We start from the raw sequence: 55,651 nt of genomic DNA, 5'->3' as shown, positions 1-55,651 counted from the left end.
TACGAAGTCGGTACGCCCAAGGACGCTCCGACGCTCTGGCTGCCGGTCAACGAGACGGTGCAGTTCCGGCTCACCTCTCGTGACGTCATCCACGACTTCTGGCCCGTCAACTTCATGATGAAGATGGACGTCGTCCCGGGCGTGGTGAACAAGTTCGAGGTCACCCCGACCGTCAAGGGTGACTACATGGGCAAGTGCGCCGAGCTCTGCGGCGTCGACCACTCGCGCATGCTGTTCAACGTCAAGGTCGTCGACCGCGCCGACTACGACAAGCACTTGGCCGATCTCCGCGCCAAGGGCCAGAACGGTGCGGTGCCTTCCGGCCTCATCAGCATGGGAAGTGAAGAGAAGTGACCATCCTCAACGAGCCCGCCGCGGCCGGCGGGGGCGCCGAGGCCGTCACGGTCGGGGCGCAGCGGACCCGCAAGCCGGGTTCGACCATCATCAAGTGGCTGACCACCACTGACCACAAGACGATCGGCACCCTGTACCTGGGCACGTCGTTCGCCTTCTTCCTGATCGGCGGCATCCTCGCCCTGGTCATGCGCGCCGAGCTGGCTCGTCCCGGGACCCAGATCCTGTCGAACGAGCAGTTCAACCAGGCGTTCACGATGCACGGCACGATCATGCTGCTGATGTTCGCGACGCCGCTGTTCGCGGGCTTCGCGAACTGGATCATGCCGCTCCAGATCGGCGCCCCGGACGTGGCCTTCCCGCGTCTGAACATGTTCGCGTACTGGCTGTACCTCTTCGGTTCGTCGATCGCGGTCTGTGGCTTCCTGACCCCGAACGGCGCCGCCGACTTCGGCTGGTTCGCCTACTCCCCGCTGTCGGACGCGGTGCACTCGCCCGGCGTCGGCGGCGACATGTGGATCATGGGTCTGGCCTTCTCCGGCTTCGGCACGATCCTCGGTGCGGTCAACTTCATCACCACGATCATCTGCATGCGCGCTCCGGGCATGACGATGTTCCGGATGTCGATCTTCGTCTGGAACGTCCTGCTGACCTCGGTGCTGGTCCTGCTGGCCTTCCCGGTGCTGGCCGCCGCGCTGTTCGCCCTGGAGGCGGACCGCAAGTTCGGGGCCCACGTCTTCGATCCCGCCAACGGCGGGGCGATGTTGTGGCAACACCTGTTCTGGTTCTTCGGCCACCCCGAGGTGTACATCATCGCGCTGCCGTTCTTCGGCATCGTGTCGGAGATCATCCCGGTCTTCAGCCGCAAGCCGATGTTCGGCTACTCCGGCCTGATCGCGGCCACCATCGCGATCGCCGGTCTGTCCGTGACGGTGTGGGCGCACCACATGTACGTCACCGGACAGGTGCTGCTGCCGTTCTTCTCCTTCATGACCTTCCTGATCGCGGTCCCGACCGGTGTGAAGTTCTTCAACTGGGTCGGCACCATGTGGAAGGGCTCGCTGAGCTTCGAGACGCCGATGCTCTGGACGGTCGGCTTCCTGGTCACCTTCCTCTTCGGTGGTCTGACCGGTGTCCTGCTGGCCTCGCCGCCGATCGACTTCCACGTCTCGGACTCGTACTTCGTCGTCGCCCACTTCCACTACGTGGTCTTCGGCACCGTCGTCTTCGCGATGTTCGCCGGCTTCCACTTCTGGTGGCCGAAGATGACCGGCAAGATGCTGGACGAGCGCCTCGGCAAGATCACCTTCTGGACGCTGTTCTTCGGCTTCCACACCACCTTCCTGGTGCAGCACTGGCTCGGCGCGGAGGGCATGCCCCGCCGCTACGCCGACTACCTGGCCTCGGACGGCTTCACCACCCTGAACACCGTCTCGACCATCGGCTCCTTCGTGCTCGGCCTGTCGATCCTGCCGTTCCTCTACAACGTCTGGAAGACCGCCAAGTACGGCGAGAAGGTCACCGCGGACGACCCGTGGGGCTTCGGCCGCTCCCTGGAGTGGGCGACCTCCTGCCCGCCGCCGCGGCACAACTTCCTCACCCTGCCCCGGATCCGCTCCGAATCCCCGGCCTTCGACCTCCACCACCCGGAGATCGCCGCGCTGGACTACCTGGAGAACCACGGCGAGCCGGCCAAGCACCTCGCCGGTGTGACCCCGGCGAAGTACGACGCTCCGAAGCTGGGCAAGGGCAAGCAGGAGGGTGACGCCTGATGAAGGAACAGGGAAAGATCTTCCTTGGCCTGTCGGTCTTCGTGCTGGCGATGGCCATCACGTACGGCCTGTGGACCAGCAACGCGAGCAACGGCCCGGGCCTGGAGGCCGCCGGTACCACCGCGCTGTTCCTGGCCTTCGGCCTCTGCGCCTTCATCGGGTACTACCTCGCCTTCACCGCCCGCCGGGTGGACAGCGGCGCGGGTGACAACCCCGAGGCCGAGGTCGCGGACGACGCCGGCGAGCTGGGCTTCTTCGCCCCGCACAGCTGGCAGCCGCTCTCGCTCGCGCTCGGTGGCGCGCTCGCCTTCCTGGGCGTGATCTTCGGCTGGTGGCTGATGTTCTGGGCCGCTCCGATCATCCTGATCGGCATCTTCGGATGGGTCTTCGAGTTCTACCGGGGCGAGAACCAGAACCAGTAGGTTCCGCCTCCGGCGACAGGGCCGGTCCTCCCGCAAGGGAGGGCCGGCCCTGCTGCGTCCCGGGTGACCGCCTCACTCACCCGGGTCAACGGAGGGTCGCTCGAATGTCGCTCGATCCAGGCCGTTCCTACGATCTGATCAATCGTGCGAATTGTGCGAACCCCTCGGAGGCGGTCATGGCCGACAGGCGCGGAATCGCAGGCATCGGCAGCATCTCGCTGGCGCTGGCAGTACTGGCCCCGCTGGCCGCCTGCTCGTCCGGCGACGACGAGTCCGCCGGCCCGCACCGGATCGACGCGGGCCCGTTGGTCCACCTCTCGGCCGAGGGCAAGGTCGACCCCTCCAAGCCGGTCACCGTCACCGCGGTGGCGGGCAGCCGGCTCACCGACGTCACCGTGGTCGACCCGGACGGCCGGGTGGTGGCCGGGCGGCTCGCCGACGACCAGCACAGCTGGCAGACCACCGGCCGGCTCAAGGCGAACACCGCGTACGCCGTCCGGATCTCCGCCGACGACGGCCGGAACGGGCGCGGCGACACCACCCAGAACTTCAGCACCCTGGCCGCCCAGCGCCTGCTCACCGCCAAGCTCGGCCCGGACTCCTCCGGCAGCGGCGTCTACGGGGTGGGCCAGCCGCTCACCGTGCAGCTCTCCGAGGCGGTGAAGGACCCCCAGGCCCGCCAGGAGGTCGAGCGCACGCTGACGGTGACCTCCCAGCCCGCCGTCACCGGCGCCTGGTACTGGGTGGACGACAAGAACCTGCACTTCCGTCCGGAGGACTACTGGCCGTCCGGTACGACCGTCTCGCTGGCCTTCGACGGCACCGGCAGCCGGATCTCGGACGGCCTCTACGGCGGCGACCGCAGCGCGCTGAAGCTGCGTATCGGCGCCCGGGTCGAGTCGGTGATCGACGCGGGCGCCCACGAACTCACCCTCAAGCGTGACGGCGAGGTGGTCCGGAGCATCCCGGTCACCACCGGCAAGCCCGGCTTCGACACCCGCAACGGCATCAAGGTGGTGCTCGGCCAGGAGCGGTCGGTCCGGATGAACGGCGAGACCATCGGTATATCGGCGGGCAGCTCCGAGTCGTACGACCTCGACGTGCTGTGGGCCACCCGGGTGACCTGGAGCGGCGAGTACGTCCACGCGGCGCCCTGGTCGGTCGGCTCGCAGGGCTACGAGAACGTCAGCCACGGCTGCACCGGGATGAGCACCGACAACGCGAAGTGGTTCTACGACAACACCCGGGTGGGGGACCTGGTGACGGTGGTGAACAGCCGCGGCGCCACCATGGAGCCCTTCGGCAACGGCTTCGGGGACTGGAACGTCTCCTGGACGGACTGGGTCAAGCACAGCGCCCTCGGAGGGCCCCTGAGCACCACCGTCCCGGCCGGCCAGGCCCCCGCCGCCGGGATGATGCGCCCGGAAGTCTGACCCGTTACTCCTCCGCTCGCCTCCGGGCGCTCGGACCCGCTGCCGACGGTCGTCGCTCCGGCGCTCGTGCCTCGCTTGTCGCTCCTCGCTTTCGGCAGCGGCGCGCCCTTCGGCTCGGGAGGGGGCGCTCAGGCCTCCGGATAGGCCAGGCCGAGGGCGGTGATCACGGCGGCCAGGGCGTCCGGGTGGGACAGGCCCAGGCGGCTCGCGCGCTCGGCGTACTCGGCGGCGGCCTCGGCGGCCAGCCGGTGGGCGGTGTCCCCGGCGGCGGCGATCAGGGTGCCGCGCCGGCCGTGGGTCTCCACCACGCCGTCCGCCTCCAGCTCCTTGTAGGCCCGGGCGACCGTCCCGGCGGCCAGCCCCAGCTCCTCGGCGAGGGCCCGGACGGTGGGCAGCCGCAGCCCGGTCGGCAGCTCGCCGGAGCGGGCCCCCTCGGCGATCTGGGCGCGGATCTGCTCGTACGGGGGAGTGGCGGCGGCGGGGTCGACGGACAGCTGCACGGGTGGCTCCTGGAGGCGGGCGGGTGCGGGGCTGGCGGATGGGCAAAGGCCGAGGGCCGCCGACCAGATGAACTCTGGTCAGCGGCCCTCGGGGTGACGCGGGGTGCGTACGGGATCAGTGGTGGCCGTGGCCGCTGGTGATCTCGTGGTGCTCCTCGGCGGTGGGCTTGGGGATCTGGCTGCCCTCGCCGTAGAAGCCGCGGGAGAGCTTGGCCCGGGTGCGGGTGAGGGCGCCGGCCTTGCGGGCCACGCCGTTCTCGTCCGTCTGGGCCGGCAGCTCGACCGGCTGGATCTGCTCGTGCGCCGTGAGGGTGTGCAGGTCCTTCGCCGGCAGCTGAGCGTGCACCTCGATGAACTCACCGTGCGGCAGGCGCTTGATGACACCGGTCTCGCGGCCGTGCAGCACCTTCTCCTTGTCACGGCGCTGGAGGCCGAGGCACCAGCGCTTGGTGACGATGAAGGTGATGACCGGCACCAGGAAGAAGCCGGCACGCACGAAGTAGGTGATCGAGTTGAGCGACAGGTGGAAGTGCGTGGCGAACAGGTCGTTGCCACCACCGACCAGCAGCACCAGATACAGGCTGATCCAGGCCGCACCCAGGGCGGTGCGGACCGGGGCGTTGCGCGGGCGGTCCAGGATGTGGTGCTCGCGCTTGTCGCCGGTGATCCAGCCCTCGATGAACGGGTAGACCGCGATCGCGACCAGGACCAGCGGGAAGATCATCAGCGGGATGAAGACACCCAGGTTCAGGGTGTGGCCCCACAGGTTGATCTCCCAGCCCGGCATGACGCGGATCAGGCCCTCGGAGAAGCCCATGTACCAGTCGGGCTGGGCGTCGGTCGACACCTGGTCCGGACGGTACGGGCCGTAGGCCCAGATCGGGTTGATCGTGGCGATCGCCGAGATGGCGGCGATGATGCCGAAGACCAGGAAGAAGAAGCCACCGGCCTTGGCCATGTAGACCGGCATCAGCGGCATGCCGACGACGTTCTTCTCGGTCTTGCCCGGGCCCGCCCACTGGGTGTGCTTGTGGTAGAAGACCAGGATCAGGTGCGCGACCAGCAGGCCGAGCATGATGCCCGGGATCAGCAGGACGTGGATGGTGAAGAAGCGCGGCACGATGTCGTGACCGGGGAACTCGCCCCCGAACAGGAACATCTGGATGTAGGTGCCGACCAGCGGGACCGCGAGGATCGCGCCTTCCATGAAGCGGATACCGGTGCCCGACAGCAGGTCGTCCGGCAGCGAGTAGCCGAAGAAGCCGTCGAACATGCCGAGGACCAGCAGCAGGAAGCCGAAGACCCAGTTGATCTCACGCGGCTTGCGGAACGCGCCCGTGAAGAACACGCGCATCATGTGCACGAGCATCGCGGCCACGAAGACCAGGGCGGCCCAGTGGTGGATCTGGCGGATCAGCAGACCGCCGCGGATCTCGAAGCTGATGTCCACCGTCGAGGCGTACGCCTCGGACATCCCGATGCCCTTGAGCGGCACGTACGAGCCGTTGTAGACGACCTCGGCCATCGACGGCTTGAAGAACAGCGTCAGGTAGACACCGGTCAGGATGATGATGACGAAGGTGTAGAGGCAGATCTCGCCCAGCATGAAGGACCAGTGGTCCGGGAAGATCTTGCGCAGGTTGGCCTTGGCGAGGGAGTAGATCCCCAGCCGGCCGTCCGTCCAGTCAGCCGCGGACTCCCACTTGTTGGCGGGATTCGCTCGCGTGCTGGAGGGCTTGGCGGCACCGGTCTTGGTGCTGCTCGCGCTACTCATCGAGCACGCTCCCAGTAGCTCGGGCCGACGGGCTTCTCGAAGTCGCCGGTGGCGACCAGGTTGCCCTTGTCGTCAGTGGTGATCTTCAGCTGCGGCAGCGGGTGGCCGGCCGGGCCGAAGATGACGCGCGCGCCGTCCGCCAGGTCGAAGGTCGACTGGTGGCAGGGGCAGAGCGCGTGGTGGGTCTGCTGCTCGTAGAGGCTGATCGGGCAGCCGACGTGGGTGCAGATCTTGGAGTAGGCGAGGATGCCCTCGAAGCCCAGCTCCTTGGACTTGTCGTCCTTGATGTCATCCGGCGCGATGCGCACCAGCATCAGGGCGTCCTTGGCGATGCGCTGCTGGAAGTCCTCGTCGTGGGTGGTGAGACCCTCCGGCATCGCGAAGGTCAGCGAGCCGATGACGAGGTCCTCGGGCTTCATCGGCTGCATGGTGCTCATGTTGACGAGCTGCAGCGGCTTGGCCGGGGTGGCCTCCCTCCAGCCCGTCTCCTTCAGCTTCTTCTCCGGCAGCGGGCCCAGGTCGCGGAGCAGGACCACGCCGGAGAGCGGGACCAGCGCCATCGACCCGATGAGGGTGTTGCGGATCATCTTGCGACGACCGAAGCCGGACTCGGCGGCACCGGTCTTGAACTGGTCGATGACGTCGTTGCGGACCTCGTCGGAGGCCTCGATCGGGTGACGCTCGGCCGGCAGCTCGACGTCCGACATCAGGGTGCGGGCCCAGTGGACCGCGCCCGCGCCGATCATGAACAGCGCGACGCCCAGGGTCAGGCCGAGCGCGAAGTTCAGCGCGCTGACGTGACCCAGCGGGAAGATGTAGACGATCTTGTCCGGGTCGATCGCCACGTACGAGGCGATGAAGCCGATCGTCGCGAGCATCGAGACCACGAACATCAGCGAGACCTGGCGCTCGGCGCGCTTGGCGGCCCGCTCGTCGATGTCGGTGCGCCGGGGCTCGTGGGCCGGCAGGCCCGGGTCGGCGAACGGGTTGCCGTGGTCGGCCACCTCGCCGGCGGAGCCGTGCGGCTCCGGGAGCTTCTCTTCTGACATGTCGTGGCTCATGACTTCTTGGCCTTGGTGGTGTGGGCGGCGACCCAGATCGCGACCGCGATGAGCGTGCCGAGGCCGAAGATCCAGCCGAACAGACCCTCGGTCACCGGACCGAGGCTGCCCAGGGTGAGACCGCCGGGGTTGGGCTCATCGTTGGTGGTGTGGCGGACGAAGGCCACGATCTGCTTCTTCTGCTCCTCGGGCATGGTGCTGTCCGGGAACGACGGCATGTTCTGCGGGCCGGTCTGCATGGCCTCGTAGATGTGCTTGGCGTCCACGCCCTCCAGCGACGGGGCGTACTTGCCCTTGGTCAGGGCACCGCCCTGGCCGGCGAAGTTGTGGCACTGGGCGCAGTTGGTGCGGAACAGCTCGCCACCCTTGGAGATGTCGTCCGGGTTGGTCGAGGTGTACTGCTTCGCGTCCGGCGCGATCGGGCCGGGGCCGAGCGACTGGACGAACGCGGCGAGCTGGTCGATCTCGCCCTGGGTGTAGATGGCCTTCTTGCGCGGCACCTGGGCGCCGGGCTGCTGGGCCGGCATGCGACCGGTGCCGACCTGGAAGTCGACGGCCGCGGAGCCCACGCCGACCAGGCTCGGACCGTCGCTGCTGCCCTGGCCGTTCAGGCCGTGGCAGGAGGAGCAGCCCACGGCGAAGAGCTTCTTGCCCTCATCGATCGCGAGCGACTGCGCGGCGACGTCGGCCTGCGCCTTGTCGGCGGGCGCGAACGCGGCGTACAGCCCCCCGGTTGCCGCCAGGGCGAGAAGTAGGACGACCAGCGCCGCCAATGGGTGGCGCCGTCGTGCGGAGAGCTTTTTCACGGAATAACCCCGGTGTCAGGATCTGGTCGACTGGTGGGTGCACCCGGCGGCCGGTCTGGCCGGCACGAGGCTGCCTGTCCAAGGCTGCGCGCGCGGTCGGTCGGTGGGAGCGTCGGCACCGGCAGAAGCGGCCCGTCGCCGGTGAGGGCGGGGGCCGCTGCCGGTGGCCAGCGACCTGATCAGATGGTTACTTGATCAGGTAGATGGTCGCGAACAGGCCGATCCACACGACATCGACGAAGTGCCAGTAGTAGGACACGACGATCGCGGCGGTGGCCTGCTCGTGCGTGAAGCGCTTGGCTGCGTACGTCCGTCCCAGGACCAGCAGGAAGGCGATCAGACCGCCCGTCACGTGCAGACCGTGGAAGCCGGTGGTCAGGTAGAACACCGTGCCGTACGGGTCCGAGGACAGCGAGAGGCCGTCGTTCTTGACCAGCTCGGTGTACTCGTAGACCTGCCCGCCGATGAAGATCGCGCCCATGAAGAACGTGAGGCTGAACCAGCCGCGGAGCTTCTTCACGTCACCGCGCTCGGCGGCGAACACGCCGAGCTGGCAGGTGAGCGAGGAGAGCACCAGGATGGTCGTGTTGACCGAGGAGAACGTCACGTTGAGGGCGTGCGCCTTCTCGGCCCAGAACTCGGCTCCCTTGACGGAGCGGAGCGTGAAGTACATCGCGAAGAGGGCCGCGAAGAACATCAGCTCGGAACTGAGCCAGACGATCGTTCCGACGCTGACCATGTTCGGTCGATTGACCGATCCGTGCGCGTGCCCGGTTTCTGTTGCTGTTGCTGTCGCCACGACGGACATTATGTCGGTCCCTTATTCCGTCTTCACGTCGGGGGGTGTCCCTCGGAGTGTCCGGTGCGTGCGGTATGCCCCCCTGAGGGGCGACGGGGTGTCCGAACGAGGGCTGAGCAGCGGCGTGTCCCTTTTCTGACGGTTCCTCGGAGGGGCCCGCTACCCCGTTGCCCGGCGCGTCGTTGCACGGTCGGCCCAGTGTCGTGGAGTAGGGGGACGGGACGCCGCATGGGCCGTCCGGGTGGACCGGGGGAGCCCGGGTGACGGGCCGTCCTCCGAGCGGGTGAGTCACTGGCGCGGCGGCTTGAGCGGCAACGTGCGCGAGGGGGACCGGCGACGGGGGAAACGGGAGTAGCATCCGGATCAGGTGAACGTGGTCCGGATCACACTTGAGGGAGCAGGGTCCATGGCGTACACGACCGACGAGACGCTCACCGTCCTCGTCTACAGCGACGACCGCAACACCCGCGAGCAGGTGCTGACGGCGCTCGGCCGTCGCCCCGCCGAGGATCTTCCGGAGCTGTCGTACCTCGAATGCGCGACCACCCCCGCGGTGATCAAGGCGTTGGAGAAGGGCGGCGTCGACCTCTGCGTGCTGGACGGCGAGGCGGTGCCGGCCGGCGGCCTCGGCCTCGGGCGCCAGCTCAAGGACGAGATCTACGGGTGCCCGCCGGTGCTGGTGCTGATCGGCCGGCCGCAGGACTCCTGGCTCGCCGCCTGGAGCCGGGCCGATGCCGCGATCTCCCGCCCGGTGGACCCGGTGGCGCTGGCCGAGGCGGTCGCCACCCTGCTGCGGGCCCGGCTGGCCAAGCGGGCCCCGGCCACGCGTTGAGCGGTGCCGTCTCAGTACTAGAGAAGACAGCGCCGTAGGCACCCCGCCGCTCGATAGGCTGGCTCCATCCGTACGGACGTCCCCCCCGGCGCGGGGGAACCGACAACAGCTGGAGTCAGCCATGGTGAACGTGAACCCTGCGAACGGTGGTACCGACCCCGCGCAGGTGGTCCGCACCTGGCCGGACCTCCTGGCGGCTCTGTTGAAGGGGGAGGACCTCGACCGCTCGTCCACCGCGTGGGCGATGGACCGGATCATGAGCGGCGAGGCGTCCCCCGTCCAGGTCGCCGGGTTCATGGTGGCGCTGCGGGCCAAGGGCGAGACGGTCGACGAGATCGCCGGCCTGGTGGACGCGATGTACGAGCACGCCGAGCCGCTGGACATCCCCGGCCCGGCGGTCGACATCGTCGGCACCGGCGGCGACCGGGCGAAGACCGTCAACATCTCCACCATGTCGGCGATCGTCGCCGCCGCGGCCGGGGCCAAGGTGGTCAAGCACGGCAACCGGGCGGCCTCCTCGTCGAGCGGGTCCTCGGACGTGCTGGAGAAGCTCGGGGTGGCGCTGGACCTGTCCCCCCGGCGGGTGGCCGAGGTGGCCGAGGAGATCGGGCTGACCTTCTGCTTCGCGGCGAAGTTCCACCCCTCGATGCGGCACGCCGCCACCGCGCGGCGCGACCTCGGGGTGCCCACCGCCTTCAACATCCTCGGCCCGCTGACCAATCCGGCGAAGGTCACCTCGCACGCGATCGGCTGCTTCGACACCCGGCTCTCCGGACTGATCGCCGGAGTGCTCGCCCGGCGCGGGGCGACGGCGCTGGTGTTCCGCGGCGACGACGGGCTGGACGAACTGACCATCACCACCACCTCGCGGGTCTGGGTGGTGCGCGACGGTGTGGTCACCGAGACCTCCTTCGACCCGCGGGACGTCGGCATCGAGCTGGTCGGCATCGAGGCGCTGCGCGGGGCCGACGCCGCGTACAACGCCGAGGTCGCCCGCCGGCTGCTGGCCGGGGAGCGCGGGCCGGTGCGGGACGCCGTCCTGCTGAACACCGCGTCGGCGCTGGTCGCGCTCGACCTGGGCGACGCCCCGCTGGCGGAGCAGCTCGCGGCGGGCATGGCGCGGGCGGCCGAGGCGATCGACTCGGGCCGGGCGCAGGACCTGCTGCGGCGCTGGTCGGAGGCCACCAGCCGGGGCTGAGGCGGTAGTTGAGGGCCCGTGCCGGTTCGCCGGTGCGGGCCACTTTTCTGCCCGCCCCGAGCCGAAGGGGCGCGCCGGTGCCGAAAGTCGAGGAGCGACAAGCGAGGTACGAGCGCCGGAGCGACGAGCGTCGGCGCCGGGTCGGAGCGCCCCGGAGGCGAGCGGGCGATGACCCTGTCCGGATGGTGGATGCCTGTTTGACCGTCCGACGTACCCGACCTAGAGTCTTCGCCAGGTCATGAGTGACAGCGCCAAGCCCCAGCTGGCTGTCCGGCAACCCTCCGTCCGTGGCGGGGTGCCCTGGGTGAGGACCGGGTCGCCGGGCAATTCGTCCGCGCGACAAGCGCGGACACCGGACGACTCAGCACTCCCGGGGTCCCTTACCCCGTGAAGGAGTGCATCCTCATGTCCCTTTCCCTCGGTACCACCGCCCCGCTCGCCGTCCTCGGCCACGACGTCCAGGTGCCGCTCGCCAGCGGTGACAAGGTCGGTTACGCGGCGCTCGACTACGCGGCCAGCGCGCCGGCGCTCCAGCGGGTGTGGGACGACGTCGCCGCCTACGCCCCGTACTACGGCAGCGTGCACCGCGGCGCCGGGTACCTCTCGCAGCTGTCCACCGACCTGTTCGAGCAGAGCCGCCGGACCGTCGCCGAGTTCCTCGACCTGCGCGAGGGCGACCAGGTGGTCTTCACCCGGGCCACCACCGACTCGCTCAACCTGCTGGCCTCCGCCGTCCCGGCCGGCACCCGGGTGTTCGCCTTCGAGACCGAGCACCACGCCTCGCTGCTGCCCTGGGCGCACGCCGGGCTGGAGGTCGACTACCTGCGGGCGCCGCGTTCGCGGGCCGAGGCGGTGGCCGCGCTGGAGGCCGCGCTGGCCGCGGCTCCGGAGGGCCCGAAGCTGCTGTGCGTGACCGGCGCCTCCAATGTGACCGGCGAGCTGTGGCCGGTCGCCGAGCTGACCGGGACCGCGCACCGGTACGGCGCCCGGGTGGTGCTGGACGCCGCCCAGCTGGCCCCGCACCACCGGGTGTCGGTGCGCGAGCTGGACGTCGACTGGATCGCCTTCTCCGGCCACAAGCTGTACGCGCCGTTCGGCGCCGGGGTGCTGGCCGGTCGGTCGGACTGGCTGGACGCGGCCGAGCCGTACCTGGCCGGCGGCGGCGCGACCCGCACGGTGGCCCGGGAGCTGGACGGTTCGGTGGCGGTGCAGTGGCACACCGGCCCGGCCCGGCACGAGGCCGGTTCGCCGAACGTCATCGGCGCCTACGCGATCGCCTCGGCCTGTCGGGCCCTCAGCGAGGCCGGCTTCGACGCGCTGGAGGCCCGGGAGCGGCAGCTGGTCGACCGGCTGACGGCGGGCCTGGCGGAGATCCCGGAGGTCCGGGTGCTGAACCTGTTCGGCGCCGGGTCGGACCGGGTGGGCGTGCTGTCCTTCGTCGTCCGCGGCTGGAACAGCTCGCACTTCTCGGCCGCGCTGTCCGCCGAGTACGGCATCGGCGTGCGCGACGGGCTGTTCTGCGCCCACCCGCTGGTGCGCACCCTGCTCGGGGACGAGGACGTGGCGCCGTCCGAGTGCGGGGCGCCCGAGCCCTCGCTGCCGGGCGAGCGCAGCCTGAACGCGATCCGGGTGAGCTTCGGGGCCGGCACCCCGGACGAGCACGTCGAGCGCTTCCTGGCCGCGGTCCGCGAGCTGGTCTCGGACGGCGCGGCGTGGAACTACCGCAACGAGGGCGGCCGTTGCGTCGCCGACACGCGGCGCTAGGGTCCGAAGACGGACCCTTGGTGCTGAGGCCTACTCGTCCAGGCCGAGGGCGAAGGCGGCTTCCAGGTCGTGCTGGGAGTAGGTGCGGAAGGCGATCTGGGTCTCGGTGTGGGCCACCCCCGGGACCTTGTTGAGCCGGCCCGGGATGACCTCGGCCAGGTCGTCGTGGCGGCGCACCCGGACCATCGCGACCAGGTCGTAGCCGCCGGTCACCGAGTACACCTCGCTGACCCCCTCGATCGCGGCGATGGCCTCGGCGATCTCCGGGATGCGGTCGACGCTGGTCTTGATCAGGACGATGGCGGTGATCACAGTTCGGGCTCCTTCTTGGGGTGCGGCCAGCGTATCGGGCCTCAGCCGGGCCGTCTCGGGGGGTGGCCGACCACGGTGCAGGCGTACAGGAAGCCGGCCGAGAAGCCGATCACGTGCACCAGGTAGGCCACCCCCGGCCCGGCCGAGTGCACCGACCACCACTGCAGCGCGAACCAGAGGCCGAGCACCAGCCAGGCCGGGAAACGCAGCGGGAGGAAGAGGAGCAGCGGGACGAGGGTGGTCACCCGGGCCCGCGGGTGGAAGCGCAGGTAGGCGCCGAGCACGGCGGAGATCGCGCCCGACGCGCCGATCAGGACCCGGGTGGAGTCGGGCGAGTGCGCCTCGGCGAGCGCGAAGCCGTACGAGGCGAGGCTGCCGGCGGCCAGGTAGAAGAGGAGGTACCTGGCCCGGCCGACCCGGCGCTCGACGGTGGGCCCGAAGACGTGCAGGAAGAGCAGGTTGCCCAGCAGGTGCAGCCAGCCGGCGTGCAGGAAGAGGCCGGTGAGGGCGGAGACCGCCGGGTGCTTGCCCGGGGTGGGGGCGGCGGGGCAGCCGGGGACCGGGTCGGGGGCCTCGGCCAGTTGTTCGGCGGTCAGCGGGCGGCCGGTCAGCAGCTCGGCGGGGACGGCGCCCCAGCGCTGCTCGTACCGCTGTTCGGCGCAGATCCGGGCCTGGCCGGTGCCGTACAGGGGGTTGAGGCCGGCCGCCGGGCCGAGCAGGAAGACCAGGGTGTTGACCGCGATCAGGGCGTAGGTGACCGCCGGGGCCGGCAGCACCGGGCGGCCGCCCCGGGCGTCGGTGTGGTCGGGGGCCGCGAGCGCCATGCGGCCAAGCATCCCTCCGGGCGCGGCAGGTGACACGGCGGTTTACGGCAGGTGGACTACTGGCCCTCCGGCGGTCGGGACGGGCCCCGGTCATCTCAGCTGACCGGTGGTCCCGGCGGTTGCCCCAGGCAATAGGCTTGGGCCGGGCAATCCCGCCTCCCGCCGCCGACGCCGGGGCTCCGGGGGGAGCGCCTAGCCCGCCAAGGGACCAGCCGAGAGGACCCCCGATGACCGTCCCCGCACTGACCGCCGAGACGCGCTGGCGCTGCACGCTGTGCGGCAACCTCACCCGCTTCGACGTCACCCGCACCGCACGGGTGACCGAGTTCCTGCACTTCGACCTGGCCGGCGAATCCAAGGTCGAGGAGACCGAGGTGCACAGCGAGACCGTCGAGTCGGTGCGCTGCCGCTGGTGCAACGCGGTGGACCAGGTCGAGCTGGTGGCCCGTCCGGGCGCCGAGGGCGCGGAGGCCCCCGCCGCGCAGGGCTGACCCCTCCGGTGCGGGTGGGCGGTGCGCGTCGCGTCCGCCCACCGCGCGGGACAATACAGACAAGACGCACGGAGCGTGACGACAGGGGCGGCCGCAGCCGCACCCGCTGGACCAGGATCGGAGCCGAGGACGTGGTGGACGCAGCGAGGGAGCCCGGCGAAGCGCAGGGGCTTCAGCCCGCTGCGCCGGCACCGGAGCCGGCCGCCGAGCCGGTCCCGTCCGAGACCGCCCTCCCGGGGGACCCCGGCGCGGCCCCGGCCGGTGCCGGCGCGGAGCGGGTGACCGAGAAGCTGGACCGGCCGCTGCCGGAGGGGGTGCGCCGACGGGTGGTCGGGCTGGCCTCGGACGCGCTCGGCGGGCTGCCGCCCGGTGAGCTGCCGCAGAGCCTGCGGCAGTACGTCAAGTTCACCCCCGCGCGGCGGGCCAAGTACGCGGCCACCGCGTTGGCGGCGGCGCTGGAGTCCGAACCGGCCTTCCGGGTGCGGATAGCGGAGCGGCTGCGGCTGGGCCAGCCGGACCTGGTGAAGGCGCTGGAGTCGGGCACCGTCCCCGGCGCCGCCGATCCGATGGACGTCGCGGCCGCCGCCTACCTGGTGCGCTCGGCCGGCTGGAGCCGGCTGGTCGCCGAGGCCGGTGAGGAGGCCGAGCGGGCCGGCGCCGAGGACGCGGCGGCGGAGGCCACCCGGCTGGTGGAGAAGCTGCAGGCCGAGTTGGCCGAGGTGCGGGCCGCGGCGCGGGCGGACCTGGACCGCCAGCGCGCGGAGTTCGAGGGCGTCCGGCGGGAGGCCGAGTCGCTGCGCAAGAAGGTGCGGTCGCTGGAGAGCGACACCCGGCGGGCGCAGGCCGAGACTCGGCGGGTGACCGGGGAGCTGGAGGCGGCGAAGGCGCAGGCCACGGGTGAGCGCAGCGCGGCCGAGTCCGAGGCGCGGCGGCTGCGGCACCGGGTGTCCGAGCTGGAGACCGCGGTCGAGCAGGGCCGCCGCTCGGCGCGGGAGGGGCGCAGCGTCGAGGACATGCGGCTGCGGCTGCTGCTGGACACCGTGTTGCAGTCGGCCCAGGGCCTGCAGCGCGAGCTGGCGCTGCCGGTCTCCCAGATCCGCCCGGCGGACCTGGTGGAGGCGGTGGTGCCGGGGTCGGCCTCGCCGCACGACGTGGCCCGGCGCGGTCTGGCCGAGGACGATCCGGCGCTGCTGGACCAGCTGCTGGCGATCCCGCAGGTGCACCTGGTGGTGGACGGCTACAACGTGACCAAGACCGGGTACCCGGCGCTGCCGCTGGAGCAGCAGCGGATCCGGCTGCTGGGCGGGCTGGCGATGCTGGCCCAGCGCACCCAGGCGGAGGTCACCTGTGTGTTCGACGGGCAGGACCTGGACGTCCCGGTCATCATGGCGCCACCGCGCGGGGTGCGGGTACGGTTCAGTCGGACCGGCGAGACCGCGGACGAGCTGATCCGCCGTCTGGTCCGGGCCGAGCCGCAGGGCCGTCCGGTGGTGGTGGTCTCCACCGACCGGGAGGTCGCGGACGGCGTGCGGAAGGCGGGTGCGCGCCCCGTGGCCTCGGTGCTGCTGCTGAACCGGCTGGCCAGGCCCTGAACCGGGGGCGGACGGCGTGACGGCAGGTCAGTGCGGCTCCGGCGCGGGTGTGCGGATCCGGTGAAGTCAGTGGGAGAACCCGGAGTTCACGCCTTCGGGGGAGTGGCAAAACGGATAGATCTTCACTAGGGTCTGGCGTCAAACCTATTTTCCGGAATCTCACCTGATCGGGTGAGCCCGTTGGAAGAAGGAGCCGGTCCCTTGGCCTCCCACCGCCGTCCCAAGCAGCCGAGCCGCGCGCGGGTCTCCGTGCTCACCGCGGCTGCTGCGACCGCGGTCGCCCTCTCCGCCCAGGTCGCCGCGCACGCTGCTCCGCAGCCGAACAAAGCCGACGTCAAGGCGCAGATCGACCAGCTCCAGCAGGAACAGGAGCAGGCGGCCGAGAAGTACAACGGCGCCAAGGAGCGGGCCGACCAGCTCCGCAAGCAGGCCGACCAGCTGCAGGACCAGGTGGCCCGCAGCCAGGACCAGATGAGCCAGCTGCAGGTGGGCCTGGCCCAGGTCGCGGGCGAGCAGTACCGCACCGGCGGCATCGACCCGTCCGTCCAGCTGATGCTCTCCTCCGACCCGACCGGGTACCTGGACAAGGCGTCGAGCGTCCAGCAGGCCAGCGCCACCCAGACCGAGGCGCTCAAGGGCCTGCTCGACCAGCAGCGCCGGCTGGACCAGGAGAAGGCCGAGGCGGCCGCCGTGCTGGCCTCGCTGGACTCCACCACCAAGGACCTGAACCAGGCCAAGACGGACGTCAACACCAAGCTGAGGGCCGCCCAGGACCTGCTGAACTCGCTCAGCGCCGCCGACCGGGCGGCCCTGCGGGCCCAGCAGCAGCAGGACGACCGCGCCTCCCGCGGCGCCGACCGGGTCGACCTCAGCAACCTGCCGCCGGCCAGCGGCTACGCCGCCGTGGCCGTGGCCAAGGCGATGAGCAAGCAGGGCTCGCCGTACAGCTGGGGCGCCACCGGGCCCAGCACCTTCGACTGCTCGGGCCTGATGCTCTGGGCGTACGGCCAGGCGGGCGTCTCGCTGCCGCGCACCTCGCAGGAGCAGGGCCACATCGGGACCGCCGTGACGCTCTCCACCGCCCAGCCGGGCGACCTGGTGATCTACGGCCCCGACATGCACCACGTCGCGATGTACATCGGCAACGGCATGGTGGTCCACGCGCCGCACACCGGTGACGTGGTGAAGGTGATGAAGGCCGACGCGATGCCGATCAACACGATCCGCCGGATCTGACGGTCCGGTACGTCCCCGAGGGGCCGGTTCCGGCCCTGTGATCCGCGCCACCTCCCGCCGGGGGTGGCGCTTCGGGTTTGCCTCTTCCGCGGCCGGACGGTGAGAGTCGATCAGCTTTGTGTGCGGCGGCGATCACCATCAGTCATTTTCACAAAAGAACATGGGTAATCTTCCGTCTTTTTTCTGACAAGGATTTGAACGGATCACGGTTCAGTTACTAGGGTCGTGCTCCGAACCACCGCACAGTCGATCACCCAGCCGGGGTGGCGGCGGTGGTTACCGTCGAGTTCGCGAAACAGCGGGGCAGGTCGAAGCGACTGCCCGACAGGGGAGCCCAGTAGTCGGGGGTGCTGCGGAGCGGAGCCGGGGAACCACGTTCCTCCGGGGTGAATCGGCGCCAGGTCGGCCGTAGGTGAGGCCGGTGAGGCGTCGTAGGGCATGCTTCCGGCCCGAACCCGTCAGCTCACCCGGTAGGCGGCCGTAGGAAGAAGGAGTCCGCCTTCGTGGCGTCCCATCGTCGTCCCAAGCCCGCCAGCCGTGCCCGCGTCTCGATCATGACCGGCTTCGCCGCCGCAGCCGTCGCGCTCTCCGCGCAGTCCGGCGCGCACGCCGACCCGCAGCCGACCAAGGACCAGGTCAAGGAGCAGGTCGACCAGCTCAACGAGCAGGCCGAGCAGGCGACCGAGAAGTACAACGCCGCCCAGGAGAAGCAGCAGGAGCTGGAGAAGCAGGTCTCCGGCATGCAGGACCAGGTGGCCCGGCAGCAGGCACAGGTGACCGACCTGCAGGGCGGCCTCGCCGAGATCGCCGGCGAGCAGTACCGCAACGGGGGCATATCCCCGACCGTCCAGCTGATGTTCTCCTCCACGCCGGACAACTTCCTCAACCAGGCCGGTGCGCTGAACCAGGCCGGCAGCACCCAGAAGAACCAGCTGAAGCAGCTCCAGGAGCAGCAGCGCAAGCTCGACCAGGACCGCACCGAGGCCCAGGGCAAGCTCGCCGAGCTGGAGTCCACGACCACGCAGCTGAAGGCCTCTAAGGACGAGGTCCAGAACAAGCTGAAGGCCGCCCAGGACCTGCTCAACACGCTGACCGAGCAGGAGCGCCAGGCCATCAAGGCCGCCGAGGACAAGGCCGCCGCCGACGCCGCCGCGAAGGCCGCCGCGGCCAAGCCCGCCACCCCGGACCGCGCCTCCCGCGACAACAGCCGCAGCGACCTCGGCTCGGGCTCCACCGCCGCGCCGGTCAAGATCGCCCCCGGCAGCTCGCACGGCGCCGCCGCGCTGGCCGCCGCCGCCACCAAGGTCGGCAGCCCGTACATCTGGGGCGCCGTCGGCCCCGGCTCCTTCGACTGCTCCGGTCTGATGGTCTGGGCGTTCAACCAGGCCGGTGTGTCGCTGCCGCGCACCTCGCAGGAGCAGGCCGGTGCTGGCACCCGGATCGGCTCGGACATCTCCCAGGCCCAGCCCGGCGACATGCTGATCTTCTACGGCGACGCCCACCACGTCGGCATCTACGCGGGCAACGGCCAGGTGCTGCACGCTCCCAAGCCGGGTGCGTCGGTGCGCTACGAGGCCGTCTCCAACATGCCGCTGTCGTCCATCGTGCGGGTCTGATCCTCACCAAGCCCCCAAAAACAGGGGTAGCTGCCACGGGCCCGGTCCTCCGTCACGGAGGGCCGGGCCTGCGGCTTTTCCGGTGGATCGACCGGATGTCCGAATAGGGGTCAAATATTCGGATCGGTAGGGGTTTGGACTCGCTTGCCCGGACTCGCTAACGTCTGCCACCGGACTCCCGATCGACGGCCGCCCACCGGGGCGCGGCCGCGGGGCCGCGCCGCAGGACTGGAGCCGCTGCCGCCATGCCCGTGCACCGTCGTTCCCAACTGCTCGCCCGTGCGCTGGTACTGACCGCGGCCGCCACCACGGCCCTGGGCGTGGCGACCGCCGGCAGCGCCCAGGCCGCCCCCGGGGCGCCGGACACGCCCGACCGCAAGGACGTCAAGGCCCAGGTCGAGCAGCTGTACGACGAGGCCGAGCAGGCCTCGGAGAAGTACAACGCCGCACTGGAGGCGCAGAAGCGGCTGCTGGGCGAGACCACCGTCCTCCAGGGCGAGGTCGCCGCCGCCCAGGACCAGCTCAACCAGCTGCGCGCCGACCTCGCCACGGTGGCCGGGGCCGAGTACCGGGGCGGCGGGATGACCCAGACCGCCCAGCTGATGCTCTCCACCGACCCCGAGGCCTACCTCAACCGCGCCCGGACCCTGGGCCAGGCCGCCGAACGCCAGCAGGAGACCCTGCACGAGCTGGTCACCCGTCAGCGCCGGCTCGACCAGCGCCGCACCGAGACCGCCGCCAAGCTCGCCGAACTGGACGAGGCCCGCCGCTCGCTCGCCGAGAACAAGCAGCAGATCCAGCAGCGCCTCGCCACGGCGCAGAAGCTGCTCAACAGCCTGGGCGCCGCCGAGCGGAACAGGATGGTCGCCCAGGACGCCCGGGAGGCCGAGCAGCGGGCCACCCGCGGCACCGACCGGCTGGACCTCGGCAACGCCCCGGCCGCCTCCGAGCGCGGGGCGGCCGCGCTGGCCGCCGCCGTGCGGATGGTCGGCTCGCCCTACGTCTACGGATCCACCGGACCCCGTGCCTTCGACTGCTCCGGTCTGATGTACTACAGCTGGCGGCAGGCCGGAGTGACCCTGCCGCGGACCTCGCAGGCCCAGGCGTACGCCGGGCAGCGGATCAGCCTCTCCGAAGCACGGCCGGGAGACCTGGTGATCTTCTACCGGGACATGCACCACGTCGGGATGTACGCCGGCGGCGGCGTGATGGTGCACGCCCCGTACCCCGGCGCCAAGGTCCGGTACGAGAGCGTCAATGCGATGCCGGTCTCCGGGGTGGTCCGGCTCTGAGCGCCACGCCCCCCGGGTCGGACGGCCCCCACCCGATAGACCCGGCCCGCCGCGCGTTGTCCCGGCGCGGTGCGCTGCTGCTGGCGGCGGGCGGGCTGGCCCAGCTCTCGCTGCCCCCGGCGGCCCCCGCGGGGGTGTCGGCCGGACGGGCCGCCGACCGGCAGGCCGAGGTCGCCGGGCTGCTGGCGGCGCGGGCGCGCTCGCTGCCCGCCTGGTCGGGGCTCACCGGGGCCGAGGCGGTCTACCGCAACCTGGTGCTCTCCCCGCCCGCCGGGCCGGACCGGCAGGGCGCGTCCGCCGAGCTGGCGCTGCGGATCGCCGGGTACGACGAGTACCCCGTGGTGTACCCGCGCCGGATCGAGCTGGTCCGGGACTCCGGCGGCTGGCGGGTCGAGCACGAGGAGGGCACCGGCGGGCCCCCGGCGCTCTGGGACCTCGGCCCCGTGCGGACCGCCGCCGGCGCCCACTGCCTGGTGCTCGGCCTGGCCGACGGGCCCGACCCGGCCGCCCTGGTCCCGGTGGGGGACACGGCGGTGCCGGCCGTCAGCGCGGTCTGGGGCAGCGCCTGGCCCGGCCGGCTGCTGCTCGAACTGCCCGCCACCGAGGTGCAGTTCGCCCGGCTGCTGGAGGCCGACCCGGCGGGCTGGACGGGCATGGCGGCGGTCACCGTGGCCGCCCCCGGCGCCCCCTGGCACACCCCGGCGGACCGGGTGGTGATCAACCCCGAGGCCTTCGCGCGGCTCAGCGACTTCGGCCGCCAGGTCGTCGTCACCCACGAGACCACCCACGTCGCGACCCGGGCCGACACCCGCGCCTGGACCCCGCTCTGGCTCTCCGAGGGCGTCGCCGACTGGACCGCCTACCGGGACTCCGGCCGCCGCCCGCAGCAGATCGCCCCCGAACTGGCCCGGGACGTCGCCGCCGGGAAGCTGCCCACCGCGCTGCCCGCCGACGCGGACTTCGCCGCCGGCGCCACCGGCATCGCCCAGGCCTACGAGCAGTCCTGGCTCGCCTGTGCGCTGATCGCCCGCCGGTACGGCACCGAGCGGCTGGTCGCCTTCTACCGGGCGGTCGGCGCGGCCGACGGGCAGGGCGAGGACCGGGACCGCCGGACGGACCGGCTGCTGCGCGCCGAACTGGGCGTCGGGCTGGCCGAGTTCACCGGGCTGTGGCTGGCCGAGGTGGCGGCGCTGAAGGGTTAGCGCTTGGCCGGGTGGTCGATGCCGTCGAGCAGGTCCTGCTCGTACGCGATGCCCGGGCGGACCGGGTAGGCGGAGGCGGGCGGCAGCGCCGGGGGCTCGTCGGCCAGCACCACGGTGGGCGGCAGGGCCGTCGTGGCGCGGGTGGAGCGCCAGAGCCGGACACAGGAGAGCAGGGCGGCTGTCAGCAGCAGCAGGTTGCGCAGGCCCAGCACGGTGACCGCGAGCGGTTCGCTGTTGAGGACCTGGGTGAACATCGTCGGGAACTCGAGCAGGGTCAGCGGGCAGGCGAGCAGGATCAGCAGGGCCACCGGCCGCTGGCTGGTGCCGCGCACGGTCAGGCAGACCGCCGCGACGCCGATCAGCCAGACCAGGTACTGCGGGCTGATCACCCGGCTGGTCACCACGAAGATCAGCAGCGCGCACAGCGCCGCGTCGTACATGGTGGCGGCGTTGCGGCGGCGGGCCGTGAAGCGCCACAGCAGCAGCCAGAGGAAGCCCAGCACGGTGCCGGCCATCATCACCTTGCTGATCACGCTGACCCACGGCCCGAGCATCTCGGGGGAGCCGTAGTTCATGGTGACCTTGCCGTTCCAGCCCCCGGCCAGCCGGGCGATGTGCAGCGGCAGCGCGCCGACCGACTCGACCTCGATGCCGCGGGCCCCCTGGAAGGCCAGGAAGCCGAAGGCGCCGTTCATCCCGGCCGCGAGCAGGAAGCCCACCGAGACGGCGGTGGCGGCCGCCAGCGTCCAGGAGCGGCGGGTGCGGCGGCCGGACGGGGTGCCGATCAGGCCGAGCAGCGGCCAGACCTTGACGATGCCGCCCAGGCCCAGCAGCAGCCCGCCGATCGCCGGGCGGCGGATCAGCGCGAGCAGGCCGGCCAGGGCCAGCGCGGTGACCAGGAGGTCGAAGCGGTTGTAGATCATCGGGCCGAGCAGCGGCACGGCGACCACCCACAGCCAGGCGCCGGTCAGCGCCCGGCCCCGGCGCAGCCCGGTGCGGATCAGCAGCGCGGCCGCGGCGGCGTCGGCGATCCCGCAGATCACCCAGAACGAGGTGAGGTACGACCAGGGCAGCAGGCCCGGCAGCAGGATCACCAGGGCGGCGCCCGGCGGGTACTGCCAGGTGACGTCGTCGAACGGGAAGGTGCCGGTCTGCAGCACGCCGTACCAGGCGTGGTAGATCATCCAGACGTCGGCGGTGACGTCGCCGCCGGGCGACTTCAGCACGCCGGTCATCAGCAGCACCAGCACGGTGCGGGTGGCCACCCAGGTCGCCCCGAGGGCGGCGAGCGCCCCGAGCGGGCGGCCGAGGCGGCCGCGTGAAGAACCGGACTCGGTGGCCGGGGCCAACTCCACTGCGCTCCCTCGTTCGTCTCGACGTCCTCACCGGAGGCGTCGTACGGACGGACGCCCGGGCCGCCGCATCGCGGCCTAGGTACTAGGACTGACCCGGGGGTCAAACGGTTGCCGTGCGCGGTTCCGTTCCCGGCGGGTCGTGGTGTTGACCTATCGTACGGATCACCCAGCGGTACACCGAGCACCCCCCGACCGAGCGAGCCGTGGCCTGATGCACAGAACCTTGATCGTCACCAATGACTTCCCGCCCCGCCCGGGAGGCATCCAGGCCTTCGTGCACAACATGGCTGTCCGTCAGCCCGCCGGGAGCATCGTGGTGTACGCCTCGACCTGGCGGGACGGCACCGAGGTGCGCCGCTTCGACGCCGAGCAGCCGTTCCCGGTGATCCGGGACCGGACGAAGGTGATGGTTCCCACACCCCGGGTCACCCGGCGGGCCGCCGAGATCCTGCGCGCCGAGCAGTGCGACTCGGTCTGGTTCGGCGCGGCCGCGCCGCTGGGCCTGATGGCGCCCGCGCTGCGCCGGGCCGGGGCCGGGCGGCTGCTCGGCATGACCCACGGGCACGAGGCCGCCTGGGCCCAGCTGCCGGGCTCCCGGCAGCTGCTGCGCCGGATCGGCGAGGGCACCGACGTGCTGACCTACCTGGGGGAGTACACCCGCTCGCGGATCGCCGCCGCGGTCGGGCCGCGGGCCGCGGCCCGGATGGTGCAGCTGCCGCCGGGCGTGGACGAGACGACCTTCCACCCCGGCTCCGGCGGCGCCGAGGTGCGCCGCCGGCTGGGGCTGGCGGACCGGCCGGTGGTGGTCTGCGTCTCCCGGCTGGTGCCGCGCAAGGGCCAGGACACCCTGATCGAGGCGATGCCGCAGATCCTCCGCGACGTGCCGGACGCGGTGCTGCTGATCGTCGGCGGCGGGCCCTACCGGGCGGACCTGGAGAAGCTGGCGGACGCCCGGGGCGTCCGGGACTCGGTGCGGTTCACCGGCTCGGTGCCCTGGGCGGAGCTGCCCGCCCACTACGGGGCCGGGGACGTCTTCGCGATGCCCTGCCGGACCCGGCGCGGGGGGCTGGACGTGGAGGGCCTGGGGATCGTCTACCTGGAGGCCTCGGCGACCGGCCTGCCGGTGGTCGCGGGGGACTCCGGCGGGGCGCCGGACGCCGTGCTGGAGGGCGAGACCGGGTACGTGGTGCCGGGCGGCTCGGCCGAGGCGTCGGCCGAGCGGATCGTCCGGCTGCTGCGGGACGAGGAGCTGCGCCGGCGCCTCGGGGAGGCCGGGCGGCGCTGGGTGGAGCGCTCCTGGCGCTGGGACCTGCTGGCCGGGCGGCTGACCTCGCTGCTGGCGGGCTGACTCCGGTACGTGGAAGGGCCCCGGGGGACGCCCCCGGGGCCCTTCCACGTACGGCGCTACTTCTTGTAGAGGGCCTCGATCTCGGCGGCGTAGTCCTTGAGCACGACGTTGCGCTTGAGCTTGAGCGAGGGCGTCAGGTGGCCGCTCTCCTCGGAGAACTCGGTGTCCAGCAGGCGGAACTTCTTGACCGCCTCGGCGTGCGAGACGGCCGCGTTGCCGTCGTCCACGGCGGACTGCAGGGCGGCCAGCAGGTCCGGGTCCTCGGCGAGCTCGGCGACGGTGGCGGTGGCGGGCTTGCCGTTGAGCTCCTTCCACTTCGGGAAGAAGTCCGGGTCGACGGTGATCAGGCAGGCGATGAAGGGCTTGCGGTCGCCGACCACCATGACCTCGCCGACCAGGGCGTGGGCCCGGATCCGGTCCTCGATCACGGCCGGGGCGACGTTCTTGCCGCCCGCGGTGACGATGATCTCCTTCTTGCGGCCGGTGATGGTCAGGTAGCCCTCGGAGTCCAGCGAGCCGAGGTCGCCGGTGGCGATCCAGCCGTCCTTGAGGGTGTCGGCGGTGGCCTTCGGGTTGTTCCAGTAGCCGGTGAAGACGTGCGGGCCCTTGAAGTAGACCTCGCCGTCCTCGGCGATCCGGACGGAGGCGCCGGGGACCGGCTGGCCGACCGTACCGATCTTCGGCTTGTCCCACGGGTTGAAGGCGGTGGCCGCGCAGGTCTCGGTCAGGCCGTAGCCCTCCAGGACGGTGAAGCCGATGCCCCGGTAGAAGTGGCCGAGCCGCTCGCCGAGCGGGGCGCCGCCGGAGATCGCGTGGGTGGCCCGGCCGCCGAGGGCGGCGCGCAGCTTGCTGTAGACCAGCTTGTCGAAGACGGCGTGCTTGAGCCGCAGGACCAGGCCCGCGCCGCCGGCGTCCAGTGCCCGGCTGTAGGCGATCGCGGTGTCCGCGGCCTTGTCGAAGATCTTGCCCTTGCCGTCGGCCTGGGCCTTGGCGCGGGCGGTGTTGTAGACCTTCTCGAACACCCGGGGCACGCCCAGGATCAGGGTCGGCTTGAACGACGCCAGCTCGGCGGTGACGTCCCTGATGTCGGAGACGTGGCCCAGCTTGATCGGGGCCATCACCGGGGCGATCTCGGCGATCCGGGCGAGCACGTGGGCCAGCGGCAGGAAGAGCAGCACGGAGCTCTCGCCGGTGCGGAACAGCGGGGCCAGGCGCTCGACCACGTTGCCGCACTCGGCGAGGAAGTTGCCGTGGGTCAGCTGGCAGCCCTTCGGGCGGCCGGTGGTGCCCGAGGTGTAGACGATGGTGGCGACGTCGTCGGGGCCGGCGATCGCCCGGCGCTCCTGGACGGTCGCGTCCGGGACGTCCTGGCCGGCCTCGGCCAGCGCGGCGATCGCGCCGCCCTCGATCTGCCAGGTGTGCTTGAGCTCCGGCAGCCGGTCGCGGACCTCGGCGAGCACCTTGACGTGCTGGTCGGTCTCGGTGACCAGGGCGACGGCGCCCGAGTCGCCGAGGATCCACTCGACCTGCTCGGCCGAGGAGGTCTCGTAGACCGGCACGGTGATCGCGCCGGCCGTCCAGATCGCGAAGTCCAGCAGCGTCCACTCGTACCGGGTGCGGGACATGACGCCCACCCGGTCGCCGGGCTCGATGCCCGCGGCGATCAGGCCCTTCGCGGCGGCGTGCACCTCGGCGAGGAACTGGACCGCGGTCAACTCCTGCCAGTGGCCGTCCACCTTCCGGCTGAGCACGGCGACGTCCGGGTGCTCCTCGGCGTTCCGGTGCACAGGGTCGGCGAGGTTGCCGCCGCTCGGGACCTGGTAGAGGGCCGGAAGGCTGAAGTCGAGCAAGACTGCTCCTCGTTCGCGACGCTGCGGGACGGCAGGACGTTACTGCCCGGTAGGCAGCTTCGACCAGGGGGGTCGGCCCCGGTGTTCGAAGTGTCACACCCGGCCGGGTCGGACCAGGCCGTGACCGGGTCGTTCGACTGGCACCCTACGGCAGCCCATCGGTGACCGGTCGGTAGCCCGCCCCGTCGGCCGCCCCGCCCCGGCCGCCCCCGACGCCCCCACCCGCCGTCACCGGTGCCCGTGCGGCCGAGTCGATCGCCGGTCGCGATAGCCTGCTCCGGGCGGACCGGGTCGAGCGCGCCTCGACCGGACCGGCAGGCAGCGGGACGACGCGGAGGGTCATTCCATGGCGGAGCACACCAGGTCGAGCATCATCATCGACGCCACCCCGGCCACGGTGATGGCCGTGATCGCCGACTTCGCCGCCTACCCGGCCTGGACCGGCGAGGTCAAGGAGATCGAGGTCCTGGAGAGCGCCGAGGACGGCCGTGCCGCCCAGGTCCGGCTGCTGCTCGACGCCGGAGCCATCCGCGACGAGCACACCCTCGCCTACACCTGGGACGGCAACCGCGAGGTCAGCTGGACCCTCGTCCGCAGCCAGATGCTCCGCTCGCTGGACGGGTCCTACACCCTCGTCCCGTTGGCCGGCGACCGTACCGAGGCCACCTACCAGCTCGCCGTGGACGTCAAGATCCCGATGCTCGGCATGATCAAGCGCAAGGCCGAGAAGGTCATCATCGACCGCGCGCTGGCCGGCCTGAAGAAGCGCGTCGAGGGCTGACCGGGACGGACGCGGCGGAACGGGGGCCGACGGCATGACGGCGACACGCACCATCCTGGTCAGCGGCGACGCGGGCGCACCCGCCGTGGCCGCCGCCACCGCGCTGCACGCCGCCCGGCGCGGCCACCGCACCTGGCTGCTGGCCGCCGACGACCCGCACCGGGCCCTGGACTCCGCGCTCGGCACCCGCCTGGAACCGGAACCGCTCGGCTACGCGCCGGGCCTGACGGTCTCCCGGATCGACGAGCAGGCCGCGTTCCGCTACGCCGTCGGCGAGCTCACCGGCCGGCTCAAGCCCGCCCTCGACCTGCTCGGCGCCGAACAGCTCGACCCCGAGGAGCTGACCGCCCTCCCCGGCATCGCCCGGCTCGCCCTGCTGCGCGCCCTGCCCGCCGCCGACCAGGACGTCCTGGTGGTGCTCGCCCCCTCGCCCGCCGAGCTGATCGCCACCCTCGCGCTGCCCGAGCAGCTCACCCGCTACCTGGACCGGCTGGTCCCCGAGCAGCGGCAGGCCGCCCGCGCGCTGCGCCCGCTGCTGGCCGGGCTGGCCGGCGTCCCGATGCCCGCCGAGTGGCTCTACGAGGGGCGCACCAGGGCCGCCGCGGTGCTCGCCGAGTCCCGCGCCGCGATCAGCGACCCGGGCACCAGCGTGCGCCTGGTCGTCTCCGCCGACGGCCACCCGTACGAGCAGCTGCGCCGGGTCCGGGCCGGGCTCGCGCTGTACGGCCACCGGCCGGACGCCGTCGTGGTGCACGGCGCGCTGCCGCCCGCCGCGCTCGCCTCGCCCGACCCCTGGCTGGCCGAGCTGGCCCGCCGCCGCCAGGAGGAGCTGGACCGGCTCGCCGCCGAGACCGACGCCCCGCTGCTGGTCACCGGCCTGGCCGAGGGCACCCTGGAGGCCGTCGCCGACCGCCTGTACGGGGCCGGGCCGGGCCCCGAGCGGCTCGAACCGCAGCCCTGGTCGGTCGAGGACCGGCTCGCCGAGGAGGGCCTGCTGGTCTGGCACCTCGACCTGCCCGGCGCCGACCGCTCCGGGCTGGACCTGGTCCGCCGGGGCGACGACCTGGTGGTCGGCCTCGGCGCCCACCGCCGGGTGCTCCCGCTGCCCGCCGCGCTGCGCCGCTGCACGGTCGCCGGGGCGGGGCTGCACGAGGGCGTGCTGTCGGTGCGGTTCGCGCCCGACCCTTCGCTCTGGCCGCAGGGCTGACGGGCCTTCCGGCCTTTCACCGGGGTACCGCCGGTCGGGTAGCGTCGGGCCGCAAGGGGCCGCGGGGTGCGGCCACGGCTGAGGAGGCGCCCGCGATGACCAGCACCGACGACCGTACCGAGCCCGGCGCGGAGCAGGGCGGCGGGCCGTCCCACCCGTTCGGGCCGGAGCTGGGCCCGCTGGTGGACGAGGTGCGCCGGTTCGCCACCGCCGTCGGCGAGAAGGCGCAGGAGACCAGCGCCACCACCCTGATCACCCTCTCCGGCCTGGCCGACCGCCTGCGCACCCAGCAGCCGGAGGTCTACTCCCACCTCGCCGCGGCCGGCTCCGGGCTGGCCGCCGCGGGCGCCGAGCTGCTGGCCGCCTACCGCGCCGCGGTGGCCGGGCACGAGCAGCGCTGGACGGCCGGGGAGGGGGCGCCGGTGGAGAAGATCGACCTCGACGCACCCGGCCGGGCCGAGGGCGCCGACGGGGATGACGGGCCGTCCGCCAAGCAGTGAATCCGTAGCTTCCGTAGCGTGATCGCGCTGCTTCCGTACGTCACGAAGCTGGGGATTAGATAAGACTTTTGAAGCATCACAGCCCGGTTGGTCCCGGATTGTCTTCGAATAATGTATGCGAGGCTATGTACGGGGGCTGGGTTGGGCGGTACCGTTCCGCCCAGCGGGAACGAGTGAATAGCTGAGGGACACATGGCTCTGACCATCGGCGTCGATGTCGGCGGGACCAAGATCGCGGCAGGCGTGGTCGACGAGGCGGGAGCGATCCTGGCCCGGACCCGGGTCCCCACCCCGGCCGACCCCCAGTGGGCCGTCGACGCCATCGCGCAGGCCGTGCGCGAGCTCAAGGAGCAGCACCCCGACGTCGCAGCCGTCGGCGTCGGCGCCCCCGGCTTCGTCGACAGCAACCGCTCCACGGTGATCTTCGCGCCCAACATCGACTGGGAGAACGAGCCGCTGCGCGGCCGGATCGAGGAGCTCACCGGCCTGTCCACGGTGGTCGAGAACGACGCCAACTGCGCCGCCTGGGCCGAGTTCCGCTTCGGCGCGGCCGCCGACCACCAGGACATGGTGCTGATCACCGTCGGCACCGGCATCGGCGGCGGCATCGTCCTCGACGGGCGCCTGCACCGCGGCCGCTTCGGCGTGGCCGGCGAGATCGGCCACCTCAACATGGTCCCGGACGGCCTCCAGTGCGGCTGCGGCGGCAAGGGCTGCTGGGAGCAGTACGGCTCCGGGCGCGCGCTGCGCCGCTACGGCCGGGAGAAGGCCGCGGCCGACCCGGTGCGCGGCAAGCGGATGCTGGACCTCAACGACGGCGTCGCCGAGACCATCCGCGGCATCCACATCACCGAGGCGGCCGAGGAGGGCGACCCGCTCGCCCTGGAGTGCTACGCCGAGCTCGCCGACTGGCTGGGCCGCGGCATGGCCGACCTCGCCGCGCTGTTCGACCCGGGCGTGTTCGTCCTCGGCGGCGGCGTCTCCGACTCCGGCCGACTGCTGCTCGACCCGGTCGCCAAGGCCTTCGAGCACTACCTGACCGGCGGGGTGCACCGCCCCCGCGCCGAGGTCGTGCTGGCCTCCATGGGCTCCGCGGCCGGCATCGTCGGCGCGGCGGACCTCGCCCGCACCTGACCTTCCCCAGCACTCCAGACCCGCCGGCGGCGGTGCGACCGGGCCCCGACCAATCCCGGACGCACCGCCGCCGTCGCACTACGGTCTCTCCCAGTGACACCGCACCAGGGGAGGACCATGACCGCCGCACCCGTCGAACCGCCGCCGGGCGGCCCGCGCCGACTGCGCCTGCTCAGCTACAACATCCGCTCGCTGCGCGACGACCGGCGGGCGCTGGCGCGGGTGATCCGGGCCTGCGGGCCCGACCTGGTCTGCGTGCAGGAGTCACCGCGCTACTGGCGCCCCGAGGGCCAGGCCGCCTGGCTGGCCCGCAGCACCGGGACGGTCAGGCTGGCCGGGGGCGGCCGCACCGCCGCCGGCCCGCTGCTGCTCGGCCGGCCCGGCGCGGTGGAGCTGCTGGGCGTGCACGACCGGCTGCTGCCCAAGACCCGCGGCCTGCACGCGCGCGGCTTCGCCACCGCGCTGCTGCGCCTGCCCGGCAGCGCGCCCTTCACCGTCACCAGCTGCCACCTCAGCCTGGACCCGGAGGAGCGGTACGGGCAGTTCGAGCTGCTGCTCGACCAGCTCGCGATCACCGAACACGGCGTCGTGGCAGGGGACTTCAACGAGCACCCGGACGGGCCGGGCTGGCAGCTGCTGGCCTCCCGGATGTGGGACGGGTACCCGACCGCGCCCTGGGGCGGCGAGTTCACGTCCGTCCCGGAGAACCCCTACCAGCGGATCGACGCGGTCTTCGCCACGCCCGGGATCACCGTCCTCGGCTGCGGGGTGCCGCACGGGCTGCCCGGCGTCACCGGGGCGGACCTGCGGGCCGCGACCGACCACCTGCCGGTGCTGGCCGTGCTGGAACTGCCGAAGGGCTAGACGACCGCGCCGTGGTCCGGGTCCTCCGGCTCGTCCTCGTCGCGGTCCTTCATCCGGGCGACCAGGGTGACGAAGCCGCCGAGGAAGGCGGTGACCCCGACCCAGGCGGGCCAGCCGGAGATCTCCCGCCACACCACCGCGTCGATCAGCAGCAGGGCCGGGCCGCCGAGCACCGCCAGCCAGGCGAACTTGGCGGTCACGTCGGCAGCCGGCAGCGGCGGGGGCTCCGGCGGGACGAAGTGGCCCTCGTCGGTCTCCTCGGCCAGCTCGAAGTCGCGCGGACCCGGGCCGGCGGCCGGGAGGACGGGGCGGCCGGAGCGGGAGCGGGGCTGCGGGGCGAGGTCCGAGAGGTCGTCCCCGGCGTCCTGGCCCGGCTTGGGGCCGGCGCCGTCCTTGAAGCCGCCCTTGAGCTCGTTCTGCGCCCGGAGGTTCTCGACCTCGGGCCAGTTGGGGTTGGTGAGGTCGACCGGGTCGTCGAACTGGGCGACCAGGGCGGCGAAGATCGCGTCCTGCTCGGCCTGGCTGCGCTCGGGGGTGCTGCGGCGCGGGCGGGACTCCACGGGCGCGGGGGCGTCCGCCTCGGCACCCTCCCCGGTCGGTACGGTCGGCGCGGCGCCGTCGGCCGCCGTGCCCTCGGCGGCCGGGCCGCCCTGGACGGTGCCGTCCCCGTGGACGGTGGCGTCCTTCGGCACGCCGTCCGTCCGCGCGCCGTCCTCGCGGGGCTTGTCGTCCCCGCCGCCCGCCGTGCTGCTCTCGTGCACTTCCGGCCCTTCAGCCATGGTGATCGTCGGATTCGGCCCTGTCGGCGCCCGCCGCGTGCGCGGGAGCCAGCCGTCGGATGAAGTCCAGGCTCGCCGCGAATATTTCCGCCGCGTCGTGATCCAGCGTCGCGACGTGGAAGCTGCGCTGGCACAGCCGCTCCGTCACGTCGGTCGAGGATATCCGGGCCAGCACCAGTTCCGAGTTGGCCGGCGAGACCACGTGGTCCTGCGGGCTGTGGAGGAGCAGCACCGGCTGGGTCACCTCGGGCAGCCGCAGCTGGACCTCCTGCCACAGCCGGCTCAGCGACCAGGCGGCGTGCAGCGGCGTCCGGTCGTAGCCGAGCTCCTGGGCGCCCGGCTTCTGGATGTCGTTCGCGATCCCCGGGATGCTCGGGACGAGGTGCCGCAGCACCGGGAGCAGTACCCCGGCGGGGTTGTCCGAGCGCACCGACGGGTTGACCAGCACCAGTCCGGACACCGTCGGCCCGTGCAGCGCGGCCAGCCGCAGTGCCAGCGCGCCGCCCATCGACAGCGCGCAGACGAAGACCTGCTCGCACTCCTCGGCGAGGGTCAGCAGCTCGCGCTCGACCGTCGCGTACCAGTCCTCCCACCGGGTGACCTGCATGTCCTGCCAACGCGTGCCGTGCCCCGGCAGCAACGGCAGCGAGACGGTGAACCCGGCGGCCGCCAGTTCCTCGGCCCACGGCCGCAGCGACTGCGGGGACCCGGTGAAGCCGTGGCACAGCAGCACTCCGACCGGTCCGCCCTGGTGGCGGTAGGGTTCGGCACCGGGCAGCAGCGGCATGGCGGGCTCCTTCGCGGGCGGGTGGCGCTGGGGGAGGGGACGCTGGACGGGGAAGCTGCGGAATCCGCATCGTCCCACGCCCCGCGCCGGGACGTACACCCCCTACGGCGGGCCCGGGCACAGCGGGCGGCCGCATGGCATTAGGATCGACCGGTCCGCATAACAGGAGGCCCGGGTTGTTCTACCGACTGATGAAGATGATCGTCGCGCCACTGCTTCGGATCTTCTTCCGGCCGTGGATCGAGGGTGAGGAGAACATCCCCACCGAAGGTGCGGCGATCATCGCGAGCAACCACCTTTCCTTCTCGGACTCGTTCTTCTTCCCCGCGCTGATCAAGCGCCGGGTGACCTTCATCGCGAAGGCCGAGTACTTCAACACCCCCGGCCTCAAGGGCCGGTTGACCGCCGCCTTCTTCAAGGGCGTCGGCCAGCTGCCGGTGGACCGCTCGGGCGTGCGCGGTGCCGGCGAGGCCGCGATCCGCAGCGCCATCGCGGTGCTGGACCGCGGCGAGCTGTTCGGCGTCTACCCCGAGGGCACCCGCTCGCCCGACGGCAAGCTGTACCGCGGCAAGGTCGGCGGCCTGGCGCGGGTGGCGCTGGCCACCGGCGCCCCGGTCATCCCGGTCGCCATGATCGACACCGAGAAGGTGCAGCCGCCCGGCCAGGTCGTCCCCAACTTCGGCATCCGCCCGGGCATCCGGATCGGCCGCCCGCTGGACTTCTCCCGCTACCACGGCATGGAGAACGACCGTTTCATCCTCCGTTCGGTGACGGACGAGGTGATGTACGAGATCATGCGGCTCTCCGGCCAGGAGTACGTGGACATCTACGCGACCGCCGCCAAGCGGCAGATCGCGGACGAGAAGAAGAAGGCCGACGCCGAGCGCCGGGCCGCCGCCAAGGCGGAGAAGGCCGAGGCCGCCGAAGCCGAGAAGGCCGAGGCGGAGAAGGCCGGGCAGCAGGACCAGCAGGAGCAGAAGGGCACCGGGTCGGCCTGACCGACCCGGTCGGGTCCAGGGGAGGGGCCGGGACATGGCGGAAGGCGCGAGAACGGGTGCCGCGGTGGGCGGCGCGGTGGCGGCCGGCGGCATGTCCGTCGAGCTCCCGCTGTGGAAGGCGATCTCGTACTTCCGGGTGCTGGCCCTCTGCTACGCGCTGCTGCGGTACTTCAACTCGTACCTGCACTTCCTGCACCCGGTCGCGGGCTGGATCTACTTCGGCGCGCTCATCCTCTGGACGCTCGCCAGCACCCGGGCCTTCGCCAACCCGCAGCGCTGCACCTGGTACGTCCTCGGCTTCGACCTGTCCCTGGCCGTGACCGGCATCGTGATGAGCGGGATGACCGACGCGCCGGCCCGGATCAGCCACGGCGCGCCCACCCTGCCGACCATCTGGGCCGCCGGCACCGTCCTCGGCTTCGCCGCCAAGGGCGGCTGGCGCCCGGCGGCGGCCGCCGGCGCGGTGATCGGGGTCGCCAACATCCTCGGCCACGGCGGCCCGACCGGCGACAACGTCCACAACATCGTGCTGCTGCTGGTGGCCGGGTGCGCCATCGGGTACGTGATCGAACTGGCCCGCGCCAGCGAGGCCACCCTCACCCGGGCGCTCCAGGTCGAGGCGGCCACCCGGGAGCGCGAACGGCTCTCCCGGGACATCCACGACGGCGTGCTCCAGGTGCTCGCCCTGGTCCAGCGCCGGGGCGCCGAACTGGGCGTCAGCGGCGCCGCCGGCCACGGCGGCAGCGTCGACGGCGGGGACTTCGCCGAGCTGGGCCGCCTCGCCGGCGAGCAGGAGCGCGCGCTGCGGGCCCTGATGACCGGCGGTCCGCTCCCGGCCCAGCGGCTCCCGGAGACGGACCCGGCCGAAGCGCCCGACCCGGCCGGGCCGCACGACCTCACCGCACTGCTGCGCCGCTACGCCGACGAGCGGATCACCCTCTCCGCCCCCGGCACCCCGGTGCTGCTGCCCGGCCCGGCGGCGGGCGAGCTCGCCGCGGCGGTCGGGGCGGCCGTCGACAACGTCCGCAAGCACGCCGGGGATTCGGCCCGGGCCTGGATCCTGGTGGAGGACGAGCCGGAGGCCGTCACGGTCAGCATCCGCGACGACGGCCCGGGCTACGCCCCCGGCCGGCTCGGCGAGGCGGAGCGGGCCGGGCGGCTGGGCGTCTCCCAGTCGATCCGGGGCCGGGTGCTGGACCTCGGCGGCTCGGCCGAGCTGTACTCGGCGCCCGGGGAGGGCGTCGAGGTCGAACTGCGCGTCCCTAGGAAGGCCTCTGCATGACCGACCAGCCGATGACCGATCAGGCGATGACCGATCAGGCGGCGACCGAGCCGTCGACCGAGCCGTCGACCGCCGACCGGCCGGTGCGGGTGATGGTGGTGGACGACCACCCGATGTGGCGGGACGCCGTCTCCCGCGACCTGGCCGAGGCGGGCCTGGACGTGGTGGCCACGGCGGGCGACGGCGAGGAGGCGGTGCGCCGCGCCCGGGCCTGCTCGCCGCAGGTCGTGGTGCTGGACCTCAACCTGCCCGGCCTGCCCGGCGCCGAGGTGTGCCGCCAGGTGGTCGGGCACGACCCGGCGGTGCGGGTGCTGGTGCTGTCGGCCAGCGGCGAGCACCAGGACGTGCTGGAGGCGGTGAAGTCCGGTGCGACCGGGTACCTGGTGAAGTCGGCCGGCCGGGAGGAGCTGCTGGACGCGGTGCGCCGTACGGCCGTCGGCGACGCGGTGTTCACGCCGGGTCTGGCCGGGCTGGTGCTCGGCGAGTTCCGCCGGCTGGCCGCCGAGCCGGCCCCGGCCTCGGCGCCGGCCGTCCCGCAGCTGACCACCCGGGAGACCGAGGTGCTGCGGCTGGTGGCCAAGGGCCTGTCGTACCGGCAGATCGCCGACCGGCTGGTGCTGTCGCACCGGACGGTGCAGAACCACGTGCAGAACACGCTGGGCAAGCTGCAGCTGCACAACCGGGTGGAGCTGGTCCGGTACGCGATCGAGCAGGGGCTGGACGAGGAGCTGTAGCCGGCTCGGTCCCGGGCGTCCACCGCCCGGGACCGGCCCGGCGTCCTCAACCCCGTACGGCCGTGGCCTCGCGCAGCAGGGCGGCGACGATGTCCACGCCGTCCCGGGTGAGCACCGACTCCGGGTGGAACTGCAGGCCCGCGAAGCCGGGGCCGCGCAGCGCGTGGACGTCGCCGGTGACGGCGTCCCGGGCGACCTCGACGCCCTCGGCGGCGAGCCGGGCGGCGTCCCCGTCCGAGCAGCGCGCGGTGAAGGTGTTGTAGAAGCCGACCGTCCGCTTGGTGCCGAACAGGTCGATGCCCTCCTGGGCGCCCTGGTACGGGACGGCCTTGCGGCCCAGCGCGAGCCCGAGTTCGGCGGCGAGCAACTGGTGGCTGAGGCAGACCGCGAGCAGCGGGGCGGTCCGGGCGCCGGAGCGGACGGCGGCCAGGGCGTCCGCGACGACCGGGCGCAGCACCGCCATCTTGGGGTCCTCGGCGAGCGCCGGGTCGCCCGGGCCGGGGCCGAGCACCAGCGGGCCGCGGTGCGCCGCGACCAGTTCGCGCAGGCCCGGCTGGTCGAAGCGGACCACGCTGACCCGGTGGCCGAGCGAGGTCAGCAGGTGGGACAGCATCGAGGTGAAGGTGTCCTCGCCGTCCACGACCAGGGTCGGCAGGGCCTCGGTGACCGGGGACGGCGCCTGCATCCGCAGCCAGAACGGGGCGAGGTCGGCCCGGCGGGAGTCCAGCGCGGCCTGGACCCGGTGGTCGTCGGCGAGCCGGGGCCCGCCGGGGCGGGGCAGCCGGGCGGGGGTGGGCCGGGCGCCGATCGCGGTGAGCACCCCGGCGGCCTTGGCGTGGGTCTCGGCGACCTCGGACTCGGGGACGGAGTGGCGCACCAGGGTGGCGCCGACCCGGACGACCAGCCGTCCGGTGGCCGGGTCGATGTCGGCGGTGCGGATGCAGATCGGCGAGTCCAGCAGCTGCCCGCCGCTCGCGGAGCGCCCGATCAGGGCGAGCGCGCCGGAGTAGTAGCCGCGGCCGCTCGGCTCGTAGCGCCGGATCACCCGGGTGGCGTTCTGCACCGGGCTGCCGGTGACGGTGGCGGCGAACATCGTCTCGCGCAGCACCTCGCGGACGTCCATCGAGGTGCGGCCGCGCAGCTCGTACTCGGTGTGGGCGAGGTGGGACATCTCCTTGAGCCGGGGCCCGAGCACCTGGCCGCCGAGGTCGCCGACCGTGCACATCATCTTCAGTTCCTCGTCGACCACCATGGTGAGCTCCTCCAGCTCCTTGGGGTCGTGGAGGAACTGCAGCAGCGAGTCGAGGTCGGCGCCGCCGGCCGGATAGCGGTAGGTGCCGGAGATCGGGTTCATCACGACGGTGCCGCCGCTCTGCCGGACGTGCACCTCGGGGGAGGCGCCGACCAGGACCCGGTCCCCGGTGTGCACCAGGAAGGTCCAGTACGCGCCGCGCTCCTGCTCCAGCAGTCGGCGGAACAGCGAGAGGGCGAGCGCGGGCGAGAAGTTCTCCAGGGTGGCGTGGAAGTCGCGCCGGATCACGAAGTTGGCGCCCTCGCCGTTGCCGATCTCGTCCTCGATCACCCGGCGGACGATCGCCGCGTACGCCTCGTCGTCCACGTCGAAGGCGCCGTCGGACAGGTTGACCGGCTCCTGCGGCAGGGCGGCGGTGAATCCGGCCAACGGCAGGGCGTACTGCTCGGCCACCGCGAGGGCCTGCAGCGGGGTGCCGTCGTCGTGGGCCTCGAAGCCGCGCTCGCGGATCTGCCGGTACGGGACCAGCGCGAGCAGGTCGTGGACCGGGCCGGCGGACGGGATGCCGGACCGGACCGGCAGGTCGGCGAGGCGCTCGTAGCTGTCGACGGTGCCCAGCAGCACCTCGACGGTGTCCGGGGCGTGCCGGGGGGTGCGGCGGTGCAGCAGGGCGAAGGCGGGCGCGTCGGGGGCGGTGAGGCGGGCGAGCAGCTCGGCAGGGGTGGTCACGAGTACGGCTTCCTTCCGGGGTGGATGGCGAGGCGGTGCTGGTTCCGCTCCCGGAGGGCCGTCGGCTCGGACGCACGACGGCCGCCCCGAGGGGCGGCCGTCGTGTTCGTCTTAGGAACGCGCGATCGGTGGGCCACCCATGGGGGAGGCCCACCACCAGGAGTGGTTGTGGGGCGCGTGCATGGCTCGAGCGTAGCGGATGGGGCCGTGCGGGTGAGGCGGCTCACGTGCAATGTCCGAGACGTGTCTCATCCCTCGGGCAATGGTCACGAATCGCTCGCGCCACCCCGTAGCCTTGCCGTGTGACCGTGACGAATCTCCACCCCTGGCAGTCCCTGCCCGCGGCGCAGCAGCCTGAATGGCCGGACCAAGAGGCTCTGCGCAAGACCCTTGCGGAGCTCGCCTCCTATCCGCCGCTCGTCTTCGCCGGCGAGTGCGACCAGCTGCGCGCCCGGCTCGGAGCCGTGGCGCGTGGGGAAGCGTTCCTGCTGCAGGGCGGCGACTGCGCCGAGGCCTTCGACGGCGTCTCGGCGGAGCACATCCGCAACAAGCTGAAGACCCTGCTCCAGATGGCCGCCGTGCTGACGTACGCCGCCTCGGTGCCGGTCGTGAAGGTCGGCCGGATCGCCGGCCAGTACTCCAAGCCGCGCTCGAAGTCGACCGAGACCCGGGACGGCGTGACCCTGCCGGTCTACCGCGGCGACTCGGTGAACGGCTTCGAGTTCACCCCCGAGTCCCGGATCCCGGACCCGGAGCGGCTCAAGCGGATGTACAACGCGTCCGCCGCGACGCTGAACCTGGTGCGCGCCTTCACCACCGGTGGTTACGCCGACCTGCGCCAGGTGCACGCCTGGAACCAGGACTTCGTGCGCAACTCGCCGGCCGGCCAGCGCTACGAGCAGCTCGCCCGGGAGATCGACAACGCCCTGGCGTTCATGAACGCCTGCGGGGTGGCCCCGGAGGAGTTCAAGACCGTCGAGTTCTTCTCCTCGCACGAGGCGCTGGTCCTCGACTACGAGACCGCGCTGACCCGCGTGGACTCGCGCACCGGCGAGCTGTACGACGTCTCCGGCCACATGGTGTGGATCGGTGAGCGCACCCGGCAGCTGGACCACGCGCACATCGAGTTCGCCTCCAAGATCCGCAACCCGATCGGGGTCAAGCTGGGCCCGACCACCTCGGTGGACGAGGCGCTCGCCCTGATCGAGAAGCTGGACCCGGAGCGCGAGCCCGGCCGCCTGACCTTCATCACCCGGATGGGCGCGGGCAAGATCCGCGAACACCTGCCCACCCTGGTGGAGAAGGTCACCGCCTCCGGCGCCAAGCCGGTGTGGATCTGCGACCCGATGCACGGCAACACCTTCGAGGCCTCCAGCGGTCACAAGACCCGGCGCTTCGACGACGTGCTGGACGAGGTCAAGGGCTTCTTCGAGGTCCACCGCGCGCTCGGCACCCACCCGGGCGGCATCCACGTGGAGCTGACCGGCGACGACGTCACCGAGTGCGTCGGCGGCGGCGACGAGGTGCTGGTCGACGACCTGCACCAGCGGTACGAGACGGCCTGCGACCCGCGGCTCAACCGCAGCCAGTCGCTGGACCTGGCGTTCCTGGTGGCGGAGATGTACCGCGGCCAGTAGGGACAGTAGGGCCTGACCGGCCCAGATGTGACGAAGGCCCCTCCGGATTCGGGATTCCCGAGCCCGGAGGGGCTTTTTCGTACCCGGATCGCCGGGTAAGGTGAGGCTTAGTGAGCTAAGGCAACCCTTAGTCAAGATCCACTCCGTGCCCCCACGGCGCTTCACCCCGGGAGAGACCGCGATGTACGTGTGCATGTGCCATGCGGTCACCGAGGACCAGGTGAAGAAGGCGATCGACGGGGGTGCCAACACCCCGCGCCAGATAGCCAAGGGCTGCAAGGCCGGCACGGACTGCGGCTCCTGCGTGCGCCGGATCCAGGCCCTGCTCGGCGAGCACGGCGCCCGGCCCTGCCCGACCGCCCGGCTGGCCGCGAAGCTCGGCCTCGCCGACCCGGAGGCCCAGGACGCGCCCGCGCCGGCCGTTTCGAAGCCGGGCCCGCCGGCCCCGATGGCCCCGATCGCGCCGGTCGTTCCGCTGCGGGTGGCCTGAGGCCGGGGCTGCCGGGCCTCAGGACTCCGGCTGCTCGATCAGCTGGGCGAGGTAGAGCGCCTCGCCGAGCTTCTCCAGGAGCTCCAGCTGGGTGTCGAGGTAGTCGATGTGGTGTTCCTCGTCGGCCAGGATGGACTCGAAGATGTTCGCCGAGGTGACGTCGTTCTTGGCCCGCATCACCACGATCCCGCGCTTGAGCCGGTCGATCGCCTCGACCTCGACCTGGCGGTCCGCCTCGAACATCTCCTTGACCGTCTGGCCGATCCGGACGTGGAACAGCCGCTGGTAGTTGGGCAGCCCCTCCAGGAACAGGATCCGGTCGGTCAGCGTCTCGGCGTGCTTCATCTCGTCGATCGACTCGTGCCGGGTGTACTTGGCGAGCTTCGTCCAGCCGAAGTTCTCCTGCATCTTGGCGTGCAGGAAGTACTGGTTGATCGCGGTCAGCTCGGCCGTGAGTTGCTCATTGAGGAACTCGATGACCTCCGGGTCGCCCTGCATGGTGCTGCCTCCCTGCGTTACGTCCTGCGGTGAGTCCTGCGCTGCGCATCCTGGCACCGTATCGGGAGGAAATTCCAGTAAGTTCACACTCACTAGGACATGTGTCGGAATATCCGATTTGGGCGGAAGTGGGGAGTGTGCGACCGACCATTGGCCCGTACGGGCGGGGCGTGAACCGGGGCCAAGGGGCGCGCGCCAGGGCCCGTCCGCCGTCTGTCACCATGGAGCCATGGGTCAGTCCGAACAAGAACCGCATCCACCGTCTGACCCGAGCCTCCCGCCGGGCCAGCGCGTGCAGCGCGGCTGGCCCGCCCTGCACTACGGGCCGGTGCCCCGCTTCAAGCCGCTGACCTGGGACCTCCAGGTGTTCGGGGCCACCGCCTCGGCGGAGAAGCACAGCTGGGACTTCGCCGCCTTCAGCGCCCTGCCGCGCACCACCGTGGTCGCCGACCTGCACTGCGTCACCAAGTTCTCGATGCTCGGCAACGAGTGGACCGGCGTGCCCGCGGCCCTCCTGCTCGACCTGGTGCCCCCCGCGCCCGGGGTCACCCATGTGATGGTCTGGGCCGAGTACGGCTACAGCGCCAACCTGCGGCTGGCCGACTTCGCCGACCCGCACACCCTGCTCGCCACCCACCGCAACGGCGAGGCGCTCACCGCTGAACACGGCTTCCCGGTGCGCCTGGTGGTGCCGCGGCTGTACGCCTGGAAGGGTCCCAAGTGGGTGCGCGCGGTGGAGTACATGCGGGCCGACCGGCGCGGCTTCTGGGAGGAGCGCGGCTACCACAACCAGGCCGACCCGTGGCGGGAGCAGCGCTACTCCTACCAGGAGGAGCCCGGCGACGGGCCGCTGCGCTGAGCCGCGAACCCGGTTAGAACAGCGAGAAGTTGACCGTCACCACGGACTTCTGCGGGCGCCGCTCGCCGGCCGCCGGGGACTGGCTGCTCACCTTGCCCATGCCGAGCGTCCAGTCGGTCGACGCCTTCATCGTGAAGCCCGCCGCCTGCAGCGCCCGCTGGGCGTCGTCCCGGCCCATCCCGCTGACGTCCGGGACCGGCACCATGCCCTTGCTGACCACCAGCGAGACCGCGGCGTTCTCCTGCAGCAGCTGCCCGGCGGCCGGGGTGCTGCTGATCACCGATCCCTCCGGCACGGAGTCGTTGTAGGTCTGGGTCACCCCGCCCCTGGTCAGCTGGGCGCCGGCCAGGGCGGCGGCCGCGTCGTCCGCGCTCTTGCCGGTGACGTCCGGCACGGCGATCCGCTTGGGGCCCTTGGAGAGGGTGACCGTCACCGAGTCGCTCTTGCGGGTGCGCGCGCCCACCCCGGGGTCGGTGGAGATCACCTGTCCGGCCGGGACGGACTCGCTGAACACCTCGACGAACCGGCCGTGCATGCCCTCCCCGTCCAGGATCCGCTGCGCCTGCGCCCGGTCCTTGCCGAGCACGCTCGGCACCGAGCCGTACAGCCCCTCGGAGATCCCGTACGTGACGCCGCCGACCGCCAGTACCAGGGCGGTCAGCGCGGCTGCCCAGATCAGCGGCTTGCGCGGGAGGCGGCGCGTCCGGCCCGGCCGGCGGGGCCGGACCGGGGTCGGCTCGTCGTACGGGCGGGGCTCGACCAGCAGCTGGTCCATCAGCTCGGCCGGTACGTCCAGCACGCTGGTGCGCTCCGCGGGCGGGGCGTCGACGGGCCGGGGCAGCGGCTGGATCACCGAGGTCGGCTCGCTGGTCGGGTAGCGCGGGCTGGGCCGGGTGGAGGCGGGCGGCTCGGCGTCCAGCTCCTCGGGGGTGAGCGTGCGGCGGACCCGCTGGAGGGCGGCGAGCAGCTCCACCGCGTCGTACGGGCGGGCGTCGGCGGCCCGGGCACAGGCACCGGCCACTATGGCGTCCAGGGCCGGGGCGACGGCGGGGGCGGTCAGCGAGGGGGCGGGGACGTCCTCGTGCAGGTGCTTGTACATGACCTGGACGGGGTTGTCGCCGGTGTGCGGGCGGCGGCCGGTGAGCATCTCGTACAGCAGGATGCCGGCCGCGTAGACGTCGACCCGCTGGTCGGTCGGGGCGTCCGGGAGGATCTGCTCGGGGGCCAGGTAGGAGACCGTGCCCATGACCGTGCCGCCGGTGGCGGTGCTGGTCGAGGTGGGCGCGCCGTCGGCGCTGCCGAGCACCCGGACCAGGCCGAAGTCGGCGACCTTGACCAGGCCGCTCTCGGTGATCAGCACGTTCTCCGGCTTGACGTCCCGGTGCACCAGCCCGGCCCGGTGGGCGGCGCCGAGGGCGGCGAGCACCGGCTCCAGCACGTCCAGCGCGGCCCGGACGGACAGCGCGCCGCGGTCGCGCAGCAGGTCGCGCAGGGTGCGGCCGGGCACGTACTCCATGGCGAGGAAAACGTTTCCGCCGTCCGCGCCCTGGTCGAAGACGTTGACCACGTTGGGGTGGGAGAGCTTGGCGACCGCCTTGGCCTCGCGGATGAAGCGGGCGGTGAAGCCCTCGTCCCCGGCCAGCTGGGGGTGCATCACCTTGAGGGCGACCACCCGGTCCAGCCGGGTGTCGGTGCCCCGGTAGACGGTGGACATCCCGCCGGTCGCGATGCGCCGCTCGACCCGGTACCGGTTGTCGAGCACGGTACCGATCAGGGGGTCGTGCAATGCCATGTCCACCCGGGGGAGTCTAGTGGGGCGGGCGGAGGCCGGTCCCGGCGGACACCGCCTCCGGGACCGGCTTGTGACATGCGGGACGGGCCCGCGGCGGTTCAGAACGCCGGCCGCTCCCGGGTGTCCAGGTCGGCCCGGCCGGCCATCGCCGAGGAGGCCTCGGCGTGGAAGCGGCGCGGGATGCGGCCGGCCCGGTGGGCGAGCCGGCCCGCCTCGGCGGCGTGCCGCATCGCCTCGGCCATCAGCACCGGGTCCTGAGCCCGGGTCACCGCGGAGGCGAGCATCACCGCGGCGCAGCCCAGCTCCATCGCCAGCGCGACGTCGGAGGCGGTGCCGGCGCCGGCGTCCAGGATCACCGGGACGCCGGCGCCCTCCACGATCAGCTGGAAGTTGTGCGGGTTGCGGATGCCCAGCCCGGAGCCGATCGGCGAGCCCAGCGGCATGATCGCCGCGCAGCCGACGTCCTCCAGCTTGCGGGCCAGCACCGGGTCGTCGTTGGTGTACGGGAGCACCGTGAAGCCGTCGTCGACCAGCGTCTCGGCGGCGTCCAGCAGCTCGATCGGGTCCGGCAGCAGGGTGCGCTCGTCGGCGATCACCTCCAGCTTCACCCAGTCGGTGCCGAGCGCCTCGCGGGCCAGCCGGGCGGTCAGCACGGCCTCGCCGGCGGTGAAGCAGCCGGCCGTGTTGGGCAGCACCCGGATGCCGTTGCGGGTCAGCACGTCCAGGACGGAGCCCTGGGTGCCCGCGTCGACCCGGCGCATGGCCACGGTGGTCAGCTCGGTGCCGGAGGCGAGCAGGGCGCGCTCCAGGACCTCCAGGCTCGGCGCACCGCCGGTGCCCATGATGAGCCGGGAGGAGAAGGTCGTCCCGGCGATGGTCAGCAGGTCGTCGGCCATGGTTCAGCCTCCCTGGACGGCGGTCAGGATCTCGATCCGGTCGCCGCTGTCCAGCGTCGTCCCGGGCCACGAACTGCGCGGCACCACGGCCTCGTTGAGGGCGGCGGCGACACCGGTGTTGGCGGCGCTGACGGTGGCCACCAGTTCGGCGAGGGTGGTGGTGGCGGGCACCCGGCGGGGCTCGCCGTTGACGGTCAGGTCGATCTCGGTCAGGGCGATCTCGGTCATGCGGAGGCCTTCGCGACGGGGGATGCGGGGGAGAACCGGGTGGGCGCGAACGGCCTTGCCGGCTGGGGGACTTCGCCGGTCGCCAGGTAGTCGGCGAGCAGGTCGGCGGTCACCGGGGTGAGCAGGACGCCGTTGCGGTAGTGGCCGGTGGCGGCGACCAGTCCGGGCAGGTCGGTCGGGCCCAGCAGCGGGGCGTTGTCCGGCGAGCCGGGGCGCAGCCCGGCGGAGGTCTCGACGAGCGGGAGTTCGGTGATCCCCGGGACCAACTCGTGGGCGTCACGCAGGAGTTCGTACACCCCGCCGGCGGTGACGGTGGTGTCGTAGCCCTGCTCCTCGGTGGTCGCGCCGATCACCAGCTCGCCGTTCTCCCGCGGCACCAGGTACAGGTGCCGGCCGCGCACCACCGCGCGGACGTTGCGGGACAGGAACGGCCGGTAGGCCTCCGGGATCCGCAGCCGGACGATCTGCCCCTTCACCGGGCGCACCGCGGGCAGCACCCCCTCGGGCAGGCCGGGCAGCCGGTGGCTGTGCGGGCCGGCGGCGAGGACCACCTGCTCGGCGGCCACGGACTCCCCGTCGTCCAGCCGGGCGCCGACCGCGCGGCCGCCGTCGACCAGCAGCTCGACGGCCTCGGCCCGGTGCAGCCGGACGCCGGCCCGCTCGCAGGCGGCGACCAGGGCGGTGAGCAGCCGGCGCGGATCGACCTGGTGGTCGTCCGCGGCGTGCAGGCCGCCGCGCACCCCGGGGGCGAGCATCGGCTCCAGCCGGCGGGCCTCCCGGCCGGTCAGCCAGCTGGAGTCCAGGCCCAGCCGCTGGTGGAAGGCGTACAGTTCGCGCAGTTCCGCGCGGTCGTCGGAGTCCAGCGCGACGGCGATGGTGCCGCACCGGCGGTAGCCGGTGTCCAGGCCGCCGCTGGCCTCGGTGAGCTCGGCGGCGAAGCCCTCGTACCGCCGGTTGGAGGCCATCCCCAGGTGCAGCAGCGGCTCCTCGCCGTACTGCAGCTCGGTGACCGGGGCGAGCATCCCGGCGGCGACGCCGGCCGCCCCCCGGCCGTGGCCGGGGTCGACCACGATCACGTTCCGCAGCCCGCGCTGCGCGGCGCGCCAGGCGACGGCGAGGCCGATGACGCCCCCGCCGATCACCAGCACGTCGGCGCGGCTGCCCGATGGCATGCGTGACAAAGCTGCTCTTCTCCCTTCGCCGGTATGACCCGGATCAGGTTCGGACGGTCGCAGGCCGTGTCAGCCCGCCTCTCAGCCCGGTCCGCCGGGCTCCCGTGTGGTGCCACCACCTTAGACCGACCGGCACATGGTGGGCGGCGTCACGCCGCCCGGGCTGTCGCCTGGACTGCGTTGTCGTCGGTCGTCGCAGCTCCGCTGCTACTCCCTCCTCCGCCTTGCCAGACTCGGCCCGGACGCCGCTCCTTCCTCCACCCACCATGTGCCGGTCGGTCTTAACGCCGGGGGTCAGCCTGGCCGAAGGGCCGTGTGAGGGGTGAGACGGGCGCGGGGGCACCGGCGGCGCTGGGTACAGTGACGGGCGTGGCAGAGCTGAGCGGAACGGACCGGGTGGTCGTCGTCGTCGGAGCCGGGCTGGCCGGGGCGCAGTGCGCCCTGAGGCTGCGGCAGGGCGGCTGGCGGGGGCGGATCGTCCTGGTCGGCGAGGAGCGGCACGCGCCGTACGACCGGCCGCCGCTCTCCAAGGACGTGCTGCTCGGCAAGGCCGACGCCACCACCCTGGACATCGACTACGGGCAGCTCGGCATCGAGCTGCTCACCGGCCGCCGCGCCACCGGCCTGACCCCGGGCGTGCTGCACACCGACGGCGGCGACCTGCCGTACGACTCCCTGGTGATCGCCACCGGCGCCACCCCGCGCGCCCTGCCCGGGGCCGAGCGCGCGCACCTGCTGCACACCCTGGACGACGCCCTGGCGCTGCGCGCCCTGCTGCGCCCCGGGCTGCGGCTGGTGCTGGTCGGCGCGGGCTGGATCGGGGCCGAGGTGTCCACCGCCGCGCGCCAGGCCGGCTGCGCGGTGACCGTGGTCGAGGCCGGTCCGGCGCCGGTGCCGGGCGCGCTGCCGACCGAGGTCGGCTCGGCGATGGCCGCCTGGTACGCCGAGGCCGGGGTCGAGCTGCGCTGCGGGGTCGGCGTGGCCGCCGTCGAGCCGGGGGCGGTGCTGCTGGCCGACGGCTCCCACCTGCCGGCCGACGAGGTGGTGGTCGGCATCGGAGCCGGGCCCGCGACCGGCTGGCTGGCCGGTTCGGGCGTCGAGCTGGACGCCGCCGGCGCGGTCGTGGTGGACGGGCGGCTGCGCACCGGTCTGCCCGGGGTGTTCGCGGCCGGGGACTGCGTCAGCTACCCGTCGGCCCGCTCCGGCGCCCGGCTGGCCGTGCAGCACTGGGACCACGCGCTGCAGTCCGGCGGGGCGGCGGCCGACGCCGTGCTCGGGGCGGACGCGCCGTACGACCCGGTGCCGTACTTCTGGTCCGAGCAGTTCGGGCGGATGGTCCAGTACGCCGGTCGGCACGCCGAGGGCGACGAACTGCTGTGGCGCGGCAGCCCGCGGGACGCCGCCTGGTCGGTGCTCTGGCTGCGCGACGGGGCGCCGAGCGCCCTGCTGACCGTGGACCGGCCGCGCGACCTCACCCAGGGCCGGAAGCTGATCGAACGCGGTGCGGTGCTCGACCGGGCGCTCGCCGCGGACCCCTCGGTGCCGCTCAAGGGAGCCGTCGCGGGGTAGTGCCTGGTGCGCGGCGGGCCGCGGAGGTGGCAGTCTGGTGACGTGAGTGAGATCGAAAGCAAGATTGAAGCCCTGGTCACCGACTGGATGTACCTGCCCGACATCTCGGAGCAGTGGGGGGTCCGGGTCACCGAAGTGCGTGACCTGGTCAAGAGCGGCGGCCTGGTCGCCGTCCGGCGCGGCCCGAACAAGTCGCTGCAGGTCCCGGCGGCGTTCATCGACGGTCCGGGCCTGGTCAAGCACCTGTCCGGCACCCTGACCGTCCTGCGGGACTGCGGGTACAACGACGCGGAGATCCTGGAGTGGCTCTTCACCGAGGACCCGTCGCTGCCCGGCAGCCCGATCCAGGCGCTCCGGGAGAACCGTGGTACCGAGGTCAAGCGCCGCGCCCAGGCGATGCTGATCTGATGGCGGCGGACACGCTGCGTGCCCGGCTGGCCGACGCCCGGCTCTACCTGTGCACCGACGCCCGGCGCGAGCAGGGCGACCTGGCCGAGTTCCTGGACGCGGCCCTGGCCGGCGGGGTGGACATCGTCCAGCTCCGCGACAAGGGCCTGGAGGCCAAGCAGGAGCTGGCGGCCCTGGAGGTCTTCGCCGACGCCTGCCGCCGGCACGGCAAGCTGCTGGCCGTCAACGACCGCGCCGACGTCGCCCACGCGGCCCGGCCGGACGTGCTGCACCTCGGCCAGGACGACCTGCCGGTGCCGGCCGCCCGGGCGATCCTCGGCGAGGACGTGCTGATCGGACGCTCCTGCCACGCCGAGTCCGAGGTGGACGCGGCGGTCGCCGAGCCCGGCGTGGACTACTTCTGCACCGGCCCGGTCTGGCCGACCCCGACCAAGCCGGGCCGCCACGCGCCGGGCCTCGAACTGGTCTCGTACGCGGCGAAGCAGGCCACCGACCGGCCGTGGTTCGCGATCGGCGGGATCGACCTCGGCAACCTGGACGAGGTGCTGGCCGCCGGCGCCCGCCGGATCGTCGTGGTCCGGGCCATCACCGCGGCGGACGATCCGCGGGCCGCCGCCGCCGAGCTCGCCCGCCGGGTGCGCGCTTAGGCTTCGAGGGCCGTCGCCGTCGCTCAGTACTTGCGGACGGTGGCGGCCTCGGCCAGCGCCAGCAGCACCGTACGGGCCCGCTCGTCGGCGAGCGGCGCGGCGGCCAGCGCCGCCAGCGACTCACGCATCAGCTCCTCGATCCGGGCCTCCACCAGCTCGGGCGCCCCGCTGCGGGCGACCAGTTCGCGCAGCCCGGCGACCTCCTCGGCGGCCAGGTCCGGCGCGCCGAGCCGGGCGTCCAGGTGCCGTGCGTCCGCCTGCGGCAGGGCGCGCATCGCGTGCGCGACCAGCAGGGTGCGCTTGCCCTCGCGCAGGTCGTCCCCGGCGGGCTTGCCGGTGACGGCCGGGTCGCCGAACACACCGAGCAGGTCGTCCCGCAGCTGGAAGGCCTCGCCCAGCGGCAGCCCGAAGGCGCCGAGCGCCTCGACCAGCTCCGGCCCGGCCCCGGCCAGCAGGGCGCCGACCTGGAGCGGCCGCTCGATCGTGTACTTCGCCGACTTGTAGTGCAGGACGGTCTGCGCCCGCTCCAGCGCGCCCTCGTCGGCGGAGTCGCCGGCCACCGGCTCCAGCACGTCCAGGTACTGGCCGAGCATGACCTCGGTGCGCATCAGGTCGAACCTCGGCTTGGCGGCCAGCACCGCGGCCGGGTCCAGGCCGGAGCGCAGGAACAGCTCGTCGCACCAGATCAGCAGCAGGTCGCCGAGCAGCACCGCGGCCGAGGCGCCGTACTGCTCGCGGTCGCCGCGCCAGCCGCTGTCCCGGTGCAGCGCCTCGAAGCGGCGGTGGACCGAGGGCAGGCCGCGGCGGGTGTCGCTGCGGTCCATCAGGTCGTCGTGCACCAGGGCGCTGGCCTGCAGCAGCTCCAGCGCGGCCGCCGCGTTGGCGATCCCCTCGCCGTCGGCGGGGCCGCCCGCGGCGCGCCAGCCCCAGTAGCAGAAGGCCGGGCGCAGCCGCTTGCCGCCGTCCAGCAGGAAGTCGCGCAGGGCGTCGGCGGCGGGCACCAGCTGCGGGGAGATCTTGCCGAGCAGGGCCGACTGGCCGTCCATGAACGCGGCGAGGGCCGCGTTGACGCGGGTGCGGACGTCCTCCACGTCCATCGGGTTGGCCGGCCGGTTGCTGGACGAGGTCACGATGAAGCTCCGCTGGTTCGCTGGGGTGCAGCAAGCGTAGCGGGGCGGCCGGGAACGGACGTGCGAGCGGGGTCGGCCGGGGCGCGCGGGGCGGCGGGGTGGAAGCGGAGGCACGTCCACTAGTTGTCCCGAATCGTGGAATCGAGTTGTCCGGCCCCTTCGGGGGCCCGATAACCTGCCAGCATGGCACTCGGCATCGCTTCCACGAGACCGGACCGCGCACTCACGGTCCGCGAGCTCCTGGCGGCCGGAAAGCGCTCGTTCTCCTTCGAGTTCATGCCGCCGCGCACCGAGGTCGGCGAGCAGAAGCTCTGGGACGCCATCCGCCGGCTCGAACCGCTGGACCCGAACTTCGTCTGCATGACGTACGGCGCCGGCGGCTCCTCGCGCGAGCGCACCGTCAACATGGTCGGCCGGATCGCCACCGAGACCACGCTCACCCCGGTCGCCCACCTGACCGCGGTGGACCACTCGATCGCCGAACTGCGCAACATCATCGGCCAGTACGCCGACCAGGGGGTGCGCAACATCCTCGCGGTCCGCGGCGACCCGCCCGGCGACCCGATGGGCGAGTGGGTCCGTCACCCGGACGGCGTCACCTACGCGTACGAGCTGGTCGAGCTGATCCGGGGCATCGGCGACTTCTGCGTCGGCGTCGCGGCCTCGCCGAACAGGCACCCGCGCTCGGTCGACTGGGACGAGGACATCCGGCACTTCATCGCCAAGGTCCGCTCCGGCGCCGACTACGCGATCACCCAGATGTTCTTCGAGGTGGACGACTACCTGCGGTTCCGCGACCGGGTCACCGCCGCGGGCTGCGAGACGCCGATCATCCCGGAGATCATGCCGGTGACCAACGCCAAGCAGCTGGAGCGCTTCCCGCAGCTCAGCGGCTCGGCCTTCCCGGCGGACCTGGAGGCCCGGCTGCGGGCCGTCATCGACGACCCGGCGGCGCTGCGCGCGATCGGCATCGAGCACGCCACCGCGATGGCCGAGCGGCTGCTCGCCGAGGGCGCGCCCGGCCTGCACTTCATCACGCTCAACCACTCGACGGCGACGCTGGAGATCTACCAGAACCTGGGGCTGCACCAGCGCTGAATCACCGCTGTTCACGGGCCCGTCACCGTCCTCCGGTGGCGGGCCCGGTCGTGTGCGGCCGGTGCCGCCGACGGCGGGAACGCGATGCGGTACCCCGGCCGTTGAACCGGTACAGTCGCCGCACACGCGCGGCTAGCGCGGGCACGCGACTGGAGGTAGCGCGCGGATGGGCATCGGATACCTGCTGCTGTACGTCGCGTTGGCGGTGGTGGCGCTCTGGCTGGTCGCCGAGGTGCTGCTGCAGAACCGGGCGCCGGTGCACTGGCGGGTCCTCGCCCTGGTCGGCTTCCTCGGCGTGGCCGTCGGGATGGGCCTCGACTCGGTCCTGGTGATCGGCGCCGGAGCGGGCCTGTTCGCGGTCGGCCAGGCCTTCGTCACCCTCTCGGTCAAGAAGGGCTACCAGGCCGGCTGGTCCCTGCGGAAGGCCGACGGCAGCCTGCCCGGCCCGCTCGCCAAGGTGCCCCTGCTCGGCGCCCTGACCGGCGGCGCGGCGGTCGCGGCCGTGGCGGCGGCGGAGGAGAAGCGGGTCGGCGAGGTCAGCGCGGTCGAGGAGACCCCGGACACCGCCCCGGTGCCGGCGCCGGTCGCCGAGGACGTCCCGGAGGTCGAGCAGACCGCCGCCTTCGAGATGCAGGAGCTGGCCCAGGACGGCGTCTACGCCTCCTCCTACTACGAGCAGCCGCAGGCCCAGCAGCAGCCGCAGGACCCGTACGCCCCGGCCTACCAGGCCGGCTACGACCAGCAGCAGCAGTGGCAGACCCAGCAGCAGCCCGCCTACGCCTACGACCAGCAGTCCTACGGCGGCTACCCGCAACAGCAGCAGGACCCGTACGGCGGCTACCAGCAGCCCCAGGACCCGTACGCGGGCTACCCGCAGCAGCACCAGCAGGCCTGGGACCCGAACGCCCAGCAGCCCCAGCCGCACGAGCAGCAGCAGTGGCAGCCCCAGCCGGACCAGCACGGCCAGGGCGCCCCGCAGCAGCCGGGCTACGACCAGAACTACGGGTACCAGCAGCAGAACACCTGGCACCAGGGCTGACGGGGCGGCCCCGGCGTCAGGCCGGGCCGATCAGTCCGGCGGTGATACAGGCGGACATGCCGACGCGGGAGAGGCCGCCGCCCGGGTGGGCGCTGCCGCCGATCAGGTAGAGCCCGGGGACCGGGGACTCGTTGGCGGCCTTCAGCCACCGGCCCGCGGTCCCGGCCAGGACGGGGAGGGCGACCGCGCCGCCTGGGGCGCCGGTCTCCCGGCGGGTGTCCTCCGGGGTGCGCACGACCCGCCACAGCACCCGCTCGCGCAGGCCCAGGCCAGCGGCGTCGACGTGGGCGAGCAGTTGGTCGGCGTAGTGGTCGGCGGCGCCGGGGGCGGTCCAGTCGAACCCGCCCTGGGCCGGGACGGTCGCGGTCAGCACCACGCTCTCGTGGGCGTCGTCGGGGCGCAGCGCCGGGTCGTCCGGGCGGAGCACCTGGACGGTGGGGCGCGGGCAGGGCGGCGCCGAGAGGGTCAGGGCGTCCTCCTCGGCGGCCGGGTCCGCCGCGTGCACCACCGTCCGGTGCGCGGTGCCCTCGGGGCGGGGCCCGCGCAGGGCCAGCAGCACGCTGAAGCGGCCGGGCGCCTCCTGGTCCTCGGTTGCCCGGCCCGGCCGGTCCGGCCACTCGACGATGCCGTGGCGGTGCAGGGCGTCGGCGTCCATCGCGGAGACCACCAGGTCGGCGTCGATCCGGCCGTCCGCCGTCTCCACCCCGCACGCCCGGCCGTCCGCCACCACCACCCGGATGACCGGGGTGTCGAAGCGGAACTCGACCTTGCGCAGCTCGCAGCGCCGGAACACGGCCTCGGCCAGGGCCCGCAGGCCGCCCCGGACGTACCAGACGCCGAAGGACTGCTCCATGTACGGCAGCACGGTGGCCCCGGCCGGGGCCAGGCCGGGGACGAAGCCGTACCGGACCGCGGCCTCGGACAGCAGGGCGGTCAGCCCGGGGTGGCCGCCGAGCTCGCGCGCCGCGACGTCCCGGAGAGTCCACGGCCGGGGGCGGCGCAGCCGGGCCAGGCCGGTGGGCGCCGGGGCGGGGTACGGGTCGGTGCCCAGGAAGGTGCGGTCGGCCGGGAGCGGCTCCTCCAGCAGCGGGCGGCGGGTGGCCTCCCAGACCGTCCGGCCGTGGTTCATCACCGCGCTCCAGCGGGCGCCGGAGCCCGCGCCGAAGGCGGCGTCCAGGGCCTGGCTGACGCCGCCCCGGGAGGCGTTGGGCAGGGTGACGGCGGTGCCGTCGGGGAACAGGTGCCGGCTCTCCGGGTCCACCGGCGCCAGCTCGACCAGCTGCTCCAGCGGCTCCTTGCCGGTCTTCAGCGCGAGGTCGCGGTAGACGGCCGGCAGCGGGAGCAGGCCGGGCCCGGTGTCGAAGGCGAAGCCGTCCCGCTCGTACCGGCCGACCATGCCGCCGTAGCTGCCGCCCGCCTCGCAGACCGTCACCCGGTGACCGATGGTCGCCAGCCGGGAGGCCGCCGCGAGCCCGCTCATTCCTGCGCCGATGATGACGATCCGTGCCATGCCCCGATCCTAGGGCTGAGCTGCGAAGGCCCCTCCGGCGGCCTTGGCGGCCCGGCGCTCGCGGCGGCGGGCCAGGAACGCCCGGATCCGCTTGATCACCAGCCGGACCAGCAGCAGGCCGGCCAGCAGCAGTGCCGCGCCGATCGAGGCGGCCAGCCACGGGTGGAAGATCGCCAGGGTGACCAGGCCGGCCACCGAGAGGTCCTCCGCCAGGCTGACCACGATGTTGCTGGCCGGTTCGGGCGAGGTGTTCACGGCCATCCGCAGCGAGGCCTTCACCAGGTGGGTGACCAGCGCCGTGGTGCCGCCCATCGCCCCGGCCGCGACCTCGCTGAGCGAGCCCGGGTCGGCGCTCGCGATCAGCACGCCGACGACGGCGCCGGCGATCGGCCGGATCACGGTGTGCACGACGTCCCAGACGGTGTCCACGTACGGGATCTTGTCGGCCACCGCCTCCAGCAGGAACAGCACGGCCGCCGCGATCAGCACGTCGGTGCGCTCCAGCGCGTGCGGCACCGACTCCGCGCCGGCGAACCGGCCCAGCAGACCCAGCAGCAGCACCACCGCGTACGCGTTGATGCCGCTGGCCAGACCGCTGGTGAAGATCAGCGGCAGGACCGTCATCGCGTCCCCCTCCTCGTTCTCCCGGGCCCGTGCGAGCCCGTCCGGGCCGCCCCGGCCCCGCCGTACCGTACCCGGAGCCGGGACGCGCCGGGGCGCCGCCGCGGTTCCGGTCCGGGGCGCCGCGGCCGACTGAGTACGGGTACTCAGATCGACGGTTGAGTACGTCAGCGGATGTCCTGCGACCTGCTGGGACGGGAGAGTAGTGGCACCCGGGAGGGCGGCGCGTCGGGCGCCGGCCGCCCGGGTGGCGGATCCTTCCGTCCCCCTGGCCGGGAGGGCCCGGGGGGTGGTGGTTCGGGATCCGCGTCGGGCGCCGGTCACGGGCCCCGCACCGCCGGCACGGGGCGGCGGAGCGGGCCGGGGGGAGACCGGTGACCGAACGGGGGAAACGGGGGGGGGAAAACGGGGGAGATCGCACCGCTGCCCGGTGGGGGGTGGGCGGAGCGACGGCGGACGGCGGCGGGCGCGGACCGGGGGGACCGCGACCGCCGCCGGTGCGTGCGTTCGGTGCGTTCCCCGGGGCCGGTTGTCAGTGGTGCCGTTCACGATGGAGGGGCACGGACCACCCGGTCCGCGCGCTGCCTCGGAACGGGGGAGACCATGACCATCAGCCATCCGGAGCCCGTCACCACCCGCCTCCACTCCGCCGCCCTGCCGTACGTCCCGGACGCTTCCTCAGGCCGGCCCGCCGGGCGGGACGTCCACCCCGTGCTGCGCCGGATCGCCGCGCCGCCGGCCGCCCTCGACCTGCTCGCCGACGCCCACCGCACGCTGGCCCGCGCCCGCGGGCTGGAGGACCCGCTGGAGCGCTACGCCACCGCCCACCTGGCCGCGCTGCGCACGGTGGCGGCCGTGCTGGCCGTCCGCGGGCGGCCGGAGAAGAACCCGCGCCGGCGCAAGGCCATCCGCAGCGCCTGGGAGGTGCTCCCCGAGGTGGCCCCGGAACTGGCCGAATGGGCGCTCTACTACGGTGCCGGCGCCCGCCGCCGGGCCGCCGCCGAGGCCGGGATCCGGGGCGCCGCCTCGGCCCGCGACGCCGACGACCTGATCCGCAACTCCGCCCTGTTCCTGCGCCTGGTCGAGCGCCTGCTCGGCCTGCGCCCGACCCCGCCCGCACCCCGGCTGCCGGGCATGGGGGAGGTCGCCACCCGGCAGGCTTAGGTCCTCTCTTTTGGATCTTGTCGGATCAGGCCGCGGCGTTGGGGTGCGTGCATCGCAAGGCGGAGGAGGGAGTCCATGCGGAGCATCGGCGACCGACGACAACGCGGCGAGGCGCGTGCCCCGGCGTCGCGGACCCGGCAAAGATCCGAAAGAGAGGGCCTTAAGGTGGAGGCATCCTGATCGATCTGCACGTGCCGAGGAGCCCGACCTTGTACCCGACGCGTCCCCGCAGTGCCCTGCGTACCGCCGTGGTCTGGGAGGTGGTGCGGGCTGCCCTGGACAAGCGGGCGGCCGAGCTGGACCAGCCGGTGCTCGACGTGGTCGACACCGGCGGCGGCACCGGCAACTTCGCCGTGCCGGTGGCCAAGCTCGGCCACCGGGTGACCGTGGTCGACCCGAGCCCGGACGCGTTGTTCGCGCTGGAGCGCCGGGCCGCCGAGGCCGGTGTGACGGACCTGGTCCGGGCCGTCCAGGGCGACACCCAGACGCTGCCCGAGCTGGTCGCGCCCGGCACCGTGGACGCGGTGCTCTGCCACGGCGTGCTGGAGGTCGTGGACGACCCGGCCGAGTCGCTCGGCAGCCTGGCCGCCACCCTGCGCAAGGGCGGCCTGGTCAGCCTGCTGGCCGCCAACCGCAACGGCGCCGTGCTGGCCCGCGCGCTGGCCGGCCACTTCACCGAGGCCCGTACGGCGCTCTCCGCCGAGGACGGCCGCTGGGGCGAGCAGGACCCGATGCCGCGCCGCTTCACCGGCGAGGAGCTGGGCCGATTGGCCGAGGGCGCGGGCCTGCGGGTGGAGTCGGTGCACGGCGTCCGGGTCTTCGCCGACCTGGTCCCCGGGGTGCTGGTGGACACCGAGCCGGGTGCGATGGAGGCGCTGCTGAAGCTGGAGGAGGCCGCCGCCGCGCAGCCCGCCTTCCACGCCGTGGCCACCCAGCTGCACCTGCTGGCCACCCTGGCCTGACCCCGTCCGGAGCCCCCGTGCCGGCCGCCCGCCGCCGTACGGTTCGCGCACCGTCCGGCGGCGGTTCGCTTCCCGGACGGCCCCCGGACGCCCGCCCCTCGCCCGGGTGCGCTCCGGAAGCTCCCCAGGTCCGGGCCGATTCCATCGGATCGGGCACTTGTCCGAGCCGTCCGGCGTTGCTCCAGGTGCGGCCCCGCCCGGTCGAAGTGGCCCGTCCCACGCGGCGCAGACCACCCCGTAACGGGCCCACGGACCGTATGATCTGGGTAAAGCCGGTAAGCATGACAGCCGGATGCGTGGGGCATATGGACGACACGGGCCGGGTCCCCCGCACGGGCGTCCGACCGTGTGCCCAAGGCTGATTGGACTGGCCTCCCCGACCGGGGAGGCGGACCGGTCGCACCCGCGACCGACGAGTAGGAGGACTCCGTGCCGCTCTCGGAGCACGAGCAGCGACTGCTCGACCAGATGGAGCGAGCGCTGTATGCCGAAGATCCCAAATTCGCGTCAGCGCTTGAGGGAACCGGGCTGCGCACCTTTACCCGTCGCCGGGTCTACCTGGCCGTCGCCGGCTTCGTGGTGGGGATCGGCCTGCTGATGGGCGGCATGGTCGTTCCGGACCAGATCTGGGTCAGCGTCGTCGGTTTCCTGGTGATGCTCGGGTGCGCGGTGTTCGCGGTGACCGGCTGGCGCCGGGCGCCCGCGAGCCAGGGCTCCGGCCCCCGGCAGGCCGCGGCCCCGCGCCGCAAGGCCGGGATGATGGACCGGGTGGAGCAGCGCTGGCAGCGCCGCCGGGACGAGCAGACTGGCGGCTTCTAGCCGCGGGGTCCGTCGAGGACGAACACGAGCCGGGGCGGGGCGGGGCACCGCAGGCCCCCCCCGCGCACGGGGTTCCGGAAGCCGCCCGGGGGGGCCCCCTGGGCCCGGGGGGGCCCCCCCGCCCCCGGGCCCGGACCCCCCCCCGCCCCCCCCCGCCGCGCCCCCGCCCCCCCCCCCCCGGAGAACGTGAGGAGATAGTAAACCCCCCGCGCCCGCCCACGCAGACCCCCCC

General features: G+C 73.0%; 53 protein-coding genes and 3 riboswitches (1 of these 56 cut by a window edge). Of the genes, 33 read left to right on the top strand and 20 right to left on the bottom strand.

Going from position 1 to position 55,651, the window contains the following annotated elements; genetic code table 11:
• The 4 genes from coxB to ACFVXG_RS37510 form a co-directional block, all read left to right on the top strand.
• Positions 1–354 carry the 3' portion of a cytochrome c oxidase subunit II gene (coxB, locus tag ACFVXG_RS37525; RefSeq protein WP_387934349.1) on the top strand. 501 nt of this gene lie to the left of the window's left edge, so only the last 354 of its 855 coding nucleotides appear in the window; its start codon lies beyond the left edge, outside the window; it ends in the stop codon at positions 352–354.
• On the top strand, positions 351–2,126 hold the full coding sequence (ctaD, locus tag ACFVXG_RS37520) for a cytochrome c oxidase subunit I (RefSeq protein ID WP_350504562.1): 1,776 nt from the start codon (positions 351–353) through the stop codon (positions 2,124–2,126). The genes coxB and ctaD overlap by 4 nt, the downstream gene beginning before the upstream one ends.
• Entirely contained in the window at positions 2,126–2,548 is a 423-nt protein-coding gene (locus ACFVXG_RS37515) for a cytochrome c oxidase subunit 4 (RefSeq protein WP_387934347.1), read from the top strand. The genes ctaD and ACFVXG_RS37515 overlap by 1 nt, the downstream gene beginning before the upstream one ends.
• A gap of 176 nt (positions 2,549–2,724) precedes the next feature.
• Positions 2,725–3,981 (top strand): Ig-like domain-containing protein, encoded by a 1,257-nt coding sequence (locus ACFVXG_RS37510; protein WP_387934345.1) that lies wholly within the window; start codon positions 2,725–2,727, stop codon positions 3,979–3,981.
• A 128-nt stretch (positions 3,982–4,109) separates the two neighbouring features.
• On the opposite strand, the gene ACFVXG_RS37505 is transcribed toward ACFVXG_RS37510, so the two are convergent.
• From ACFVXG_RS37505 to ACFVXG_RS37485, 5 genes are all read right to left on the bottom strand, one after another.
• Positions 4,110–4,481, bottom strand: coding sequence for a GntR family transcriptional regulator (locus ACFVXG_RS37505; protein ID WP_387934344.1), 372 nt, complete (start codon positions 4,479–4,481; stop codon positions 4,110–4,112).
• Positions 4,482–4,596: 115 nt separating this feature from the next.
• Entirely contained in the window at positions 4,597–6,255 is a 1,659-nt protein-coding gene (locus ACFVXG_RS37500; RefSeq protein ID WP_387934342.1) for a cytochrome bc complex cytochrome b subunit, read from the bottom strand.
• Positions 6,252–7,304, bottom strand: coding sequence for a Rieske 2Fe-2S domain-containing protein (locus tag ACFVXG_RS37495; RefSeq protein WP_387934340.1), 1,053 nt, complete (start codon positions 7,302–7,304; stop codon positions 6,252–6,254). The genes ACFVXG_RS37500 and ACFVXG_RS37495 overlap by 4 nt, the downstream gene beginning before the upstream one ends.
• Before the next feature lie 8 nt (positions 7,305–7,312).
• Positions 7,313–8,122 carry a c-type cytochrome gene (locus ACFVXG_RS37490; protein ID WP_387934338.1) on the bottom strand — a complete coding sequence of 270 codons (810 nt, stop codon included), beginning with the start codon at positions 8,120–8,122 and terminating at the stop codon, positions 7,313–7,315.
• 187 nt (positions 8,123–8,309) lie between these two features.
• Positions 8,310–8,930, bottom strand: a complete 621-nt coding sequence (locus ACFVXG_RS37485) for a heme-copper oxidase subunit III (RefSeq protein ID WP_387934336.1) — start codon at positions 8,928–8,930, stop codon at positions 8,310–8,312.
• Positions 8,931–9,327: 397 nt separating this feature from the next.
• Between ACFVXG_RS37485 and ACFVXG_RS37480 the strand changes: the two genes are divergently transcribed.
• From ACFVXG_RS37480 to ACFVXG_RS37470, 3 genes are all read left to right on the top strand, one after another.
• A complete protein-coding gene (locus ACFVXG_RS37480) occupies positions 9,328–9,753 on the top strand; it encodes a hypothetical protein (protein WP_387934334.1) in 426 nt (141 codons plus the stop codon).
• 121 nt (positions 9,754–9,874) lie between these two features.
• Positions 9,875–10,951, top strand: coding sequence for an anthranilate phosphoribosyltransferase (gene trpD, locus ACFVXG_RS37475; RefSeq protein WP_387934333.1), 1,077 nt, complete (start codon positions 9,875–9,877; stop codon positions 10,949–10,951).
• Positions 10,952–11,185: 234 nt separating this feature from the next.
• Positions 11,186–11,303: riboswitch (SAM riboswitch) on the top strand.
• A 53-nt stretch (positions 11,304–11,356) separates the two neighbouring features.
• A complete protein-coding gene (locus tag ACFVXG_RS37470; RefSeq protein ID WP_387934331.1) occupies positions 11,357–12,715 on the top strand; it encodes an aminotransferase class V-fold PLP-dependent enzyme in 1,359 nt (452 codons plus the stop codon).
• A gap of 30 nt (positions 12,716–12,745) precedes the next feature.
• Here the strand turns inward: ACFVXG_RS37470 and ACFVXG_RS37465 are convergent, their stop codons facing one another.
• Positions 12,746–13,027: an Lrp/AsnC ligand binding domain-containing protein gene (locus tag ACFVXG_RS37465; protein WP_030240061.1), complete on the bottom strand. Its 282-nt coding sequence runs from the start codon at positions 13,025–13,027 to the stop codon at positions 12,746–12,748.
• Positions 13,028–13,068: 41 nt separating this feature from the next.
• Positions 13,069–13,851: a rhomboid family intramembrane serine protease gene (locus tag ACFVXG_RS37460; protein ID WP_387934329.1), complete on the bottom strand. Its 783-nt coding sequence runs from the start codon at positions 13,849–13,851 to the stop codon at positions 13,069–13,071.
• 227 nt (positions 13,852–14,078) lie between these two features.
• Here ACFVXG_RS37460 and ACFVXG_RS37455 point away from each other — a divergent pair, with 227 nt between their 5' ends.
• The 6 genes from ACFVXG_RS37455 (at position 14,079) to ACFVXG_RS37430 (ending at position 21,280) form a co-directional block, all read left to right on the top strand.
• Positions 14,079–14,342 (top strand): hypothetical protein, encoded by a 264-nt coding sequence (locus ACFVXG_RS37455; RefSeq protein ID WP_350504551.1) that lies wholly within the window; start codon positions 14,079–14,081, stop codon positions 14,340–14,342.
• Between the two features lie 131 nt (positions 14,343–14,473).
• Complete coding sequence (locus ACFVXG_RS37450; protein ID WP_387934327.1) at positions 14,474–15,934, top strand: NYN domain-containing protein; 1,461 nt, start codon at positions 14,474–14,476, stop codon at positions 15,932–15,934.
• 201 nt (positions 15,935–16,135) lie between these two features.
• Complete coding sequence (locus tag ACFVXG_RS37445) at positions 16,136–17,170, top strand: NlpC/P60 family protein (RefSeq protein WP_387934325.1); 1,035 nt, start codon at positions 16,136–16,138, stop codon at positions 17,168–17,170.
• A gap of 338 nt (positions 17,171–17,508) precedes the next feature.
• A riboswitch (cyclic di-AMP (ydaO/yuaA leader) is annotated at positions 17,509–17,663 on the top strand.
• 10 nt (positions 17,664–17,673) lie between these two features.
• Positions 17,674–18,786, top strand: a complete 1,113-nt coding sequence (locus ACFVXG_RS37440) for an NlpC/P60 family protein (protein WP_387934323.1) — start codon at positions 17,674–17,676, stop codon at positions 18,784–18,786.
• A gap of 245 nt (positions 18,787–19,031) precedes the next feature.
• Complete coding sequence (locus ACFVXG_RS37435) at positions 19,032–20,078, top strand: NlpC/P60 family protein (RefSeq protein WP_387934321.1); 1,047 nt, start codon at positions 19,032–19,034, stop codon at positions 20,076–20,078.
• Between the two features lie 56 nt (positions 20,079–20,134).
• Positions 20,135–21,280, top strand: a complete 1,146-nt coding sequence (locus ACFVXG_RS37430; protein WP_387934319.1) for a hypothetical protein — start codon at positions 20,135–20,137, stop codon at positions 21,278–21,280.
• On the opposite strand, the gene ACFVXG_RS37425 is transcribed toward ACFVXG_RS37430, so the two are convergent.
• On the bottom strand, positions 21,277–22,635 hold the full coding sequence (locus tag ACFVXG_RS37425; RefSeq protein WP_387934318.1) for a glycosyltransferase 87 family protein: 1,359 nt from the start codon (positions 22,633–22,635) through the stop codon (positions 21,277–21,279). The genes ACFVXG_RS37430 and ACFVXG_RS37425 overlap by 4 nt on opposite strands.
• A gap of 211 nt (positions 22,636–22,846) precedes the next feature.
• On the opposite strand from ACFVXG_RS37425, the gene ACFVXG_RS37420 reads away from it, so the two are divergent.
• On the top strand, positions 22,847–23,983 hold the full coding sequence (locus ACFVXG_RS37420) for a glycosyltransferase family 4 protein (RefSeq protein ID WP_387934316.1): 1,137 nt from the start codon (positions 22,847–22,849) through the stop codon (positions 23,981–23,983).
• A 56-nt stretch (positions 23,984–24,039) separates the two neighbouring features.
• Here the strand turns inward: ACFVXG_RS37420 and ACFVXG_RS37415 are convergent, their stop codons facing one another.
• The gene (locus ACFVXG_RS37415) at positions 24,040–25,833 is read right to left on the bottom strand and encodes an AMP-dependent synthetase/ligase (RefSeq protein WP_387934315.1); all 1,794 of its coding nucleotides are present in this window, start codon (positions 25,831–25,833) and stop codon (positions 24,040–24,042) included.
• Between the two features lie 346 nt (positions 25,834–26,179).
• Between ACFVXG_RS37415 and ACFVXG_RS37410 the strand changes: the two genes are divergently transcribed.
• The 5 genes from ACFVXG_RS37410 to ACFVXG_RS37390 all read left to right on the top strand — a co-directional run bounded on the left by ACFVXG_RS37410 (position 26,180) and on the right by ACFVXG_RS37390 (position 30,319).
• The gene (locus ACFVXG_RS37410) at positions 26,180–26,614 is read left to right on the top strand and encodes an SRPBCC family protein (protein WP_387934313.1); all 435 of its coding nucleotides are present in this window, start codon (positions 26,180–26,182) and stop codon (positions 26,612–26,614) included.
• Between the two features lie 34 nt (positions 26,615–26,648).
• On the top strand, positions 26,649–27,821 hold the full coding sequence (locus tag ACFVXG_RS37405; RefSeq protein WP_387934312.1) for an ArsA family ATPase: 1,173 nt from the start codon (positions 26,649–26,651) through the stop codon (positions 27,819–27,821).
• A gap of 95 nt (positions 27,822–27,916) precedes the next feature.
• Complete coding sequence (locus ACFVXG_RS37400) at positions 27,917–28,321, top strand: DUF5304 family protein (RefSeq protein WP_387934311.1); 405 nt, start codon at positions 27,917–27,919, stop codon at positions 28,319–28,321.
• A 192-nt stretch (positions 28,322–28,513) separates the two neighbouring features.
• Entirely contained in the window at positions 28,514–29,455 is a 942-nt protein-coding gene (locus ACFVXG_RS37395; RefSeq protein ID WP_387934310.1) for an ROK family glucokinase, read from the top strand.
• 117 nt (positions 29,456–29,572) lie between these two features.
• Positions 29,573–30,319, top strand: coding sequence for an endonuclease/exonuclease/phosphatase family protein (locus tag ACFVXG_RS37390; protein WP_387934308.1), 747 nt, complete (start codon positions 29,573–29,575; stop codon positions 30,317–30,319).
• Here ACFVXG_RS37390 and ACFVXG_RS37385 read toward each other — a convergent pair.
• The gene (locus ACFVXG_RS37385; protein ID WP_387934306.1) at positions 30,316–31,080 is read right to left on the bottom strand and encodes a hypothetical protein; all 765 of its coding nucleotides are present in this window, start codon (positions 31,078–31,080) and stop codon (positions 30,316–30,318) included. The genes ACFVXG_RS37390 and ACFVXG_RS37385 overlap by 4 nt on opposite strands.
• A gap of 10 nt (positions 31,081–31,090) precedes the next feature.
• Positions 31,091–31,885 carry an alpha/beta hydrolase gene (locus ACFVXG_RS37380; protein WP_387934304.1) on the bottom strand — a complete coding sequence of 265 codons (795 nt, stop codon included), beginning with the start codon at positions 31,883–31,885 and terminating at the stop codon, positions 31,091–31,093.
• Positions 31,886–32,061: 176 nt separating this feature from the next.
• Here ACFVXG_RS37380 and ACFVXG_RS37375 point away from each other — a divergent pair, with 176 nt between their 5' ends.
• From ACFVXG_RS37375 to ACFVXG_RS37365, 3 genes are read left to right on the top strand one after another with little or no spacing between them, the layout of a single operon-like run.
• Positions 32,062–32,883 carry a lysophospholipid acyltransferase family protein gene (locus tag ACFVXG_RS37375; RefSeq protein ID WP_387934302.1) on the top strand — a complete coding sequence of 274 codons (822 nt, stop codon included), beginning with the start codon at positions 32,062–32,064 and terminating at the stop codon, positions 32,881–32,883.
• A 34-nt stretch (positions 32,884–32,917) separates the two neighbouring features.
• On the top strand, positions 32,918–34,165 hold the full coding sequence (gene macS, locus ACFVXG_RS37370; protein WP_387934300.1) for a MacS family sensor histidine kinase: 1,248 nt from the start codon (positions 32,918–32,920) through the stop codon (positions 34,163–34,165).
• A 26-nt stretch (positions 34,166–34,191) separates the two neighbouring features.
• On the top strand, positions 34,192–34,899 hold the full coding sequence (locus tag ACFVXG_RS37365) for a response regulator (protein ID WP_387934402.1): 708 nt from the start codon (positions 34,192–34,194) through the stop codon (positions 34,897–34,899).
• Positions 34,900–34,945: 46 nt separating this feature from the next.
• Here ACFVXG_RS37365 and ACFVXG_RS37360 read toward each other — a convergent pair whose 3' ends face one another.
• Positions 34,946–36,880: a chorismate-binding protein gene (locus ACFVXG_RS37360; protein ID WP_387934298.1), complete on the bottom strand. Its 1,935-nt coding sequence runs from the start codon at positions 36,878–36,880 to the stop codon at positions 34,946–34,948.
• A 302-nt stretch (positions 36,881–37,182) separates the two neighbouring features.
• On the opposite strand from ACFVXG_RS37360, the gene ACFVXG_RS37355 reads away from it, so the two are divergent.
• Entirely contained in the window at positions 37,183–38,517 is a 1,335-nt protein-coding gene (locus tag ACFVXG_RS37355) for a class II 3-deoxy-7-phosphoheptulonate synthase (RefSeq protein WP_387934296.1), read from the top strand.
• Between the two features lie 145 nt (positions 38,518–38,662).
• Complete coding sequence (locus ACFVXG_RS37350) at positions 38,663–39,007, top strand: bacterioferritin-associated ferredoxin (RefSeq protein WP_387934295.1); 345 nt, start codon at positions 38,663–38,665, stop codon at positions 39,005–39,007.
• An 18-nt stretch (positions 39,008–39,025) separates the two neighbouring features.
• Here the strand turns inward: ACFVXG_RS37350 and bfr are convergent, their stop codons facing one another.
• Positions 39,026–39,505 carry a bacterioferritin gene (gene bfr, locus ACFVXG_RS37345; RefSeq protein WP_387934293.1) on the bottom strand — a complete coding sequence of 160 codons (480 nt, stop codon included), beginning with the start codon at positions 39,503–39,505 and terminating at the stop codon, positions 39,026–39,028.
• A gap of 229 nt (positions 39,506–39,734) precedes the next feature.
• Here bfr and ACFVXG_RS37340 point away from each other — a divergent pair, with 229 nt between their 5' ends.
• On the top strand, positions 39,735–40,364 hold the full coding sequence (locus ACFVXG_RS37340; RefSeq protein ID WP_387934291.1) for a sulfite oxidase-like oxidoreductase: 630 nt from the start codon (positions 39,735–39,737) through the stop codon (positions 40,362–40,364).
• Positions 40,365–40,377: 13 nt separating this feature from the next.
• Here ACFVXG_RS37340 and pknB read toward each other — a convergent pair whose 3' ends face one another.
• The 4 genes from pknB to thiO all read right to left on the bottom strand — a co-directional run bounded on the left by pknB (position 40,378) and on the right by thiO (position 44,452).
• Positions 40,378–42,156, bottom strand: coding sequence for a Stk1 family PASTA domain-containing Ser/Thr kinase (gene pknB / locus ACFVXG_RS37335; RefSeq protein WP_387934400.1), 1,779 nt, complete (start codon positions 42,154–42,156; stop codon positions 40,378–40,380).
• Positions 42,157–42,254: 98 nt separating this feature from the next.
• Positions 42,255–43,052 (bottom strand): thiazole synthase, encoded by a 798-nt coding sequence (locus tag ACFVXG_RS37330; protein ID WP_387934289.1) that lies wholly within the window; start codon positions 43,050–43,052, stop codon positions 42,255–42,257.
• A 3-nt stretch (positions 43,053–43,055) separates the two neighbouring features.
• Positions 43,056–43,280, bottom strand: coding sequence for a sulfur carrier protein ThiS (gene thiS, locus ACFVXG_RS37325; protein ID WP_387934287.1), 225 nt, complete (start codon positions 43,278–43,280; stop codon positions 43,056–43,058).
• Positions 43,277–44,452, bottom strand: coding sequence for a glycine oxidase ThiO (gene thiO, locus ACFVXG_RS37320; RefSeq protein ID WP_387934285.1), 1,176 nt, complete (start codon positions 44,450–44,452; stop codon positions 43,277–43,279). The genes thiS and thiO overlap by 4 nt, the downstream gene beginning before the upstream one ends.
• 3 nt (positions 44,453–44,455) lie before the next feature.
• A riboswitch (TPP riboswitch) is annotated at positions 44,456–44,568 on the bottom strand.
• A 253-nt stretch (positions 44,569–44,821) separates the two neighbouring features.
• On the opposite strand from thiO, the gene ACFVXG_RS37315 reads away from it, so the two are divergent.
• From ACFVXG_RS37315 to thiE, 3 genes are read left to right on the top strand one after another with little or no spacing between them, the layout of a single operon-like run.
• Positions 44,822–46,021, top strand: a complete 1,200-nt coding sequence (locus tag ACFVXG_RS37315) for an NAD(P)/FAD-dependent oxidoreductase (protein WP_387934283.1) — start codon at positions 44,822–44,824, stop codon at positions 46,019–46,021.
• 42 nt (positions 46,022–46,063) lie between these two features.
• A complete protein-coding gene (locus ACFVXG_RS37310) occupies positions 46,064–46,429 on the top strand; it encodes an Rv2175c family DNA-binding protein (protein WP_350504525.1) in 366 nt (121 codons plus the stop codon).
• Positions 46,429–47,076 carry a thiamine phosphate synthase gene (gene thiE / locus ACFVXG_RS37305; protein WP_387934281.1) on the top strand — a complete coding sequence of 216 codons (648 nt, stop codon included), beginning with the start codon at positions 46,429–46,431 and terminating at the stop codon, positions 47,074–47,076. Before ACFVXG_RS37310 ends, thiE begins: the two co-directional genes overlap by 1 nt.
• A 23-nt stretch (positions 47,077–47,099) precedes the next feature.
• Here the strand turns inward: thiE and ACFVXG_RS37300 are convergent, their stop codons facing one another.
• On the bottom strand, positions 47,100–48,206 hold the full coding sequence (locus ACFVXG_RS37300) for a polyprenyl synthetase family protein (protein ID WP_387934279.1): 1,107 nt from the start codon (positions 48,204–48,206) through the stop codon (positions 47,100–47,102).
• A 183-nt stretch (positions 48,207–48,389) separates the two neighbouring features.
• Between ACFVXG_RS37300 and metF the strand changes: the two genes are divergently transcribed.
• A complete protein-coding gene (gene metF, locus ACFVXG_RS37295; protein WP_387934277.1) occupies positions 48,390–49,304 on the top strand; it encodes a methylenetetrahydrofolate reductase [NAD(P)H] in 915 nt (304 codons plus the stop codon).
• A gap of 166 nt (positions 49,305–49,470) precedes the next feature.
• A complete protein-coding gene (locus ACFVXG_RS37290) occupies positions 49,471–50,343 on the top strand; it encodes a hypothetical protein (protein WP_387934275.1) in 873 nt (290 codons plus the stop codon).
• 16 nt (positions 50,344–50,359) lie between these two features.
• On the opposite strand, the gene ACFVXG_RS37285 is transcribed toward ACFVXG_RS37290, so the two are convergent.
• Both ACFVXG_RS37285 and ACFVXG_RS37280 read right to left on the bottom strand, forming a co-directional pair.
• The gene (locus ACFVXG_RS37285; RefSeq protein ID WP_387934274.1) at positions 50,360–51,853 is read right to left on the bottom strand and encodes a phytoene desaturase family protein; all 1,494 of its coding nucleotides are present in this window, start codon (positions 51,851–51,853) and stop codon (positions 50,360–50,362) included.
• A gap of 9 nt (positions 51,854–51,862) precedes the next feature.
• Positions 51,863–52,477 (bottom strand): DUF4126 domain-containing protein, encoded by a 615-nt coding sequence (locus ACFVXG_RS37280; RefSeq protein WP_387934272.1) that lies wholly within the window; start codon positions 52,475–52,477, stop codon positions 51,863–51,865.
• Positions 52,478–53,077: 600 nt separating this feature from the next.
• On the opposite strand from ACFVXG_RS37280, the gene ACFVXG_RS37275 reads away from it, so the two are divergent.
• The 3 genes from ACFVXG_RS37275 (at position 53,078) to ACFVXG_RS37265 (ending at position 55,419) form a co-directional block, all read left to right on the top strand.
• The gene (locus tag ACFVXG_RS37275; RefSeq protein ID WP_387934270.1) at positions 53,078–53,638 is read left to right on the top strand and encodes an SAV_6107 family HEPN domain-containing protein; all 561 of its coding nucleotides are present in this window, start codon (positions 53,078–53,080) and stop codon (positions 53,636–53,638) included.
• 209 nt (positions 53,639–53,847) lie between these two features.
• A complete protein-coding gene (locus ACFVXG_RS37270; RefSeq protein WP_387934268.1) occupies positions 53,848–54,600 on the top strand; it encodes a methyltransferase domain-containing protein in 753 nt (250 codons plus the stop codon).
• A 429-nt stretch (positions 54,601–55,029) separates the two neighbouring features.
• Complete coding sequence (locus ACFVXG_RS37265; protein WP_387934266.1) at positions 55,030–55,419, top strand: DUF3040 domain-containing protein; 390 nt, start codon at positions 55,030–55,032, stop codon at positions 55,417–55,419.
• Positions 55,420–55,651: the final 232 nt, after the last annotated feature.

The organism is Kitasatospora sp. NPDC058162, from assembly GCF_042884005.1.
Lineage (GTDB): Bacteria > Actinomycetota > Actinomycetes > Streptomycetales > Streptomycetaceae > Kitasatospora.
This window is presented reverse-complemented; position numbering and strand designations above follow the sequence as displayed.

What these genes read in the sequence shown, in the direction of transcription:
- ACFVXG_RS37515 (WP_387934347.1), top strand. Translation starts at nt 2,126, where the DNA reads ATGAAGGAACAGGGAAAGATCTTCCTTGGCCTGTCGGTCTTCGTGCTG.
- ACFVXG_RS37510 (WP_387934345.1), top strand. Translation starts at nt 2,725, where the DNA reads ATGGCCGACAGGCGCGGAATCGCAGGCATCGGCAGCATCTCGCTGGCG.
- ACFVXG_RS37500 (WP_387934342.1), bottom strand. Translation starts at nt 6,255, where the DNA reads ATGAGTAGCGCGAGCAGCACCAAGACCGGTGCCGCCAAGCCCTCCAGC.
- ACFVXG_RS37495 (WP_387934340.1), bottom strand. Translation starts at nt 7,304, where the DNA reads ATGTCAGAAGAGAAGCTCCCGGAGCCGCACGGCTCCGCCGGCGAGGTG.
- ACFVXG_RS37485 (WP_387934336.1), bottom strand. Translation starts at nt 8,930, where the DNA reads ATGTCCGTCGTGGCGACAGCAACAGCAACAGAAACCGGGCACGCGCAC.
- ACFVXG_RS37480 (WP_387934334.1), top strand. Translation starts at nt 9,328, where the DNA reads ATGGCGTACACGACCGACGAGACGCTCACCGTCCTCGTCTACAGCGAC.
- trpD (WP_387934333.1), top strand. Translation starts at nt 9,875, where the DNA reads ATGGTGAACGTGAACCCTGCGAACGGTGGTACCGACCCCGCGCAGGTG.
- ACFVXG_RS37470 (WP_387934331.1), top strand. Translation starts at nt 11,357, where the DNA reads ATGTCCCTTTCCCTCGGTACCACCGCCCCGCTCGCCGTCCTCGGCCAC.
- ACFVXG_RS37460 (WP_387934329.1), bottom strand. Translation starts at nt 13,851, where the DNA reads ATGGCGCTCGCGGCCCCCGACCACACCGACGCCCGGGGCGGCCGCCCG.
- ACFVXG_RS37455 (WP_350504551.1), top strand. Translation starts at nt 14,079, where the DNA reads ATGACCGTCCCCGCACTGACCGCCGAGACGCGCTGGCGCTGCACGCTG.
- ACFVXG_RS37435 (WP_387934321.1), top strand. Translation starts at nt 19,032, where the DNA reads ATGCCCGTGCACCGTCGTTCCCAACTGCTCGCCCGTGCGCTGGTACTG.
- ACFVXG_RS37420 (WP_387934316.1), top strand. Translation starts at nt 22,847, where the DNA reads ATGCACAGAACCTTGATCGTCACCAATGACTTCCCGCCCCGCCCGGGA.
- ACFVXG_RS37410 (WP_387934313.1), top strand. Translation starts at nt 26,180, where the DNA reads ATGGCGGAGCACACCAGGTCGAGCATCATCATCGACGCCACCCCGGCC.
- ACFVXG_RS37405 (WP_387934312.1), top strand. Translation starts at nt 26,649, where the DNA reads ATGACGGCGACACGCACCATCCTGGTCAGCGGCGACGCGGGCGCACCC.
- ACFVXG_RS37400 (WP_387934311.1), top strand. Translation starts at nt 27,917, where the DNA reads ATGACCAGCACCGACGACCGTACCGAGCCCGGCGCGGAGCAGGGCGGC.
- ACFVXG_RS37395 (WP_387934310.1), top strand. Translation starts at nt 28,514, where the DNA reads ATGGCTCTGACCATCGGCGTCGATGTCGGCGGGACCAAGATCGCGGCA.
- ACFVXG_RS37390 (WP_387934308.1), top strand. Translation starts at nt 29,573, where the DNA reads ATGACCGCCGCACCCGTCGAACCGCCGCCGGGCGGCCCGCGCCGACTG.
- ACFVXG_RS37380 (WP_387934304.1), bottom strand. Translation starts at nt 31,885, where the DNA reads ATGCCGCTGCTGCCCGGTGCCGAACCCTACCGCCACCAGGGCGGACCG.
- macS (WP_387934300.1), top strand. Translation starts at nt 32,918, where the DNA reads ATGGCGGAAGGCGCGAGAACGGGTGCCGCGGTGGGCGGCGCGGTGGCG.
- ACFVXG_RS37365 (WP_387934402.1), top strand. Translation starts at nt 34,192, where the DNA reads ATGACCGATCAGGCGGCGACCGAGCCGTCGACCGAGCCGTCGACCGCC.
- bfr (WP_387934293.1), bottom strand. Translation starts at nt 39,505, where the DNA reads ATGCAGGGCGACCCGGAGGTCATCGAGTTCCTCAATGAGCAACTCACG.
- ACFVXG_RS37340 (WP_387934291.1), top strand. Translation starts at nt 39,735, where the DNA reads ATGGGTCAGTCCGAACAAGAACCGCATCCACCGTCTGACCCGAGCCTC.
- pknB (WP_387934400.1), bottom strand. Translation starts at nt 42,156, where the DNA reads ATGGCATTGCACGACCCCCTGATCGGTACCGTGCTCGACAACCGGTAC.
- ACFVXG_RS37330 (WP_387934289.1), bottom strand. Translation starts at nt 43,052, where the DNA reads ATGGCCGACGACCTGCTGACCATCGCCGGGACGACCTTCTCCTCCCGG.
- thiS (WP_387934287.1), bottom strand. Translation starts at nt 43,280, where the DNA reads ATGACCGAGATCGCCCTGACCGAGATCGACCTGACCGTCAACGGCGAG.
- thiO (WP_387934285.1), bottom strand. Translation starts at nt 44,452, where the DNA reads ATGCCATCGGGCAGCCGCGCCGACGTGCTGGTGATCGGCGGGGGCGTC.
- thiE (WP_387934281.1), top strand. Translation starts at nt 46,429, where the DNA reads ATGGCGGCGGACACGCTGCGTGCCCGGCTGGCCGACGCCCGGCTCTAC.
- metF (WP_387934277.1), top strand. Translation starts at nt 48,390, where the DNA reads ATGGCACTCGGCATCGCTTCCACGAGACCGGACCGCGCACTCACGGTC.
- ACFVXG_RS37290 (WP_387934275.1), top strand. Translation starts at nt 49,471, where the DNA reads ATGGGCATCGGATACCTGCTGCTGTACGTCGCGTTGGCGGTGGTGGCG.
- ACFVXG_RS37285 (WP_387934274.1), bottom strand. Translation starts at nt 51,853, where the DNA reads ATGGCACGGATCGTCATCATCGGCGCAGGAATGAGCGGGCTCGCGGCG.
- ACFVXG_RS37280 (WP_387934272.1), bottom strand. Translation starts at nt 52,477, where the DNA reads ATGACGGTCCTGCCGCTGATCTTCACCAGCGGTCTGGCCAGCGGCATC.
- ACFVXG_RS37275 (WP_387934270.1), top strand. Translation starts at nt 53,078, where the DNA reads ATGACCATCAGCCATCCGGAGCCCGTCACCACCCGCCTCCACTCCGCC.